At 55.9% G+C, this 45,090-nt stretch carries 43 protein-coding genes, 1 tRNA gene and 1 riboswitch; of the genes, 29 read left to right on the forward strand and 15 right to left on the reverse strand.

The features are described from left to right. The first annotated feature begins 231 nt into the window (after positions 1-231). Both ACOTZP_RS21040 and ACOTZP_RS21045 read left to right on the forward strand, forming a co-directional pair. Complete coding sequence (locus ACOTZP_RS21040; protein ID WP_006811983.1) at positions 232-897, forward strand: DUF1190 family protein; 666 nt, start codon at positions 232-234, stop codon at positions 895-897. A gap of 2 nt (positions 898-899) precedes the next feature. Continuing rightward, on the forward strand, positions 900-2,060 hold the full coding sequence (locus tag ACOTZP_RS21045) for a glutathionylspermidine synthase family protein (RefSeq protein ID WP_022649428.1): 1,161 nt from the start codon (positions 900-902) through the stop codon (positions 2,058-2,060). An 81-nt stretch (positions 2,061-2,141) separates the two neighbouring features. On the opposite strand, the gene ygiD is transcribed toward ACOTZP_RS21045, so the two are convergent. Then, on the reverse strand, positions 2,142-2,930 hold the full coding sequence (gene ygiD, locus ACOTZP_RS21050) for a 4,5-DOPA dioxygenase extradiol (protein ID WP_063146973.1): 789 nt from the start codon (positions 2,928-2,930) through the stop codon (positions 2,142-2,144). Between the two features lie 130 nt (positions 2,931-3,060). Between ygiD and zupT the strand changes: the two genes are divergently transcribed. The 5 genes from zupT to ACOTZP_RS21075 all read left to right on the forward strand — a co-directional run bounded on the left by zupT (position 3,061) and on the right by ACOTZP_RS21075 (position 8,998). After that, positions 3,061-3,834: a zinc transporter ZupT gene (gene zupT / locus ACOTZP_RS21055; RefSeq protein WP_022649430.1), complete on the forward strand. Its 774-nt coding sequence runs from the start codon at positions 3,061-3,063 to the stop codon at positions 3,832-3,834. Between the two features lie 266 nt (positions 3,835-4,100). Next, the gene (locus tag ACOTZP_RS21060; protein ID WP_271074547.1) at positions 4,101-4,661 is read left to right on the forward strand and encodes a fimbrial protein; all 561 of its coding nucleotides are present in this window, start codon (positions 4,101-4,103) and stop codon (positions 4,659-4,661) included. Between the two features lie 76 nt (positions 4,662-4,737). Next, entirely contained in the window at positions 4,738-7,182 is a 2,445-nt protein-coding gene (locus tag ACOTZP_RS21065) for a fimbria/pilus outer membrane usher protein (protein ID WP_421633778.1), read from the forward strand. 9 nt (positions 7,183-7,191) lie between these two features. Continuing rightward, on the forward strand, positions 7,192-7,953 hold the full coding sequence (locus ACOTZP_RS21070; protein ID WP_023298622.1) for a fimbrial biogenesis chaperone: 762 nt from the start codon (positions 7,192-7,194) through the stop codon (positions 7,951-7,953). After that, entirely contained in the window at positions 7,937-8,998 is a 1,062-nt protein-coding gene (locus ACOTZP_RS21075; protein WP_150312452.1) for a type 1 fimbrial protein, read from the forward strand. Before ACOTZP_RS21070 ends, ACOTZP_RS21075 begins: the two co-directional genes overlap by 17 nt. A gap of 44 nt (positions 8,999-9,042) precedes the next feature. Here ACOTZP_RS21075 and ribB read toward each other — a convergent pair whose 3' ends face one another. Continuing rightward, complete coding sequence (ribB, locus tag ACOTZP_RS21080) at positions 9,043-9,696, reverse strand: 3,4-dihydroxy-2-butanone-4-phosphate synthase (RefSeq protein ID WP_003862538.1); 654 nt, start codon at positions 9,694-9,696, stop codon at positions 9,043-9,045. Between the two features lie 105 nt (positions 9,697-9,801). Beyond that, positions 9,802-9,952: riboswitch (FMN riboswitch) on the reverse strand. A gap of 120 nt (positions 9,953-10,072) precedes the next feature. On the opposite strand from ribB, the gene ubiK reads away from it, so the two are divergent. Then, complete coding sequence (ubiK, locus tag ACOTZP_RS21085) at positions 10,073-10,369, forward strand: ubiquinone biosynthesis accessory factor UbiK (RefSeq protein ID WP_421633776.1); 297 nt, start codon at positions 10,073-10,075, stop codon at positions 10,367-10,369. Between the two features lie 114 nt (positions 10,370-10,483). Here ubiK and hldE read toward each other — a convergent pair whose 3' ends face one another. The 3 genes from hldE to ACOTZP_RS21100 are packed head-to-tail and all read right to left on the reverse strand — an operon-like array spanning position 10,484 to position 16,133. Then, a complete protein-coding gene (gene hldE, locus ACOTZP_RS21090) occupies positions 10,484-11,914 on the reverse strand; it encodes a bifunctional D-glycero-beta-D-manno-heptose-7-phosphate kinase/D-glycero-beta-D-manno-heptose 1-phosphate adenylyltransferase HldE (RefSeq protein ID WP_015571898.1) in 1,431 nt (476 codons plus the stop codon). Positions 11,915-11,954: 40 nt separating this feature from the next. Beyond that, a complete protein-coding gene (glnE, locus tag ACOTZP_RS21095) occupies positions 11,955-14,810 on the reverse strand; it encodes a bifunctional [glutamate--ammonia ligase]-adenylyl-L-tyrosine phosphorylase/[glutamate--ammonia-ligase] adenylyltransferase (RefSeq protein ID WP_317579305.1) in 2,856 nt (951 codons plus the stop codon). A 21-nt stretch (positions 14,811-14,831) separates the two neighbouring features. Beyond that, the gene (locus tag ACOTZP_RS21100; RefSeq protein WP_421633777.1) at positions 14,832-16,133 is read right to left on the reverse strand and encodes an inorganic triphosphatase; all 1,302 of its coding nucleotides are present in this window, start codon (positions 16,131-16,133) and stop codon (positions 14,832-14,834) included. A 237-nt stretch (positions 16,134-16,370) separates the two neighbouring features. Between ACOTZP_RS21100 and ACOTZP_RS21105 the strand changes: the two genes are divergently transcribed. Both ACOTZP_RS21105 and ACOTZP_RS21110 read left to right on the forward strand, forming a co-directional pair. Further along, positions 16,371-16,991 carry a TIGR04211 family SH3 domain-containing protein gene (locus ACOTZP_RS21105; RefSeq protein ID WP_001303390.1) on the forward strand — a complete coding sequence of 207 codons (621 nt, stop codon included), beginning with the start codon at positions 16,371-16,373 and terminating at the stop codon, positions 16,989-16,991. A 60-nt stretch (positions 16,992-17,051) separates the two neighbouring features. Beyond that, entirely contained in the window at positions 17,052-18,293 is a 1,242-nt protein-coding gene (locus ACOTZP_RS21110) for a multifunctional CCA addition/repair protein (RefSeq protein WP_023298627.1), read from the forward strand. 13 nt (positions 18,294-18,306) lie between these two features. On the opposite strand, the gene bacA is transcribed toward ACOTZP_RS21110, so the two are convergent. After that, entirely contained in the window at positions 18,307-19,128 is an 822-nt protein-coding gene (gene bacA / locus ACOTZP_RS21115; RefSeq protein ID WP_003862545.1) for an undecaprenyl-diphosphate phosphatase, read from the reverse strand. 106 nt (positions 19,129-19,234) lie between these two features. Then, on the reverse strand, positions 19,235-19,603 hold the full coding sequence (gene folB / locus ACOTZP_RS21120; RefSeq protein ID WP_063149085.1) for a bifunctional dihydroneopterin aldolase/7,8-dihydroneopterin epimerase: 369 nt from the start codon (positions 19,601-19,603) through the stop codon (positions 19,235-19,237). Between the two features lie 107 nt (positions 19,604-19,710). Here folB and plsY point away from each other — a divergent pair, with 107 nt between their 5' ends. From plsY to ureG, 10 genes are all read left to right on the forward strand, one after another. Continuing rightward, positions 19,711-20,325 (forward strand): glycerol-3-phosphate 1-O-acyltransferase PlsY, encoded by a 615-nt coding sequence (plsY, locus tag ACOTZP_RS21125; RefSeq protein ID WP_022649440.1) that lies wholly within the window; start codon positions 19,711-19,713, stop codon positions 20,323-20,325. A 91-nt stretch (positions 20,326-20,416) separates the two neighbouring features. Then, the gene (locus ACOTZP_RS21130) at positions 20,417-21,883 is read left to right on the forward strand and encodes an MFS transporter (protein ID WP_271074549.1); all 1,467 of its coding nucleotides are present in this window, start codon (positions 20,417-20,419) and stop codon (positions 21,881-21,883) included. Between the two features lie 156 nt (positions 21,884-22,039). Further along, positions 22,040-22,867 carry an urease accessory protein UreD gene (locus ACOTZP_RS21135; RefSeq protein ID WP_271074550.1) on the forward strand — a complete coding sequence of 276 codons (828 nt, stop codon included), beginning with the start codon at positions 22,040-22,042 and terminating at the stop codon, positions 22,865-22,867. Positions 22,868-22,877: 10 nt separating this feature from the next. Beyond that, the gene (locus ACOTZP_RS21140; RefSeq protein ID WP_003862556.1) at positions 22,878-23,180 is read left to right on the forward strand and encodes an urease subunit gamma; all 303 of its coding nucleotides are present in this window, start codon (positions 22,878-22,880) and stop codon (positions 23,178-23,180) included. 10 nt (positions 23,181-23,190) lie between these two features. After that, a complete protein-coding gene (locus ACOTZP_RS21145) occupies positions 23,191-23,505 on the forward strand; it encodes an urease subunit beta (protein ID WP_022649443.1) in 315 nt (104 codons plus the stop codon). Then, positions 23,498-25,201, forward strand: a complete 1,704-nt coding sequence (ureC, locus tag ACOTZP_RS21150; RefSeq protein WP_058646839.1) for an urease subunit alpha — start codon at positions 23,498-23,500, stop codon at positions 25,199-25,201. The genes ACOTZP_RS21145 and ureC overlap by 8 nt, the downstream gene beginning before the upstream one ends. Before the next feature lie 9 nt (positions 25,202-25,210). Further along, positions 25,211-25,675 (forward strand): urease accessory protein UreE, encoded by a 465-nt coding sequence (ureE, locus tag ACOTZP_RS21155; protein ID WP_045308003.1) that lies wholly within the window; start codon positions 25,211-25,213, stop codon positions 25,673-25,675. A gap of 9 nt (positions 25,676-25,684) precedes the next feature. Beyond that, complete coding sequence (locus tag ACOTZP_RS21160; RefSeq protein WP_046620809.1) at positions 25,685-26,224, forward strand: HupE/UreJ family protein; 540 nt, start codon at positions 25,685-25,687, stop codon at positions 26,222-26,224. Further along, positions 26,224-26,898 carry an urease accessory protein UreF gene (locus tag ACOTZP_RS21165; RefSeq protein WP_023298634.1) on the forward strand — a complete coding sequence of 225 codons (675 nt, stop codon included), beginning with the start codon at positions 26,224-26,226 and terminating at the stop codon, positions 26,896-26,898. The genes ACOTZP_RS21160 and ACOTZP_RS21165 overlap by 1 nt, the downstream gene beginning before the upstream one ends. Positions 26,899-26,907: 9 nt before the next feature. Next, positions 26,908-27,525, forward strand: a complete 618-nt coding sequence (gene ureG / locus ACOTZP_RS21170; protein WP_023298635.1) for an urease accessory protein UreG — start codon at positions 26,908-26,910, stop codon at positions 27,523-27,525. 87 nt (positions 27,526-27,612) lie between these two features. Here ureG and tsaD read toward each other — a convergent pair whose 3' ends face one another. Continuing rightward, complete coding sequence (gene tsaD / locus ACOTZP_RS21175) at positions 27,613-28,626, reverse strand: tRNA (adenosine(37)-N6)-threonylcarbamoyltransferase complex transferase subunit TsaD (RefSeq protein WP_271074551.1); 1,014 nt, start codon at positions 28,624-28,626, stop codon at positions 27,613-27,615. Positions 28,627-28,862: 236 nt separating this feature from the next. On the opposite strand from tsaD, the gene rpsU reads away from it, so the two are divergent. From rpsU to rpoD, 3 genes are all read left to right on the forward strand, one after another. After that, positions 28,863-29,078, forward strand: coding sequence for a 30S ribosomal protein S21 (gene rpsU, locus ACOTZP_RS21180; protein WP_001144069.1), 216 nt, complete (start codon positions 28,863-28,865; stop codon positions 29,076-29,078). A 115-nt stretch (positions 29,079-29,193) separates the two neighbouring features. Further along, a complete protein-coding gene (dnaG, locus tag ACOTZP_RS21185; protein ID WP_003862574.1) occupies positions 29,194-30,939 on the forward strand; it encodes a DNA primase in 1,746 nt (581 codons plus the stop codon). Between the two features lie 153 nt (positions 30,940-31,092). Next, positions 31,093-32,937 (forward strand): RNA polymerase sigma factor RpoD, encoded by a 1,845-nt coding sequence (rpoD, locus tag ACOTZP_RS21190; protein ID WP_006812010.1) that lies wholly within the window; start codon positions 31,093-31,095, stop codon positions 32,935-32,937. Positions 32,938-33,039: 102 nt separating this feature from the next. On the opposite strand, the gene mug is transcribed toward rpoD, so the two are convergent. Next, a complete protein-coding gene (mug, locus tag ACOTZP_RS21195) occupies positions 33,040-33,546 on the reverse strand; it encodes a G/U mismatch-specific DNA glycosylase (RefSeq protein WP_023298636.1) in 507 nt (168 codons plus the stop codon). Positions 33,547-33,670: 124 nt separating this feature from the next. Between mug and ACOTZP_RS21200 the strand changes: the two genes are divergently transcribed. Then, a tRNA-Ile gene (locus tag ACOTZP_RS21200) sits at positions 33,671-33,746 on the forward strand. 192 nt (positions 33,747-33,938) lie between these two features. Here ACOTZP_RS21200 and ACOTZP_RS21205 read toward each other — a convergent pair. Beyond that, entirely contained in the window at positions 33,939-34,193 is a 255-nt protein-coding gene (locus ACOTZP_RS21205) for a hypothetical protein (protein ID WP_022649451.1), read from the reverse strand. A gap of 71 nt (positions 34,194-34,264) precedes the next feature. Between ACOTZP_RS21205 and ACOTZP_RS21210 the strand changes: the two genes are divergently transcribed. Then, positions 34,265-34,975 (forward strand): hypothetical protein, encoded by a 711-nt coding sequence (locus tag ACOTZP_RS21210; RefSeq protein WP_271074552.1) that lies wholly within the window; start codon positions 34,265-34,267, stop codon positions 34,973-34,975. A gap of 275 nt (positions 34,976-35,250) precedes the next feature. On the opposite strand, the gene ACOTZP_RS21215 is transcribed toward ACOTZP_RS21210, so the two are convergent. Beyond that, on the reverse strand, positions 35,251-35,520 hold the full coding sequence (locus tag ACOTZP_RS21215; protein WP_332976693.1) for a hypothetical protein: 270 nt from the start codon (positions 35,518-35,520) through the stop codon (positions 35,251-35,253). 341 nt (positions 35,521-35,861) lie between these two features. Here ACOTZP_RS21215 and ACOTZP_RS21220 point away from each other — a divergent pair, with 341 nt between their 5' ends. After that, positions 35,862-37,031 (forward strand): DNA repair protein, encoded by a 1,170-nt coding sequence (locus tag ACOTZP_RS21220; RefSeq protein WP_271074553.1) that lies wholly within the window; start codon positions 35,862-35,864, stop codon positions 37,029-37,031. Here the strand turns inward: ACOTZP_RS21220 and ACOTZP_RS21225 are convergent, their stop codons facing one another. After that, entirely contained in the window at positions 37,032-37,796 is a 765-nt protein-coding gene (locus ACOTZP_RS21225) for a siderophore-interacting protein (protein ID WP_271074554.1), read from the reverse strand. A gap of 145 nt (positions 37,797-37,941) precedes the next feature. On the opposite strand from ACOTZP_RS21225, the gene ACOTZP_RS21230 reads away from it, so the two are divergent. Beyond that, the gene (locus ACOTZP_RS21230) at positions 37,942-38,436 is read left to right on the forward strand and encodes a PadR family transcriptional regulator (protein WP_017382401.1); all 495 of its coding nucleotides are present in this window, start codon (positions 37,942-37,944) and stop codon (positions 38,434-38,436) included. On the opposite strand, the gene ACOTZP_RS21235 is transcribed toward ACOTZP_RS21230, so the two are convergent. Both ACOTZP_RS21235 and ACOTZP_RS21240 read right to left on the reverse strand, forming a co-directional pair. Continuing rightward, the gene (locus ACOTZP_RS21235) at positions 38,433-39,992 is read right to left on the reverse strand and encodes a methyl-accepting chemotaxis protein (RefSeq protein ID WP_045622958.1); all 1,560 of its coding nucleotides are present in this window, start codon (positions 39,990-39,992) and stop codon (positions 38,433-38,435) included. The genes ACOTZP_RS21230 and ACOTZP_RS21235 overlap by 4 nt on opposite strands. A 238-nt stretch (positions 39,993-40,230) precedes the next feature. Further along, positions 40,231-41,751 carry a methyl-accepting chemotaxis protein gene (locus ACOTZP_RS21240; RefSeq protein ID WP_271074555.1) on the reverse strand — a complete coding sequence of 507 codons (1,521 nt, stop codon included), beginning with the start codon at positions 41,749-41,751 and terminating at the stop codon, positions 40,231-40,233. A gap of 422 nt (positions 41,752-42,173) precedes the next feature. Here ACOTZP_RS21240 and ygjG point away from each other — a divergent pair, with 422 nt between their 5' ends. Further along, a complete protein-coding gene (gene ygjG, locus ACOTZP_RS21245; RefSeq protein ID WP_022649457.1) occupies positions 42,174-43,553 on the forward strand; it encodes a putrescine aminotransferase in 1,380 nt (459 codons plus the stop codon). Between the two features lie 86 nt (positions 43,554-43,639). On the opposite strand, the gene ACOTZP_RS21250 is transcribed toward ygjG, so the two are convergent. After that, on the reverse strand, positions 43,640-44,242 hold the full coding sequence (locus tag ACOTZP_RS21250) for a helix-turn-helix domain-containing protein (protein WP_045308009.1): 603 nt from the start codon (positions 44,240-44,242) through the stop codon (positions 43,640-43,642). Between the two features lie 42 nt (positions 44,243-44,284). On the opposite strand from ACOTZP_RS21250, the gene ACOTZP_RS21255 reads away from it, so the two are divergent. Next, positions 44,285-44,974, forward strand: a complete 690-nt coding sequence (locus ACOTZP_RS21255; protein ID WP_023298680.1) for a B3/4 domain-containing protein — start codon at positions 44,285-44,287, stop codon at positions 44,972-44,974. Positions 44,975-45,090: the final 116 nt, after the last annotated feature.

Below are 45,090 nucleotides of genomic sequence, written 5' to 3' on the forward strand. Positions count from 1 at the left end.
CAGCCGGACCAGGGCATCGCTGACAGCCCTCAGTCATTTAGAAAGCAACTTTATTGCTTCTGCATAAAAAAATTACTGGGGATCCCTCAGCCCACAGGGAGAGGGAGCACATTAATCCCCCCGAACGTAAGCCAACGTAAAGATCCCCCGGATTTCGCCCCTCTTCGCTTCATTTTCAACCACTCATCCTCTATCCTGAGCGTTAATACCCCTGGGTCCTGGAAGACAAATATGAAACGGACAAAAACGATGAATCACGCGTCGTTCCGCAAAAGCTGGAACGCACGCCACCTGACACCTGTCGCGCTGGCGGTCACCGCCGTCTTTATGCTGGCAGGCTGTGAGCAAAGCGACGAAACGGTGTCGCTCTATCAAAACGCTGACGATTGTGCGAGCGCAACCGGTAAAGCCGCCGAGTGTACGACGGCCTATAACAACGCCCTGAAAGAGGCAGAACGTACCGCGCCGAAATATGCCTCACGCGAAGACTGTGTAGCCGAATTCGGCGAAGGCCAGTGCCAGCAGGCTCCTGCTCAGGCAGGTATGGCGCCGGAAAACCAGGCGCAGGCACAGTCCAGCGGTAGCTTCTGGATGCCTCTGATGGCGGGTTATATGATGGGCCGTCTGATGAGCGGCGGCGCGGGCTACCAGCAGCAACCGCTGTTTAGTTCTAAAAACCCAAACAGCCCGGCGTACGGTAAATACACCGATGCCACCGGCAAGGGTTACGGTGCTGCAACGCCTGGCCGTACGATGACCGTACCGAAAACCGCGATGGCACCGAAACCAGCCACTACCAGCACCATTACCCGTGGCGGCTTCGGTGAGTCTGTGGCGAAACAAACCACCATGCAGCGTAGTGCGACCGGCTCTTCGACTCGCTCAATGGGCGGCTGATCATGGAACGAGTCAGTATTGTCGAGCGCCCGGACTGGCGCGAAAAAGCCACCGAATACGGTTTCAACTTTCACACCATGTACGGCGAGCCGTACTGGTGTGAAGACGCTTACTATAAGCTCACGCTCGCGCAGGTCGAAAAGCTTGAAGAGGTGACCGCAGAACTGCACCAGATGTGCCTGAAGGTGGTAGAGAAAGTCATCGACAGCGATGAGCTGATGACCAAATTCCGCATTCCGAAGCACACCTGGAGCTTTGTTCGTCAGTCCTGGAAAACGAACCAGCCTTCGCTCTACTCTCGCCTCGATTTGGCATGGGATGGCGTGGGTGAACCGAAGCTTTTAGAAAACAACGCAGATACGCCAACCTCCCTGTACGAAGCCGCGTTCTTCCAGTGGATCTGGCTGGAAGATCAGGCGAATGCCGGTAACTTGCCGGAAGGCAGCGACCAGTTCAACAGCCTTCAGGAAAAACTGATTGAGCGTTTCGCCGAACTGCGTGAACAGCACGGTTTCAACCTGTTGCACCTCGCCTGCTGTCGCGATACCGAAGAAGATCGCGGTACGGTTCAGTATTTGCAGGACTGCGCAGCCGAAGCGGAAGTGGCGACGGAATTCCTCTATATCGAAGAGATCGGTTTAGGTGAAAAAGGTCAGTTTACGGACACGCAGGATCAGGTGATCAGCAACCTGTTCAAGCTCTACCCGTGGGAATACATGCTGCGCGAAATGTTTTCTACCAAGCTGGAAGACGCCGGTGTGCGCTGGCTGGAACCAGCCTGGAAGAGCATTATCTCCAATAAAGCCCTGCTGCCAATGCTGTGGGAGATGTTCCCGAACCACCCGAACCTGCTGCCTGCTTACTTTGCCGAAGATGATTTCCCGCCGATGGAGAAATACGTCGTTAAGCCAATCTTCTCCCGTGAAGGCGCGAACGTCTCGATTATCGAAAACGGTAAAACGCTGGAAGCGGTTGAAGGGCCGTACGGTGAGGAAGGGATGATCGTCCAGGCGTTTTATCAACTGCCGAAGTTTGGCGACAGCTATACGCTGATCGGCAGCTGGCTTATTAACGATCAGCCTGCCGGGATTGGTATTCGCGAAGATCGCGCGCTGATTACGCAGGATCTGTCGCGTTTCTACCCGCATATTTTTATTGAATAAGACTTGCCGGGTGGCGGCTTCGCCTTACCCGGCCTACATGTCGAGCGTAGGCCCGGTAAGCGCAGCGCCACCGGGCATGTTTTACCCCACCTGCACCGACAGCATACTCAAGCTCCCCATCTCAATACCGTCGACCGGTGTTGTAATAACCTCCTGACCGTCCCATGCGCCTAATACATACAGCAATGGCAAGAAGTGTTCCGGCGTCGGGTTAGAGAGCGAACCGCCGTCGTGATCCAGATAGTTCACCAGCGGATGTGTTTCTACCGGCCCTTGCCAGGTCAGGTTGTCTTTTACATAGTCATTAAAGGCTGTTGCCCAAGGGTACGGCGTATTTTCACCGTGCCAGCGTACCGTACGCAGGTTATGCACCACGTTGCCACTGGCAATCAGCATGATGCCCTCATCACGAAGCGAAGCCAGCTTACGCCCCATCTCCATGTGCCAGGCAGCCGGTTTGGTGCTGTCGATACTCAGTTGCACCATCGGGATATCCGCATCAGGATACATCTTAATCAGCACGCCCCATGAGCCATGGTCAAAGCCCCAGGCTTCTTTGTCCAGGGTGACCGGGAAAGGTGCCAGCAAATCCACCAGCGTTTGCGCCAGCTCAGGCGAACCGGGGGCCGGATAATGCGTATCGTACAGCGCCTGCGGAAAACCGCCAAAATCATGGATCGTTTTTGGCGCTTCCATGGCCGTCACGCCGGTACCCCGGGTAAACCAGTGCGCAGAGACCACCACAATTGCCTTCGGACGCGGTAACGTCTTACCCAGCTGACGCCAGGCGCGGGTATAGACGTTATCTTCCAGAACGTTCATGGGGCTGCCATGGCCTAAAAACAGTGCTGGCATACGAGAAGGAGACATGGTGATATCCTTAGAGGAAGTGACAAAGTGATGGGCCTACATTACGCGCATTCAGGTGAAGATGAACGTAGATAACCGTGAAGATCATCATCAGGAAATTTGAATGCCAGATATCGCTTAAGGAGAATGCATGTCAGTACCTTTGATTTTGACCTTACTTGCGGGCGCCGCGACCTTTATCGGTGCGTTCCTTGGGGTACTCGGTCAAAAACCCTCTAATCGCCTGCTGGCCTTCTCGCTGGGTTTCGCCGCCGGGATTATGCTGCTTATCTCGCTGATGGAGATGCTGCCCGCCGCGCTTCACGCCGAAGGGATGTCGCCTGTTCTGGGCTATGGCATGTTTATCATTGGCCTGCTGGGTTATTTTGCACTCGACCGTATCCTTCCTCACGCGCACCCGCAGGATCTAATGCAAAAAAGCGTTGCCCCCATCCCTGGCAATATCAAACGCACGGCCATTCTGCTGACGCTGGGTATCAGCCTGCATAACTTTCCGGAAGGTATCGCCACCTATGTCACGGCCAGCAGCAACCTGGAAATGGGTTTTGGTGTCGCGCTGGCCGTTGCTTTGCACAATATTCCTGAAGGACTTGCCGTTGCCGGGCCCGTTTATGCCGCCACGGGTTCAAAACGTACAGCTGTCTTTTGGGCGGGTATCTCCGGGATGGCTGAAATTCTCGGCGGCGTGCTGGCGTGGCTGATCCTCGGTAGCCTCGTATCCCCGGTTGTAATGGCTGCAATTATGGCTGCAGTGGCCGGGATTATGGTCGCGCTATCTGTCGATGAGCTGATGCCGCTGGCAAAAGAGATCGATCCCAACAATAACCCAAGCTACGGCGTGCTGTGTGGAATGTCAGTGATGGGGATGAGTCTGGTTCTGCTACAAACGGCAGGTATTGGTTAAGAATTAATGCCTCCGTTTCATACGGAGGCATTATACTATTCAAAATAACAATCCTATATATTTATCCTATAATAACTCACCAAATATAAACCCATTAGAATTTCAAAAAAAGGCGTCTCTTAAGATAGCCTGAAAATATTAATTAAAAGCACCTACAAATATATTTAAGTCACGTTAATCGCGTATTCCCACCCCAATCCGTATACTTTGCAAGTATTCTGAAATTAATATTCACATTATGAATCACTTTGAAAAAGGATATTTCCATGTATATGGGTAAGAAATTACTGTTAGCAGCGGCTATGGCTGGCATTGTGTCGGGTTCTGCTTTTGCTGAAGATCAAGGCTCTGGCAAAATCAAATTCAAAGGTGTTGTTATTGACGCACCGTGCAGCATCGCACCAGACAGCGTTGATAAAGAAGTCGATCTGGGTGAAGTGACTACGGCCGTTATCAACGCCAACAAAAAATCTACGCCGGTTCCGGTCGATATTAATCTGGAAAACTGCCAGCTTGACGATCCGGCAGACGAAACCGACACGCCAATTACCAAAGTGGATGTCACCTTCACCAGCGCAGCGACAGACGCGACAGACATCAGCCTGATGAGTAACACCTATGCAAGTGGTGCGCAGAACGTGGGTGTACGTCTGCTGGATAATGCGGAGGCTGCTATCACGCTGGGAGAATCCAACGAGGTTGAGTTACTGGCAGGATCAACCACCCAGACGCTGCATTTCAAAGCGGTTATGGAAGTCCCCACGGGTAAAACTGCGACGGCAGGCCAGGTTGAAGCCACGGCTAACTACGTCCTGTTGTACAAATAGTTCTGTTACGTAACAGTATTAGCCGACTGGTAATTCATGCCGGTCGGCATCCTTTATATATTCGAGTAACAGGATGATGACATACAAATTACAATGGATAATCATCATTGCATCCCTGTTAATGACGAGACTTACCTCTGCCACTGAATTTAATATAAACGCCATCGATAAAGATCAGCGCGGCAGCGTCGATTTATCACGTTTTAAAGATCAAATATCGGTTACGCCGGGAAGCTATTTCGTTACGGTTTCAGTTAATGATATTCCGCTGGCAAATGGCTGGCTCCTTCGCTGGAGAGAAATAAATAACGCGGTTCAGGTGTGTATTACTCCCGAACTGGCCGATACATTTGCGTTACAGGATGAGGTTCGTCACGCTTTGCCAGAAAAAGAGGGATGCGTTGATTTCGCCGCCAGACCAGACATCAAATTTACGTTTGAGCAAGATAGCCAATCCCTGAATGTGACGATCCCCCAGGCATGGCTGCAATACCGTGCGGTGGACTGGATGCCGCCATCCACCTGGGACAACGGCGTGCCGGGCGTACTGCTGGATTACAATCTTTTTGCCAGCCATTATCAGCCCAATAGCGGCAGCAGCAATAACAACGCCAATACCTATGGCACCGTCGGTGCGAACATGGGCGCGTGGCGCCTGCGAAGCGATTACCAGTACACGCGAAGCGATACTGAAGCAGGCTCAGAGCAGGATGGCCGTTTTTCACGCGTTTATATGTTCCGCCCTCTGCCCTCAATCGGAGCGAAACTGACGCTGGGTGAAACGGATTTCCAGTCCGCAATTTTTGACGCCTTTACCTATACCGGCGCATCGCTAATCAGCGAAGAACGTATGCTGCCATGGTCGCTGCGCGGCTATGCCCCGCAGATTACCGGGATAGCGCAAACCAACGCCACGGTGACCGTAAGCCTTGCCGATCGCGTGATTTACCAAAGTAAAGTGCCACCAGGCCCGTTTGTTATTCAGGATCTTAACCAGTCGGTTCAGGGCACGCTGGACGTCAAAGTCACGGAAGAGGACGGCCGCGTCAGCACCTTCCAGGTCTCTGCCGAGTCCGTGCCGTTTTTAACGCGCAAGGGTCAGGTTCGCTACAAGTTCGCGGCGGGTAAAGCGCGCCAGGGTGCCTCCCATAACGTTGAAGATAACGCCTTCATGAGCGGCGAATTTTCCTGGGGCATGCTGTCACACACCTCCCTGTATGGCGGCACGCTGACTGATGGCGACGGTTATCGTTCCGTCGCTGCCGGGATCGGCCAGAATATGGCCTGGCTGGGGGCGCTCTCTTTTGACGTCACGCAGGCCACCAGCCAGCTGCCACACCAGCGCAGTCAGACGGGTTACAGCTATCGCATTAACTACAGCAAGCGTTTCGATACCACCGGCAGTCAGCTTACGCTTGCCAGCTACCGCTACTCAGCCCCCCAGTTTTTGAGCTACGCCCGCTACCTTGATTATGACGAAGGTGACCGCCAGTCGGAGAAACAAACCCTGAGCGTGACGGCAAGCCAGTACATTTCGGCGTTATCCCTGAACCTGTACGTCAACATGCTGCGTCAGACATGGTGGAATGATTCACCTTCCACGACCGGCAGCATCACGGCGGGCTACAACTTTGATATGGGCCGCTGGAAGAACCTCGGCGTAACCCTGTCCTGGAGTAAAACGCATTACGATGAGGAAGACGAAAGTGACGATACTCAGTTCTATCTCTCGCTCAGCGTACCGCTCGATCCCGATCATCGTCTTAACTATGACCTGCGTAACAGCGACACGCTGAGTCATAACGTGTCGTGGTATGACACGTCGGATCGCAATAATACCTGGGGCGTTTCCGCAGGCGCGGAGAGCGGGAAGCCAGATTCCGGCGCGCAGGTCAGCGGGAATTATCAGCATTATTCTACGTACGGCGATCTCAATCTCTCAGGCAGCTATAAAGCTGACGAATATAACTCCCTCAGCGCGAGCTGGAGTGGTTCCTTCACCTCAACGGCGAAAGGCGCCGCGCTGCACCGGCGCAGCTACGGTAATGAACCTCGTGTGATGGTCAGCACCGACGGGGTAGGCAATATCCCGCTGAACATGTCGCGAGATGAGACCAACCGTTTTGGCATCGGCGTTTTACCGTCATTCTCCAGCTATTCCCCCTCCAGCGTGCAGGTCAATCTGAACAACCTCCCTGATGGCGTGGACGTAGACAACCGCGTCGTGACCTCAACCTGGACTGAGGGAGCCATTGGTTATCGTCAGATTGCCACGCGCGCTGGTAAGGACGTGACAGGCGTTCTGCGAATGTCATCAGGAGCGCCACCTCTCGGGGCGATTGTTCGCCTGGAAGCAAGCAATTTGCAGGTTGGGATGGTGGCCGATGAAGGCCGCGTCTGGCTGGCCGCCGTTGAGCCAGAACAGCAGTTTCGCGTGACATGGGGCGACAACCAACAGTGTCGCTTCTCGTTACCTTCTCACTTAGAAAACAGTATGCAGTTGATACTGCCGTGTCAGTAAGAAATCATCATGAAATTAACGCCGTTTAAAAGCCTGTGCCTGATGCTAACCAGCACAGCATTTGCTACCCACGCAGCCATTAATCTGGACCGCACGCGCATTGTTTTTCCAGAAAGCGACAAGGCCAGCAGCCTGAAAGTGGACAATCAGAGCAAGGTGCTGCCTTATCTGGCGCTCTCCTGGATTGAAGATGAAAAGGGACAAAAAGAAGATACGCACTTTATGGCGCTTCCCCCCATTCAACGTATCGAAGCGGGCACCTCGTCGCAGATAAGGATTGTTAAACAAGCCGCTACTCGCCAGCTGCCAGGAGACAGGGAATCGCTGTTTTATTTCAACCTGCGTGAAGTACCGCCAAAAAACACCAGCGCCAGCGAGGAGCGCAGCGTGATGCAGGTAGCAATGCAGAGCCGAATTAAGCTGTTCTGGCGTCCAGAAGCGATTAGCAAAAAATCCGGCGAACTGACTGAAATGCGAATGGAAATTTCCGCCAACGCGAATGGGCTCACGGTCCACAACCCTACGCCGTACTACATCACGCTGGCGTGGCTGAGCAAAAATGCTAAAACCATGCTGCCGGGTTTTGACAGTCTGATGATTGCGCCTTTCGCCACGGCAACCGCGTCTACCGGCGATTACCACGGTAGTTATTACAGCATCGGCTATATCGACGATTACGGTGCACTGAAAAAAGTCGACGTGCAGTGCACCGGAACGGCGCAATGTAAACTTACCGAACGGAAAATCGATAAAGATGCGAAAGCTCGCTAGTGTCCTGCTTACATTGCTGCTTTCAGCGCTGCCTTTGGAAGATGCGATGGCGCTTAACTGTTATCTGGGTGGCTCTGGCGGTTCCGTCGAGGAGACAAAAACGATCTCCCCCTTTGCCATACCCAGCAACGCCCAAATTGGCCAAAAAATATGGGAGTCTGATGACATTAAGATTCCGGTGACGTGTGATAACAACGTCTCGAGCAATTTTATGCCGGAAGATGTCTTTGCCTGGGTAAATCCTTATCCTGCCGCAACCGATCCCTATTATGAGCTGGGCGTCACCTATGAAGGTATAGATTACGATGCTACAGGTCAGCCCAACGGCGTGGATACCCGCCAGTGTCTGGACAACAATAACATCACTATTTACACCCCTGCTCAAATCCGCCAGATGGGTTGGGAGAATCGCATTTGCTCTGGTAATCCGGATGATATCCATATTTCGCGCACGTTCGTCTCGCGATTACGACTTTTCGTGAGAATAAAGGCTGTGCCGCCGCATGGCTATGTCAGTTCGCTCAGCGATTACATCGTTGTGCAATTTGACGGTAAGGGTGGCGTTAATCAGATGGCCGACGCGAAGAACCTGAAGTATCACATCAACGGGCTGCAAAACATTACGGTACTTGATTGCGGGGCGACGTTTAGCATTTACCCTGAGAATCAGGAGATTGACTTCGGCACCTTCAGTGCGCGCGACATTGTGAATCAGCAGAAGCGTATTCGCACGTTTTCAATTCGAACCACCAAAGTGCAGGATGCCCAGTGCTCGGACGGATTTAAGATGGACTCGTCATTTTACACAACCGAAACGCTCAGCGCAGACGACACCGCGGTACTGATAGGGAATGGGTTAAAGCTGCGTATTCTTAACGGAACGGAGCCTTACACATTCAACCAGTACAAGGAATACGCCGATTTTACGGGCGATATGATGAATCTTGAGCAAAACTACACGGCTGAACTTTCGCGGGATGAAGGAAAAGCGATTCAGTCCGGGCCGTTTGAAACCGTGGTACTGTTCAAAATTAACTACCACTAGAAACAAAAAAGCCGGGTTTCCCCGGCTTTTTCACATCAGCATGTTCAGCTGGCTTTACGCTCATGCGCCCGGCGGTATTCAACCAGATCTTCAATCGTCACCACTGGCATATTGTGCAGACGCGCAAAGGTGATGCACTCCGGCGCGCGCGCCATGGTGCCATCATCGTTGGTCAGTTCGCACAGCACGCCTGCGGGTTTGAAGCCAGCCAGCGTCACCAGATCGATGGTCGCTTCGGTATGACCACCACGGGTCAGCACGCCGCCCGGCTGCGCGCGCAGCGGGAAGACATGACCAGGGCGGTGCAGATCGGAGGGTTTTGCACCATCAGCAATCGCTGCACGCACGGTAGTCAGGCGGTCAGCCGCCGACACCCCGGTGGTGACGCCATGTGCCGCTTCAATGGTCACGGTGAAGCCGGTACCAAAGGCGCTGGTGTTGTTTTCAACCATCATCGGCAGATCAAGCTGCTGGCGACGGTCTTCGGTAATGCACAGGCATACGATGCCGCTACCGTGACGGATGGTCAGCGCCATCTGCTCAACGGTCATGTTCTCGGCGGCAAAAATCATGTCGCCTTCGTTTTCACGGTTTTCATCGTCAAGCACCATCACACCGCGGCCTTCGCGCAGTGCATCCAGTGCATGTTCAACACGTTGAGTTGAAGTGCCAAAAGAGGAAAGTAGCGTCTGATTCATGGTAAAAAAACCTCATTAACTTTATGGTTACCAGAATCAGGGCAGTCTTAGGAGCGCCGTACAAGCGGCAAAAAAATAACGTGAGCGGGCCTTGCCCGACTGGATCGTTACTCTCTCCCATCCGGACTCTAACCGTCGGCCCCGGAATTACACCGGATCTGCTGACCTTTGAGAATTCACCCAAAGCGCTCGCGGGCTTTCAGCGTTAAGCTGATTTACCGCCGGTGGGGAATTTCGCCCCGCCCTGAGAATAAGCGAGATAACTATAACGCTATTGATTACCCTGGGCAATGCATAAGCTTCAAACAATTTTGTTTAACCCGCGGCATGACGCGCTACAATAGGCACTAACACCTTTTCATCAAGGGAAACGACAATGATTGACCCAAAGAAAATTGAGCAGATCGCGCGTCAGGTTCATGAGTCCATGCCGAAAGGTATTCGTGAGTTTGGTGATGACGTTGAGAAGAAAATCCGCCAGACGTTGCAGGCACATTTGGTTCGCCTTGATTTAGTCAGCCGCGAAGAGTTTGACGTGCAGACGCAGGTGCTGCTGCGCACCCGCGAGAAGCTGGCGCTGCTGGAACAGCGTCTGAGCGAGCTGGAGAGCCGCAATGCGCCGGAAGAGGTGAAGCCAGCGCCAGCTATTCCACCGGTGGATGACCAGGCATAGTGCGGCCTGTTGTGCCCGGTGGCGGCTACGCCTTACCGGGCCTACATGAACGCGTAGGTCGGGTAAGGCGCAGCCGCCACCCGACATAAAAAAACGGGCCAACTGGCCCGTTTTTTACTGACTGTCTTTCTGGATCTTCTTAATGATGTTGGTGGTTGAACACCCGTCCTCAAAGTTGAGCACCATCACTTCACCGCCATTCGCCCAGACCTCTTCGCTACCTGCGATTTGCTCTGGTTTGTAATCACCGCCCTTCACCAGCAGGTCAGGCAGAATTCCGGCAATCAGGCGCTGCGGGGTGTCTTCTTCAAATGAGACCACCCAGTCCACCGCTTCCAGCGCGCCGAGCACTATCATGCGCTGCTCCAGCGGGTTCACCGGACGCGTTTCACCCTTCAGTCGTTTGGTTGAGGCATCGCTGTTGACCGCCACAATCAGGCGGTCGCCCAGCTTGCGCGCATTCGCCAGATACGAGACATGACCCGCATGCAGGATGTCGAACACGCCGTTCGTCATCACCACTTTTTCACCGCGTTTGCGCGCGGCGGCAACGGCCACTTTCAGCTCGTCTTCGGTCATGACGCCAAAGCCGGTATCCGCACGCCCACGCACCGCATTTTCCAGCTCGATTGGCGAAACGGTGGAGGTTCCGAGTTTACCGACGACCACGCCCGCCGCGGCGTTCGCGAAGTAGCACGCTTCTTCCAGGGAGTTCCCCGCCGCCAGCGTCGCCGCCAGCACGCCAATCACCGTATCACCGGCACCGGTCACGTCGTACACTTCCTGCGCCTGGGTTGGCATATGCAGCGGCGCCTTGCCCGGTTGCAGCAGCGTCATGCCCTGTTCTGAACGGGTCACCAGCAGCGCAGACAGCTCGAAATCAGCGATGATTTTCATGCCGCGCTCAACCAGCTCTTCTTCAGTTTTGCACTTGCCCGCCACCGCTTCAAACTCAGAGAGGTTGGGCGTCAGGAGGGTTGCGCCGCGATAGCGCTCAAAATCGGTGCCTTTCGGGTCGATCAGCACCGGAACGCTGGCTTTGCGCGCCAGCTGGATCATGGTCTGCACGCTCGCCAGCGCACCTTTGGCATAATCAGACAGCACCAGCGCGCCGATATTGCCCAGCGCCTGGCTAATGCGCTCATGCAGCGGCTCAGGATCAACGCCTTCGAACCCTTCTTCAAAGTCGAGGCGGATCAGCTGCTGGTTACGCGACAGCACGCGCAGCTTGGTGATGGTTGGGTGGGTCGGAACAGAAACGAAGTCGCACTTCACGTTCACGTCCGCCAGCGACTGGCTCAGCGCACGCGCCGCATCGTCAATGCCGGTCAGGCCCACCAGCCGCGAATGCGCGCCCAGCGAGGCTATGTTCATCGCCACGTTTGCCGCGCCGCCTGGACGTTCTTCAATGGTGTCGACCTTAACTACCGGCACCGGCGCTTCCGGAGAGATACGGCTGGTCGGCCCATACCAGTAGCGATCCAGCATCACATCCCCGACAACCATAACTCCAGCACGTTCAAACTCTGGCAGTGTTACTTTCATTCCTGACTCCAGAAAGATTCACAATTTGCGCGCGATAATATCACACTTGTTTTGTTACGCACGGTTCCACCAGCCACTTCTGCCAGCTTGCGGTCACCTGCGCGCGTTCATCGGTGAAACCGTCCAGCGCCACATGGCCCGGCTGTTCCTGTAAGGCCAGATGGTGCAGCTCGTCACGCAGCGTGGTGTAGGCGCGGGTTAATGCCTGCGCCTCCTGCTCATCCATAATGTCGTTCTGCGCCAGCAGTTCCAGTATGCGCACGTTATCCGACCAGCGGGTCAGCTTCGGCTTATCGTGCGCGTGCAACAGCACCAGATACTGAGTGATAAACTCAATATCGGTAATCCCGCCCTCATCAGCTTTGATATCAAAGCGATCGCGATGTTTGTTGCCAAGGTGCGCGCGCATTTTCTCACGCATTTCCCGCACTTCGGTTTGCAGCGTACAGCCTTCGCGCGGGGTCGTCATGACCGCCTTGCGGATCGCATCGAACTGCGTTTTGAGCTGCGGATCGCCGTACACCACGCGGGCGCGCACCAGCGCCTGATGCTCCCACGTCCAGGCTTCGTTCTTCTGATAGTCGGCGAAAGCCTCCGTGGAGGTAACCAGCATGCCTGCCGCGCCGGACGGGCGCAGACGCGCATCCACTTCATACAGAATGCCGGATGAGGTGCGAGTGCTGAACAGGTGCATGATGCGCTGGGCCAGGCGCAGGTAGAACTGCCGCCCGTCGATTTCGCGCTCGCCGTCGGTCATCACGTCAACCGGACAGTCGTGGAGGAAAATCAGATCCAGATCGGAGCTGTAGCCCAGCTCCCAGCCGCCCAGCTTGCCGTAACCCACCACCGCAAAACCGCGGCCTTCACGGTCAGCAAGGTGCTTCGGCTGCCCGTAGCGGGCTACCATTTGCACCCACGCCTGGTGGACTACCGCGTCGATGATCGCTTCCGCCAGCCAGGTTAAGTGATCGCTCACTTTCATTACCGGCAGGGTACCGGCGATATCTGCCGCCGCCACGCGCAACATCTGTGCCTGCTTAAACTGACGCAGCGCCTCAAGCTGTTGCTCTTCGTCCTCTTCCGGCACGCGCAGCAGATACTGACGCAGCTCGTCGCGGTAAGCATCCGTCGCCGTCGGCTGATAGAGCGTATTCGGGTCGAGCAGTTCGTCGAGCAGCAGCGGATAACGCGCCAGCTTGTTCGCCACCATCGGGGAGGCGGCGCAAAGGGAAATCAGATGCTTCAGCGCGCCGGGAAACTCACTTAACAGTTCAAGGTAGGTGGTACGCGTGACGATCCCGCTCAGGAGCGGCATCATGCGCGACAGCGGCACCGGCGCATCCTCGCGGGAGCAGACATCGCTTAGCAGATGCGGCATCAGTTGATCCAGCACCTGACGACCGCGCGGGCCAATGGCGCGTTTGTTCAGTTCGAGACGGAAATCAGCAATCAACGCCACCACGCGATGGCGGGCATCGTCGCTTAAGTGCGCCAGCACCGGCGTGGTGTCATCTTCCTGAAGCGCGTCCTGCCACAGTTCGCGCCAGTGCTCGGAGAGCGCATCGTCCTGCGATTCACTTTCGTCGTCGCCGATCAGATCGTTAAAGATGCGGCGCACGCCCGCCATATGCGCTTCCAGCCGTTCCGTCAGCGCTGCCCAGTCATCCACCCGCATCCCCCAGGCCAGACGCGCCCGGTTCAGCTCATCGCCCGGTAACGTCTGGGTCTGTTCGTCGTTGATACTTTGCAGCAGATTTTCCAGACGACGCAGGAAGAGATAAGCGTCACGCAGCGTTTGCGCGTCGCCTTCCGGCAGCAGATGCAGCTGATCGATAGCGTTGAGCGTCGGCAACAGCGAGCGGGATTGCAGAGAAGGTTCGCGCCCGCCGCGTATCAGCTGGAAGACCTGGACGATAAATTCGATCTCACGAATACCGCCCGCGCCGAGCTTGATGTTGTCCTTCAGGCCACGGCGACGCACCTCGCGGGCAATCATCCCTTTCATATTTCGCAGGGACTGGATCACGCTGAAGTCAATGTAGCGGCGGAACACGAACGGGCGCAGCATGGCGCGCAGCTCGTTGGCGTAGGCATCGTCGCTGTCGCCCATGATCCGCGCTTTGACCATCGCGTAACGCTCCCAGTCGCGCCCCTGCTCCTGGTAATAATCTTCCAGCGCGGCAAAGCTCAGCACCAGTGGCCCGCTGTCGCCAAACGGACGCAGACGCATGTCCACGCGGTAGACAAAACCATCCTGGGTGGGCTGATCCAGCGCCTTAATCAGCCGCTGGCCGAGGCGGGTAAAGAACTGGGCGTTGTCCAGCTCGCGACGACCGCCGCGCGTGGTGCCGTTCTCCGGCCAGGCAAAAATCAGGTCGATGTCTGAGGAAAAATTGAGCTCGCAGCCGCCCAGCTTGCCCATCCCCAGAATCAACAGCGGTTGCGGAACCCCGTCTTCGCTGCACGGCGTGCCCCACTCTTTACAGCAGGCGGCGTAGAGCCAGTCCCGCGCAGCGACGATCAGCGTCTGCGCCAGCTCGCTCAACTGCTGCAAGGTGCTCTCTTCACTCACCAGCTCCAGCGCCTGCGCCCAGGCAATGCGTACCATCACCCGGCGGCGGAACTGACGCAGAACGCGCATCAGCGTGGGTTCATCTGCCACCTCTGCCAGCGCGGTTTGCAGCCAGCCAGCATAATGCCGCCACTCGTCAGCCTGCGGCGGCGCGCTTTCCAGCGCTGCCAGCCAGTCCGGGTAAGCGCTGACGCTCTCCTGCACAAAATCACTGAACGTGAGCACGCTTTTCGCCTGCTCGCTTAACGATGACGCGGGTAACGACTCAGGCAGACGTTCACAAACGGTCTGCCAGTGCTGCTGTAACTGCGAAGAAAGCGGCATATCAGGGGTTCCTTGCCAGAATTAACGTTTTCCGCTGTGCAGCCAGTACGGATCCTGCGAAATGGCCTCGTTGCGGAAATGCTCGATCTCAATCTGCTGACGGGTCTCGATGGCATGCTTAAGCCCCTGCCAGTTCTCCAGCCAGGCCTGCGCCTTTACGCCCTCATACGCACCTGACAGCAGCAACATGCTGTCGATGTTACGCGCCAGGCGGGGAAGCTGATCGCCATACTGGTCGCCCAGCGGATGCGCGAAGGTGGTTCGCAGCTCGGCCGCGTGACGGGAGAGGTGGATATCCGCAAAACGTTTGAAGTTTTCCGCGATTTTAGTCTGCCCTTTCGCATCGAGGAAAATGCGCCAGCCGCGCGTCACCAGAAATTCGGTCAACGCCAGTTTCGCGCTGGCGTTTTGCGGGCTGTAGATCGCCGTTTGTGCCGACACGTCAGAAAGCATCAGCGTTTCGGTTTGAGTGAGCAGATCACGTAAGTGAGCACTGGCTTTACGCGGTACAATACCGCCGAACAGCGCCAGGGTGTGACGCACCAGCCCCATAGCAGCGAGCACCTGTTTTTTGGCATTTTTGACGTTACGCGCCCACAGCTCCTCGTGGTACTGCCACTGAGAGAGCGCCAGCTCCAGCGCCGCTTCCATGCCCTGCTCAACGGAGGCTTTCGGCACAACGCGCAGAATCGGGGTTTCTCGCAGCACGCGCGGCGCATTCCCGGCGGCCAGGTGATAGCCGCGCGCCGCTTTACTCAGGCTGCCCTGACGCAGGCCAGGCTGGTTTACCAGCTTGCGCGCCAGCTTCAGCACGTCGCTCGCGTCGCCTTCCAGCAGTTCGAGTTCCAATTCGCAGATCGGCTCCTGCTCTTCACCAGCCTTAATTTCACCTCGATCAAACGCAATCTCAATGCGGCTCTTGCCTTCCGTCACCAGCCATTTCTCGCGCCAGAAATCGGTGCTGAACAGCGGTTGCGCCTCTGCCGACAGCGTTGCGGGCAGCGTCCCTTCCGGCCACACTTCCGCCGGAAAACCATCCAGCTCAAGTTCTGGCTTACTGATGTCGATATTGTATTCCGGACGCTGGTGCAAACCGCCCACCACGCGACCGGCGATTTTCATCGTCATCTCGTAGCGCCCGTTCGCACCACGGATGCGCAGGCCCATATCGTGGTTGCGCAGCCAGTTGTCCGGCGTTTCGTAATAGATGTTGAGCAGCTGTACGGGTTCATGGTGCTCGCCGGACAGCGTATTCAGATGCTGGCGGAGCGCGTCAGCGCTGTCTTTTTCGACGATAAACTTTAATTCGATCTCTTGTGCCATAGCCTTGTACTTTTGCGTGCGTCACAGACGCGTCGATGAAGGCGAACTTCCTCGCCATTTGTTTGTCAGTACATAGTATTTTGCGCCAAATTGCCACGCAATGAGCAATTTGACGGGCGTAAAAGTTTAAAGCGGTGGAAATCATGACACAGATGATTCCGATTGATGATGAATCCTTTGCGTAGCGACACTGATACCACTACTATCGTTCCACTTTTTATGAAAATAACGACTGATATGCTTAAATTACGCCTGATTGGACTTACTTTACTCGCTTTTAGCGCCGCAACCGCGGTCCACGCTGAAGAGAAACGTTACGTTTCTGATGAACTGAATACCTGGGTACGCAGCGGCCCTGGAGACAATTATCGCCTCGTGGGTACGGTAAATGCCGGCGAGGAAGTGACTCTGCTGCAAACTAACGCAGACACCAATTACGGTCAGGTTCGTGACAGCTCTGGCCGCACCTCATGGATCCCGCTGAAAGAGCTAAGCACAGTGCCAAGCCTGCGCACCCGCGTGCCGGATCTGGAAAATCAGGTGAAAACCCTGACCGATAAGCTGAACAACATTGACGGTACCTGGAACCAGCGCACCGCAGAGATGCAGCAGAAAGTGGCGCAAAGCGACAGCGTGATCGCCGGCCTGAAAGACGAAAATCAGAAGCTGAAAAATGAGCTGATCGTCGCACAGAAGAAAGTAAACGCCGCTAATCTACAGCTGGATGACAAACAACGCACCATCATCATGCAGTGGTTTATGTATGGCGGCGGCGTACTGGGCGTCGGTCTGGTGCTGGGTCTGGTGCTTCCTCACCTTATCCCAAGCCGTAAACGTAAAGACCGCTGGATGAACTAACTCGTCTTCTCTGCCACACTTACGTATCATCTTGCGAAAAGAGAAAACGGGAGTGTTGGCGTGAAGAGTTATCTGGTCGGTGGTGCGGTACGTGATGCGTTATTAGGTCTGCCGGTCAAAGATAAAGATTGGGTCGTGGTCGGTGCCACGCCCGAAGCGATGATTGACGCGGGCTACCAGCAGGTAGGCCGCGATTTTCCTGTGTTCCTCCATCCGAAAAGCCGCGAAGAGTACGCCCTGGCGCGTACCGAACGGAAATCGGGTTCCGGTTATACCGGCTTCACCTGCTATGCCGCGCCGGATGTAACGCTGGAGCAGGACTTACTGCGCCGCGATCTCACCATTAACGCCCTGGCGCAGGACGAAAACGGACATATCATCGACGCCTACGGCGGCCAGAACGATCTGCGCGATCGTCTTTTACGCCATATTTCCCCCGCCTTTTCTGAAGATCCGCTTCGCGTACTGCGCGTGGCGCGTTTTGCCGCCCGTTATGCCCATCTGAGCTTCCGTATCGCCGACGAGACGATGGCGCTGATGACGGCCATGACCGACGCGGGCGAGCTGGAACACCTGACGCCAGAACGCGTCTGGAAAGAGACCGAAAACGCCCTGACCACCCGCAACCCACAGGTCTTTTTCCAGGTTCTGCGCGACTGCGGGGCGCTGAAAGTGTTGTTCCCGGAAATAGACGCGCTGTTTGGCGTGCCCGCCCCGGCGAAATGGCACCCGGAAATTGATACCGGCATTCACACCCTGATGACGCTTAGCATGGCCGCTATGCTCAGCCCTGAAGTGGACGTGCGCTTTTCCACCCTCTGCCATGACCTCGGCAAGGGGTTAACGCCAAAGGAGTTGTGGCCACGCCACCACGGGCACGGTCCGGCTGGCGTAAAGCTGGTTGAAGGGCTTTGCCAGCGCCTGCGCGTGCCGAATGACATTCGCGATCTGGCAAAACTGGTCGCCGAGTTCCACGACCTGATCCACACCTTTCCGATCCTGAAACCCGCCACCATCGTCAGGCTGTTCGATAACATCGACGCCTGGCGCAAGCCGCAGCGCGTGGAGCAAATTGCGCTGACCAGCGAAGCGGACGTGCGCGGCCGTACCGGGTTTGAAGCGTCCGATTATCCGCAGGGTCGTTTGCTGCGCGAGGCGTGGGAAATCGCAAAAGCGGTGCCAACGAAAGAGGTGGTGGAGGCAGGGTTTAAAGGCCCGGAGATCCGCGAAGAGCTGACGAAACGGCGGATTGATGCGGTCGCGGCGTGGAAGGAAAAACGTTGCCCTCAGCCGAAAGACTGAGGGCGGTCGGTCATCAGAAGAAGACCACGTACACGGCAGCCGCGACGATAAAGCGGTAGATCGCGAACGGAATAAACGAGATACGCTTAATCAGTTGCAGGAAGGTTTTGATGGCAATCAGCGCCACGATAAAGGCGGTGATAAAGCCCACGGCGAACATCGGAATGTCGCCTACGGTCAGGAAGCCGATGCTTTTGTAGAGATCCAGTGCGGTGGCGCCCATCATCATCGGTACCGCCAGCAGGAACGAGAACTCAGACGCCGCGTAACGGCTCACGCCCATCAGCATCCCGCCGGAAATGGTTGCCCCTGAACGGGAGAAGCCCGGCCACAGCGCCAGACACTGGAAGCAGCCAATCATAAACGCCTGGCGATACGTCATATCGTCCAGACCTTCTGCACGCGGGGTTTTTGGCTTCAGCACTTCGGCGGCAATCAGCAGGAAGCCGCCGACAACCAGCGCGTACATCACGTTAATCGGGTTGAAAAGCGATTTTATGGTGTCGTGGAACACCAGCCCCAGCACCACCGCCGGGATCATCCCCAGCAGAATATGAATCAGCGTCAGGCGCCCCTTGCCCTCTCCTTCACGCTGCGGTAAACGCCCGAAGTGGATGCCGATCAGACCAAACAGACGACGCCAGAACATGACGACCACCGCCAGAATAGAGCCCAGCTGAATCACCACCTCAAACGTCTTTGCGGTATCGCCTTCAAAGCCCAGGAGATGGCCAACGATAATCATATGGCCCGTACTGGACACCGGCAAAAACTCCGTCAATCCTTCGACCACACCCAGAATTGCCGCCACCAGCAGCGAGTGCATATCGCTCATCTATAAACCCCTAAAAAGATATAAAAAAACGGTGTCCCACGCGGACAACCGTGAAAGATACAGCTTTAAGACCGATATAACCTAAAATGGTTTAGCAATTATGACGTTAAATCTTTCCTTTCAGATTTGTGCCACGCTCGATAATCACGCCCACGTTGGCGGCGCGCGCCACCGCGCCCGGCTTGCTTAGTTTGATGCGCACCCACGGGGAGTTAAATTTGCTCAGTAGCAGGTCCGCTACCTCTTCCGCCACGCGTTCCACCAGCGCAAAACGTTGTCCTTCCACGTGGCCGATGACCGCTTCACTGATGTCGGCGTAGCTCAGACAGTCATTCACATCATCGCTTTTTGCTGACTTGCGGTTATCCCAGCCCATTTCGATATCGAACACCAGTTTCTGCTCGATGGTCTGTTCCCAGTCGTAAACACCAATTGTGGTGATTACCGAAAGTTGCTCTATAAATACAATATCCATCACGACCTGCCTGCTTTTTGGCTAAACCGGATACCACTTCCGGCGAATTATGCGTATTATCCACAGATGCTGAGAATACAGATACATTTTCAAAACGGAACAGCGTTATGAGTGCAATCGCGCCTGGAATGATTATCCTCGCCTACCTTTGCGGCTCAATCTCCAGCGCCATTCTGGTCTGCCGCATCGCCGGGTTGCCTGACCCGCGTGAAAGTGGTTCCGGGAATCCGGGGGCGACCAATGTACTACGAATTGGCGGCAAGGGAGCAGCCGTAGCGGTTTTGATTTTTGATGTTCTGAAAGGAATGCTCCCCGTCTGGGGTGCGTATGCGCTGGGCGTCACACCCTTCTGGCTGGGGCTGATTGCTATCGCCGCCTGCGTCGGCCATATCTGGCCCGTTTTCTTTGGTTTTAAAGGCGGTAAAGGCGTTGCAACCGCGTTTGGCGCGATTGCGCCGATCGGCTGGGATCTCACTGGCGTGATGGCGGGCACCTGGCTGCTGACCATCCTGCTGAGCGGCTATTCATCGCTGGGCGCCATCGTCAGCGCGCTGATCGCTCCGTTTTATGTCTGGTGGTTCAAACCGCAGTTTACCTTCCCGGTATCGATGCTCTCGTGCCTGATCCTGCTGCGTCATCATGACAACATTCAGCGCCTGTGGCGTCGCCAGGAAACCAAGATCTGGACGAAGCTCAAGCGTAAAAAGAAAGACGCTCAGTAAACCGTTCGTTATGCCTTATAACCAAATGTGATTTTTGTCCCCTTCTGCCTGTGGTAACTGTTAGGTACACAACACAACCACATAAAAGAAAATGGCAGAAATCACAGACACAACTCCCCTCCCAACGGCAGAAAACACCCCGGATGGCGACATCAAGTGGGTACGCAGCGCATCGGACGTTTCACGTCTCGTTAATGACGGCTCTCAGGGCCGGGCCAATGCCCGCATCGTGGTCGGTATCGCGCTCGGGGGAATTTTTCTCGATGCCTACGATCTCGGCGCGCTGGCATTCGGCATCAAAGACATCACCCGCGAATTTAACCTGACGCCCGCTGGTACCGGCATGGTGGCTTCAGCCATTACCTTTGGCGCGATTGTCGGGGCGCTGCTTGGCGGCTATCTTACGGATAAAATCGGGCGCTACCGCGTCTTTATGGCCGACATGGTGTTCTTTGTCGTCGCCGCCATCGCCTGTGCGCTGGCTCCGAACGAATATGTGCTGGCGGGCGCACGCTTTGTGATGGGTCTTGGCGTCGGGATCGACCTTCCCGTGGCGATGGCGTTTCTCAGCGAGTTCGCCAGGCTGAAAGGCCCGGGGAATAAAGCCTCCAGCGTCGCGATGTGGTGCCCCACCTGGTATGCGGCCATCAGCATCTCTTATCTTCTGGTGCTCTTCTTCTACGCCGTGCTGCCGGAAGGCCACAGCGACTGGCTCTGGCGTCTGATCCTTGGCTTCGGCGCGGTGCCCGCGCTGGTGATTATCGCCATCCGCAGCCGCTATATGAGCGAATCCCCGGTCTGGGCGGCGAATCAGGGCAATCTGAAAGAGGCGGCGTCCATCCTGCGGCAGTCGTACAACATTAATGCCCACGTGCCGCAGGATGCGCTTGACCAGCCCGCGCCGGTGGTCAATAAGGCAAAATGGTCGAACTACCTGAATCTGTTCCGCGGTATCTACCTGCGGCGTACCACGCTCGCCACGCTGCTGTCGGTTGTCTCCTCGTTCGCCTATAACGCCGTAGCCTTTGGCCTGCCGGTGATCATTTCCAGCTTCTTTGTGCAGTCGATGCTGACCACCATTCTGATCTCGCTGGCGCTTAACCTGCTGTTTGCGTTTGTCGGCGGGCTGCTGGCAGTGCGCTATGTTCCGCGCTTCGGCGCGTGGCGAATGTCACTGGCGGGTTACGCCTGCCAGCTGGTGGCGCTGCTCAGTCTGGCGCTGATTGGCCGCCCTGACGGGGCCACGGAAGGCGTGGTCGCCGTCGCGATGCTGGCGCTGTTCCTGTTTGGCCAGGGTTTTGGTCCGGGTGCGCATACCATGACGTTTGCCTCCTTGAGCTACCCGACCTCGCTGCGCGGCGTGGGCGTGGGGCTTAACCAGACGCTGATGCGCAGCAGTTCAACGCTGTCACTGTTTCTGTTCCCGCTACTGGTCGCGTCGCTGGATACCGCCGTGTTCTGGGTGATTGCGCTGGCGCCGTTTATCGGCCTGGTATCGCTGCTGGCGATCCGTTGGGAGCCGTCGGGGTATGATGTGGATGCAGAGGATTATCGCTAGCCTTTCTTGCCGGGTGTCGCTGCGCTTACCCGGCCTACATTACTGAAACCGGCTCACATGAACCGGTTTTTTTATCCATAAGCGACTCATATGACAGCCTTCATTTCCGCCAGGGCATACTGAAACGTACCCCGATAGTGTGGAAATGGAAGCACCATGTTAGCAACTCAGGTCACTGATAATTCATACAAAGGCTGGCAGGCCACGCTTGCCCTCCAGTTTTGTTATACCCCTGAGAAAACCCTCCTCCATTCCGCGCGTCACACCGGGCCGCTCACCGTTCAGCGCCCGTTTTACCCTGAAGGCGAGACCTGCCATCTTTACCTGCTGCATCCGCCAGGCGGGATTGTGGGCGGGGATACGCTGGATATTTCCGTGCGGCTCGACGCCAAAAGCCATGCCCTCATCACCATGCCCGGCGCCAGCAAGTTCTATCGCAGCAGCGGCCCGCAGGCCTGTCTGAATCAGCATTTTTACCTCGACGAAGAGGCCATGCTGGAGTGGCTGCCGCAGGACACCATTATTTTCCCCGGTGCGCACGCCGCGCTGCGTTCCGTCTTTCACCTGCACGCCACCAGCACGCTGCTGGCGTGGGAGCTGTACTGCCTTGGCCGACCGGTGATAAACGAAACCTTCAGCCACGGCACGCTGGAGAGCCGCCTTGAGGTGTGGGTGGATGGCGAGCCGCGTTTGATTGAGCGACTGCATCTTAACGATGGCGATCTGTCGCCCGTCGCAGGCCATCCGTGGGTCGGCACGCTGCTGTTCTACCCGGCCCGGGAAGCTCATCTTGATACAGTGCGCGAGCGGCTCGCCCCGCTGGAAAACTTTGGCGGGGCGACGCTCACCGACGACCTGCTGTCGGTGCGTTTTCTCTCCCACAACAACCTCATTTGCCAGCGGGTGATGCGCGATATCTGGCAGTCGCTTCGCCCGTTTTTAACCCCCAAAACCGCCTGTTCGCCGCGTATCTGGCAGACATAAGAGAAACGCTATGGAACTGACTCCCAGAGAAAAAGACAAGCTGTTGCTGTTCACCGCCGCGCTGGTTGCCGAACGCCGCCTCGCGCGCGGGGTAAAGCTCAACTACCCGGAATCGGTCGCGCTGATCAGCGCCTTTATTATGGAAGGCGCGCGCGATGGCGAAACCGTCGCCTCGCTGATGGAAGCCGGCCGCCACGTCCTGACGCGCGATCAGGTGATGGAGGGCGTGCCGGAGATGATCCCGGATATACAGGTGGAAGCCACCTTCCCGGACGGATCCAAGCTCGTCACCGTCCACAATCCGATCGTGTAAGGAGCGCGTGATGATCCCAGGCGAATACCGGATCCAGTCCGGCAACATTGCGCTCAACGTCGGGCGCGAAACCCGAAGTGTGATCGTGGAAAACCACGGCGACAGGCCGATCCAGGTCGGCTCGCATTACCACTTTTACGAGGTCAACCCGGCGTTGAAATTCGATCGCGAAGCCACTCGAGGCTACCGACTCAACATCCCGGCCGGTACTGCCGTGCGCTTCGAGCCCGGCCAGAAGCGGGAAGTGGCGCTGGTGCAGGTGACGGGCGCGCAGCGCATTTTTGGTTTTCGCGGCGAGGTCATGGGCGAGGTGAAACATGGCTGAGATTTCACGCCAGGCGTATGCCGATATGTTCGGCCCCACTACCGGGGATAAAGTGCGGCTGGCCGACAGCGAGCTGTGGATCGAAGTGGAGGACGATCTCACGATCTACGGCGAAGAGGTTAAATTCGGCGGCGGAAAAGTGATCCGCGACGGCATGGGACAGGGGCAGATGACCGCCGACGACTGCGTGGATCTGGTGCTCACCAACGCGCTGATTGTCGATCACTGGGGGATTGTGAAAGCGGATATCGGCATAAAAGATGGGCGGATCTTCGCCGTCGGCAAAGCCGGAAACCCGGACATTCAGCCCGGCGTGACGATCCCGATTGGCGCGGCAACGGAGGTGATCGCCGCAGAAGGGAAGATCGTCACCGCTGGCGGGATCGACACCCACATCCACTGGATCTGTCCGCAGCAGGCGGAAGAGGCGCTGGTCTCCGGCGTCACCACCATGATCGGCGGCGGCACCGGCCCTGCGGCAGGTACAAATGCCACCACCTGCACGCCGGGGCCGTGGTATATCGCCCGCATGTTGCAGGCCGCCGATACGCTGCCGGTGAATATTGGCCTGCTGGGCAAAGGGAACGGTTCAAACCCGGACGCGCTGCGCGAGCAGATCGCGGCTGGCGCCATCGGGCTTAAGATCCACGAAGACTGGGGCGCGACGCCTGCGGCAATCAACTGCTCGCTGGAGGTCGCTGAAGAGATGGATATTCAGGTGGCGCTGCACAGCGACACACTGAACGAGTCCGGTTTTGTCGAAGACACGCTGGCCGCCATCGCCGGGCGCACCATCCACACCTTCCACACCGAAGGGGCGGGCGGCGGCCATGCGCCGGATATCATCACCGCCTGCGCGCACCCGAATATTTTGCCCTCCTCCACCAACCCGACGCTGCCCTACACGGTGAATACCATCGACGAGCACCTGGACATGCTGATGGTCTGTCACCATCTCGACCCGGATATCGCCGAGGACGTGGCATTTGCGGAATCCCGTATTCGTCGGGAAACCATCGCCGCCGAAGACGTGCTGCACGATATCGGCGCGTTCTCGCTCACCTCGTCAGATTCACAGGCCATGGGCCGCGTGGGGGAAGTGATTATCCGCACCTGGCAGGTGGCGCACCGCATGAAGGTGCAGCGCGGCGCACTGCCGGAAGAGACAGGCGAGAACGACAACTTCCGCGTGAAGCGCTATGTCGCCAAATACACCATTAATCCGGCTCTTACCCACGGCATCGCCCATGAGGTCGGTTCTATTGAGGCGGGCAAGCTGGCGGATCTGGTGGTCTGGTCCCCCGCTTTCTTTGGCGTCAAACCGGCCACCATCGTCAAAGGCGGGATGATCGCCTGCGCGCCGATGGGCGACATCAACGCCTCGATCCCCACGCCGCAGCCGGTGCATTACCGCCCGATGTTTGGTGCACTTGGTGCCGCACGCCACGCCACGCGGCTGACGTTTGTCTCGCAGGCCGCTGATGCCAGCGGCATTCCGCAGCGGCTCGGATTGCAAAGCGCCACCGCGGTGGTGAAAGGCTGCCGGACGGTGAAAAAGGCCGACATGATCCACAACGATTTACAGCCGAATATCACCGTTGACTCGCAAACCTATGAGGTTCGCGTCGACGGCGAATTGATCACCAGCGAACCGGCAGAAGTTTTGCCGATGGCGCAACGCTATTTTCTGTTTTGAGGAGTGATGATGATTTATTTAACCCAACGCCTGGACCACGCGCACCCCGTCACCGCCAGCGTTACGCTGCCGATTGACGTGCGGGTAAAAAGCCGCGCCCGCGTGGCGCTGAACGACGGCCGCGAAGCCGGGCTAATGCTGCCGCGCGGCCTGCTGCTGCGCGGGGGCGACCTGCTGACTACCGACGACGGCAGCGAAGTGATCGAAGTGATCGCCGCCCCGGAGTCGGTTTCCGTGGTGCGCTGTGCCGACCCGTTCCTGCTCGCCCGCGCCTGTTATCACCTGGGCAACCGCCACGTACCGCTGCAAATCATGCCCGGCGAACTGCGCTACCACCACGATCACGTTCTCGACGACATGCTACGTCAGTTCGGGCTGGAGGTGACCTTCGCCAGCCTGCCCTTTGAACCGGAAGCGGGCGCTTACACCAGCGATGCCCACAGCCATGGCCACTCCCACGCTCATTCACATTAAGGACTCATCATGCGTAAGTATTTGCCGTTGTTTCTGCTGGCCTTTTCCGTTCCGGCGCTTGCCCATCCCGGTCACGGGACCGACAGCTTTCAGGCAGGTTTTCTCCATCCGCTGACCGGGCTGGATCACCTGCTGATGCTGACGGGGGCTGGCGTGCTGTCCGCCCTGAGCGGCCGCAAGCTGCTGCTGCCGTTAGCAACGCTCGGCATGATGCTTGCTGGCGCCGTTGCGGGCAGCCTGCTCGGCGGCTTTAGCGGCATGGAGATGCTGATTATCGCCTCGCTGGCGGTCTGCGGCGTGATGATGTTTAAGACTGAAAATCGCCTGCTGCTGGCGGTTCCAGCCCTGGCGATGTTCCATGGCTGGGCGCACGGCGTGGAGATGTCCGGCCACAGCTTCTGGCTCTTTACCAGCGGATTTATGTTAGCCAGTGCCACGGTGCTGTGCGCCAGCTTCGCGGCAGGGCTGCTGCTGCGCCGTCACGACGTCCTGCGTAAAACCTTCGGCGGCGGGCTGATCGTCTCTGCCCTGCTGGCGCTGATGAGCTGATGGAGCACGCCCGCCAGCGGCTGCGCCTGATGCAGCTCTCCAGCAGTAGCCTGCCGGTCGGATCGTATACCTGGTCACAGGGGCTGGAGTGGGCTGTCGAGGCCGGGTGGATCACGGACGCTGAGGCTTTCAGGCGCTGGCAGATCCAGCAGATGGAGCAGAGCTTTTTCTGCGTCGACCTGCCGCTGTTTATCCGCCTGTATCATGCCTGCGAGAAGCAGGAGGTCGCGACAGCAAAACGCTGGACGGCATACCTCCTCGCCTGTCGGGAAACGCGCGAACTGCGCGAGGAAGAACGCAACCGCGGCGCAGCCTTTACGCGCCTGGTTAAAAGCTGGGAACCCGCCTGCCCGCCAGAATGGCTGCCGCTGTTGATGCAGAGCCAGCTCGGCGGTATGGCGTGGCTCGGCGTGCGCTGGGGCATTAGCGCGCGCGAGCTGGCGCTGAGCCTCGGCTACAGCTGGATTGAGAGCGCGGTGATGGCGGGCGTCAAGCTGGTGCCGTTTGGGCAGCAGGCCGCACAACAGCTGATTATCGACCTGAGCGACCATTTTGCCGCCGGGTTTGAACAGGCATTTTTACGTGGCGACGACGCGCTGGGGGCAGCTACGCCGCTGTCCGCCATCGCCTCCGCGCGCCACGAAACCCAATATTCACGACTATTCCGTTCCTGAGGAGTCAATATGGCTGATTACAAACATCCCCTGCGCGTTGGCGTGGGCGGCCCGGTAGGGTCGGGCAAAACCGCCCTGCTGGAAGCGCTCTGCAAGGCGATGCGCGACACCTATCATCTTGCGGTGGTGACTAACGATATCTACACCAAAGAGGATCAGCGCATCCTGACCGAGGCGGGTGCGCTTGAGCCAGAGCGCATCGTAGGGGTGGAAACGGGCGGCTGTCCGCACACCGCCATCCGCGAAGATGCCTCAATGAACCTGGCAGCGGTGGAAGCCTTGAGCGAGAAGTTCGGCAATCTGGATCTGATCTTCGTCGAAAGCGGCGGGGATAACCTGAGCGCGACCTTCAGCCCGGAGCTGGCGGACCTCACCATCTACGTGATCGACGTGGCCGAGGGGGAAAAAATTCCGCGCAAGGGCGGGCCGGGGATCACCAAATCCGATTTTCTGGTGATCAATAAAACCGACCTCGCGCCGTACGTGGGGGCGTCGCTGGAGGTAATGGAGCGCGACACTAATCGCATGCGCGGCGAGCGTCCGTGGACCTTTACCAACCTGAAGGCGGGTGACGGGCTGGCGACGATCATTGCGTTTCTGGAAGAGAAAGGGATGCTGCGGATGTAGTGCGGTTTATTGCCGGGTGGCGGCTTCGCCTGACCCGGCCTACGATTTTTGCAGACCCGGTAAGCGCAGCGCCACCGGGCAAAAGACTTACGCCTCAGGCAGCTCCGCCAGCGGCCAGCGCGGACGCACGGACACGCTCAGGTCAGCCGTGGCGCCAGCGTTCAGGCGCACCATCCCGGCGTAGGCGATCATCGCCCCGTTATCGGTACAAAATTCCGGACGCGCGTAGAACACTTCCCCACGACGCTTTTGCATCATTTCGGCAAGCTTCGCGCGCAGCGTACGGTTGGCGCTCACGCCACCGGCCATCACCAGGCGCTTAAAGCCCGTCTGATCCAGCGCACGCTTGCACTTGATCATCAGCGTATCCACCACCGCATCTTCGAACGCGCGGGCGATGTCGGCACGCGTCTGCTCGCCGTCGTCGTTATTGCGAATGGTGTTCGCCGCGAAGGTTTTCAGACCGGAGAAACTAAAATCCAGCCCCGGACGATCGGTCATCGGACGCGGGAAGACAAAGCGCCCTTCCGTTCCCTGCGCGGCCATTTTCGACAGCATCGGGCCGCCAGGATAATCCAGGCCCAGCAGCTTGGCGGTTTTGTCGAAGGCTTCACCGGCCGCGTCGTCGATTGATTCGCCCAGCAGCTCATACTTGCCAATGCCCGTTACGCTAATCAGCTGCGTATGACCGCCGGAGACCAGCAGCGCCACAAACGGGAACGCTGGCGGATTGGCTTCCAGCATCGGAGCCAGAAGATGTCCTTCCATATGGTGAACCGGAATGGCCGGAACGTCCCACGCGAAGGCCAGCGAACGCCCTACCGTTGCGCCGACCAGCAGCGCGCCAACCAGGCCCGGTCCTGCAGTATAGGCCACGGCATCAATATCTTTTGCACTTAACCCGGCCTCTTTCAGTGCCGCCTTAATCAGGGGAACCGTTTTACGCACGTGGTCACGAGAGGCCAGTTCAGGCACGACGCCACCGTAGTCAGCGTGCAATTTCACCTGACTATACAGTTGGTTGGCCAGAAGCCCTTTTTCGTCGTCGTAAATCGCGATGCCGGTTTCATCGCAGGATGTTTCAATACCCAGTACACGCATGACTTGTTTTACCTCGTTTCAATACCGCGCAGTGTAGAGCCTGGGCGGGTTGATGTAAAACTTTGTTCGCCCCAGGAAGAAGCCTCGTGTATACTCTTCCCCCTTATAAAAGTCCCTTTCAAAATCGCATCGGTGCTTTACAAAGCAGCAGCATTTGCAGTAAAATTCCGCACCATTTTGAAATAAGCTGGCGTTGATGCCAGCGGCAAACCGAATTTATTAAAGGTGAGAGTTACATGCCGGTAATTAAAGTACGTGAAAACGAGCCGTTCGACGTAGCACTGCGTCGCTTCAAACGTTCATGCGAGAAAGCAGGTGTTCTGGCTGAAGTTCGTCGTCGTGAGTTTTATGAAAAACCAACGACCGAACGTAAGCGCGCTAAAGCTTCCGCTGTGAAACGTCACGCGAAGAAACTGGCTCGCGAAAACGCACGCCGTACTCGTCTGTACTAATCTGTTGAGGGCCACAGCCCTCAATTGACAGACAGAGTTGTAGTCGTAAGGCCGTGCTTCCGGAAGGAATGCGCGGCTTGTTTTCGTTTATAAGTCGCTTAAATTTTTGGGGCATATGGCCGGAAGAATCCCACGCGTTTTCATCAATGACCTGCTTGCCAGAACCGACATCGTCGATCTCATCGACGCGCGGGTGAAGCTAAAAAAGCAGGGCAAGAACTACCATGCGTGCTGTCCGTTCCATAACGAAAAAACCCCCTCTTTCACCGTAAACGGTGAAAAGCAGTTCTACCATTGCTTCGGCTGTGGCGCACACGGTAATGCCGTCGATTTTTTGATGAACTACGACAAGCTCGAGTTCGTTGAAACCGTCGAAGAGCTGGCGGCGATGCATAACCTTGAAGTGCCGTATGAAGCAGGCAGTGGGCCAAGTCAGATCGAGCGCCATCAGCGGCAAACGCTATATCAGTTGATGGATGGCCTGAATTCGTTTTACCAACAGTCTCTTAAGCACTCTGCGGCTGAGCCTGCGCGTCAGTATCTGAACAAGCGCGGACTGAGCGACGATGTGATTGCGCGTTTCGCTATTGGTTACGCCCCGCCCGGCTGGGACAACGTGTTAAAGCGTTTTGGCGGCAATAGCGAAGATCGTAAATCCCTCATCGACGCAGGCATGCTGGTCACCAACGACCAGGGACGAAGCTACGACCGCTTCCGTGAACGGGTGATGTTCCCGATCCGCGACAAGCGTGGCCGGGTGATAGGTTTTGGTGGTCGCGTGCTGGGTGATGCCCTGCCGAAATACCTTAACTCCCCGGAAACCGATATTTTCCATAAGGGCCGCCAGCTTTACGGTCTTTATGAGGCACAGCAGGATAATGCGGAACCTCCGCGTCTTCTGGTCGTCGAAGGCTATATGGATGTTGTTGCGCTGGCGCAGTACGACATTAACTATGCCGTTGCGTCGCTGGGAACGTCCACCACGGCGGACCATATCCAGTTGCTGTTCCGCGTCACCAACAACGTGATTTGCTGTTACGACGGTGACCGCGCAGGACGCGACGCCGCCTGGCGAGCGCTGGAAACCGCGTTGCCGTATATGACCGACGGGCGTCAGCTACGCTTTATGTTCCTGCCCGACGGTGAAGACCCGGATACGCTGGTGCGTAAAGAGGGCAAAGCGGCATTTGAAGCGCGGATGGAGCAGGCTCAGCCGCTCTCCACGTTTCTGTTTAACAGCCTGATGCCGCAGGTGGATTTGAGTACCCCTGACGGGCGCGCGCAGCTCAGCACGCTGGCGCTGCCGTTAATCAGCCAGGTGCCCGGCGAAACGCTGCGCATCTATCTGCGTCAGGAGTTAGGCAACAAGCTCGGCATTCTGGATGACAGCCAGCTTGAACGTTTAATGCCTAAACAGGCTGAAAACGGCACGGTACGCCCCGCGCCTCAGCTAAAACGCACAACCATGCGTATACTGATAGGGTTGCTGGTGCAAAACCCCGAACTTGCTCCGCAAGTGCCGTCACTGGCGGGTTTGAACCACGAAAAATTGCCCGGACTTGGCTTATTTTCAGAATTGGTCAACACTTGTTTGTCTCAGCCAGGTCTGACCACCGGACAACTTTTAGAGCATTATCGCGGCACAAAAGAGGCCGCTACCCTTGAAAAACTGTCGATGTGGGACGATATAGCAGATAAGGATATCGCAGAAAAAACGTTCACCGACTCACTCAACCATATGTTTGATTCGATGCTTGAGTTGCGCCAGGAAGAGTTGATAGCTCGCGAGCGCACCCATGGCTTAAGCAGCGAAGAACGCCGGGAGCTCTGGATGATTAACCAGGAACTGGCGAAGAAATAAAAAATTTAACGGCTTAAGTGCCGAATATCGATCGGGAAGCCCCCGGCAGCCGCACTGAGAGGCAGCGGCAAAAATATAAGTACGCCCTCGCTTTAAAGGTTGGCAGCCCTATCGCCGACACCAATCAAACGAATTAAGTGTGGATACCGTCTTATGGAGCAAAACCCGCAGTCACAGCTGAAACTTCTTGTCCAACGCGGTAAGGAGCAAGGCTATCTGACCTATGCCGAGGTCAATGACCATCTGCCGGAAGATATCGTCGATTCAGATCAGATCGAAGATATCATCCAAATGATCAATGACATGGGCATTCAGGTGATGGAAGAAGCACCGGATGCCGATGATCTGTTGCTGGCTGAAACCTCCAACAACACTGACGAAGATGCGGAAGAAGCTGCTGCACAGGTACTGTCCAGCGTGGAATCTGAAATCGGGCGTACCACTGACCCGGTCCGCATGTACATGCGTGAAATGGGTACCGTTGAACTGTTGACCCGCGAAGGCGAAATTGACATCGCAAAACGCATCGAAGACGGGATCAACCAGGTTCAGTGCTCTGTTGCCGAATACCCGGAAGCGATTACCTATCTGCTGGAGCAGTACGATCGCGTTGAAGCGGAAGAAGCGCGTCTGTCCGATCTGATCACTGGATTTGTCGACCCGAACGCTGAAGAAGATATGGCGCCAACCGCCACTCACGTCGGTTCTGAGCTGTCTCAGGAAGAGATGGATGACGACGAAGACGAAGATGAAGAAGAAGACGACGACAGCAGCGACGACGACAACAGCATCGACCCTGAACTGGCGCGCGAGAAGTTTGCCGAGCTGCGTACTCAGTACGAAGTGACGCGTGACACCATCAAAGCGAAAGGCCGCAGCCATGCTGCCGCTCAGGAAGAGATCCTGAAGCTGTCGGAAGTGTTTAAACAGTTCCGCCTGGTGCCAAAACAGTTCGACTACCTGGTGAACAGCATGCGCGTGATGATGGATCGCGTACGTACCCAGGAACGTATCATCATGAAGCTGTGTGTTGAACAGTGCAAAATGCCGAAGAAGAATTTCATCACCCTCTTCACCGGCAATGAAACCAGCGAAACCTGGTTCAACGCCGCTATCGCGATGAACAAGCCGTGGTCTGAAAAGCTGCACGACGTGAAAGAAGACGTACAGCGCGGCCTGCAAAAGCTGCATCAGATTGAAGAAGAGACCGGCCTGACCATCGAGCAGGTGAAAGACATCAACCGTCGTATGTCTATCGGTGAAGCGAAAGCCCGCCGTGCTAAGAAAGAGATGGTTGAAGCGAACTTACGTCTGGTTATCTCTATCGCCAAGAAATACACCAACCGTGGCCTGCAGTTCCTGGATCTGATTCAGGAAGGCAACATCGGTCTGATGAAAGCGGTAGATAAGTTTGAATACCGTCGTGGTTACAAGTTCTCCACCTATGCTACCTGGTGGATCCGTCAGGCGATCACCCGCTCTATCGCAGACCAGGCGCGTACCATCCGTATTCCGGTGCATATGATTGAGACCATCAACAAGCTCAACCGTATTTCTCGCCAGATGTTGCAGGAGATGGGTCGCGAGCCGACGCCGGAAGAGCTGGCTGAACGCATGCTGATGCCGGAAGACAAGATCCGCAAAGTGCTGAAAATCGCTAAAGAGCCAATCTCCATGGAAACACCAATCGGTGATGATGAAGATTCGCATCTGGGTGATTTCATCGAGGATACTACCCTCGAGCTGCCGCTGGACTCTGCCACCACCGAGAGCCTGCGTGCCGCTACGCACGACGTGCTGGCTGGCCTGACCGCCCGTGAAGCGAAAGTGCTGCGTATGCGTTTCGGTATCGATATGAACACCGACCACACGCTGGAAGAAGTGGGTAAACAGTTTGACGTGACCCGCGAACGTATCCGTCAGATCGAAGCGAAGGCGCTGCGTAAGCTGCGCCATCCGAGCCGCTCTGAAGTACTGCGTAGCTTCCTGGACGACTAACCCATGTAAACCGCAAAAAGCTCCCAATCGGGAGCTTTTTTTTTGTTTATTCCCTCTCCCTGTGGGAGAGGACCAGGGTGAGGGCATCAGGCCGCAGAGGAGCTAAAGCCCCCTCACCACCAGCGCCTCATCAAGTTCCCGATACGCCTCCACCAGCTTGTCCAGCGTCGCCCTGTTCAGCCCGCTCGGATTCGGCAACACCCAAACCTGCGTTACGCCAATGGTAATGTTCTGCTTACCCCACTTCGCACCGCGCTGGCTGAACGCCTGCTCGTAGGCCTGCTTGCCGAGGATCGCCAGCGCCGCGGGCTGGTAGTCTTCAATCTTCTTCACCAGTTCCCGCCCGCCAGTACGCAGCTCATGCAGATTTACTTCGCTCGCCTGCACCGTTGGACGCTCGACCAGCATGGTGATGCCACAGCGCGTATCCAGCAGCTGCTGCTCTTCTTCCGGCTTAAGCTGTTTGTCGGTAAAACCGGCCTGGTGGATCACCTTCCAGAAGCGATTTCCCGGATGAGCAAAGTGAAAACCGGTGTGCGCCGAGGACTTGCCCGGGTTGATTCCGCAGAACACCACCCGCAGGCCAGGGGCCAGAATATCATTGATCATCTCTACTCCTGTCTATGCATCTTAAGATAAGTATAAAGGATTGATTATGCGTTGTTTATAAAAACAGCAGGCAGGTGTGAATGGCTGGATTGCTGAGGTGAGTTACTTTATAATTCACCGCCACGGCCCCTTAGCTCAGTGGTTAGAGCAGGCGACTCATAATCGCTTGGTCGCTGGTTCAAGTCCAGCAGGGGCCACCAAATTTTAGCTTTAGAATCATATAATTAAGCCACTCTAACGAGTGGCTTTTTCTATGTAACTGACAGTGTTCCATTATCGTTACATGGCATCTTAACTGAACCCGATCTCGATCCAGACCCCAATTGTATGACGCAGATCAGAACACACTTAACTCCCCCCTCACCTGCCGCCTTGTGGATCAGTTTTGAAGATTAGCTTTTGTATCGAGTGACATGGCGGTAAATTTTTTTCGTTACAAAAATGGCGAGTATGCCCAGCAGAATTGAAGCTAAGCCAAGGAAAATCAATAAAGAAAGGATATGACTAAACAAGCCACCAAAGCTTGTAAAATCACCCAATCGAGCAAACTGCTCCGGAGTGAGTACACGAACGACGATCTCTGGAATAGTTAGAAAGAAAATAATCACCACTAGAACATAAATTGCCACTCTACCGCTTTTTTTCATTTTCTTCCTTGCCCCCTATGACAATGATGATCAATTATTGACAGGGTAATGTTACAACAAGGGAAATAACAATGGCAGACGGCTATGCAAAAATGAAGTTGCAATCAGAAAGGAATCTAGCCCTGGCGCTAACCAAAGCATTGCGAGAAATACAAGCTACCAATATGAGTGCTATCGAAAATCTAAAGCTTGGTACACAACGTATAATTAACTATGGTTCGTGCCTGATACCAGACGATTACTACCGCAATACCTGTCGCGAGCTAATAAATGAAGACCGCCGTCTCACATTAGCACTTGCCGAAATCTATAACCGAAACGATGTTGCTCTTGATATGGTTGAGATTTACTTTCAGAAAACTCTCAAAAGACTGGGAGAGCAAAAAAGTAACAATCTCGGTGCATTTCTTAAAAAGGAATTAGGCGATAAGGCTTATGAGTACGCTGAGAAATCTAGCAAACTAGCGCTGTCCTTAACTATTGCAAAGCTGATAATCAGTAGCGGCGATTTTCACGAGTCGCATATCAGAATGGTTAATTCTTTATCATCAATGTATGTTAACGGTGCTATAATCTATTCGAAAGCACAGGTGGCGGCGCTAGCAGCTAATAAGCTCAAATTTCAGGACCCTGCATATTACCAGGCATTGTACCAACAGAATCTGGAGATGCTTTACTTTCTTATTGAACCGCAAATGACAAAAATAATTTATCAAATTGAATCAGGTGGCAACAATGAGGAAATAATCGGCGATGCTTTATATGAGTTATTAAGAAGATGAAACGAGCAATATTATGGTTTTTGCAATCATATATTTATTATATCCCTATAGCGCTCATCGTTGCTGGTGCTTATCTTTTTGCGCGTTTCATCCCTGACTATTTTGGTATTCTTACCCTGACATGGATCATCATCGTTACCTATTTTTATGTAAAACATAATCGTTGGTTTTGATGGAAATCAGGAACCCCACATGCCACATGCGCACAAGAAAAAAGCCAGCCCCACACTCCCACGGTGTTGGCCTTGCTTTAAAGCAGTGATATTCACAACAGGTTAAAACACGTAACACATGCCCAGCGTAAATTCGTTAGAGACAATATGCGCCTTCATCTGCTCATTCTTTAAGCCACGCATGTTCGCATAGTTGTTATATCCACTGTCGATCTTACCCATATCGATATAGTGATAGCCCCGGTCGACATACAGATGCTCACCGCCTAAGTGCTCTTTCTGTTTGCCGCCAGAACGGTAGCCGGGATCATCGCGATCGGCAGGGCGACTACAATAGCTTTCATCTTCATCTACACTCCTTTGGAAAAGCATTCCGCACGGCGAACCATCGTCTGCCAGTGTCAGGAAAAGTCAGTGACACGAAGCGTAAGCACTCCCGAAAGGGCAAACTATTCGGGGGAATACGCGTTTTACCTGGTAATTTTAAGTAGGGACTGGTCTTGGTTTTAAAGCGATTGCTATTTATTTCAACGGATTAGCGCTTATCATCAAAAGCAACCTGCTCATTTCATCTGTTACGCGCCCATCTTCACATTCTGCAATTCTAAAGAAATCCCCCATCGCGCCGATCATCATCCGTGTGTATTATTTCCAGTAGCTTTTACAACAACTAACCTTAACTCAAATACTTAAGCGCCAGAGCGAAAGGCATCATGAGCACACCGATCAAACGGCTAGAAATCATTAAAAATGCCATTGAGCTGGAAGATGACGACATCATCCGGAGCCAGTTGAAACGTCTCAAAGAGGAAGCCTTTGACGATAATCTCCTGTCCATCGTCGCGGCGCTTGAGCAGAAAAATTACACCGCAGCCCTTCGCGCTATCACCGCCTGGCTGCAAAGCCAGCGCGCCGTTACCCCGTGGCGTGACCCGCAACTGGCGGCCAGCAAGCTGGAGCTAAAGGCTCTGGAAGAGCGCTTGCGCGATCTGATTGATCGCCGTAACGCCCGGGTACAGCAGCTTGATGAGTTCAACGATCTCTATTTCTCCCGCCTCGGGCCGTTGATGCAGCAGATCCTCGCCCTGCGTAAAACGCTGGCGGAGCTTAACCTGCGTCGTCAGCAGGCGGAGACGCGTCGTCGGGAAGAGGATTACCGCCGCTGCCAGGGCTATATGGCGCAGGCCGTAGAGGATCTGACAACGCTCACCCGGCGCTGGCGAGATCTGCCTGCGGATTCCGTTCAGGCGGCAGAGGCGCGCAAGCATCTTCAGCAGCAAAGTAATCTGATTGCCAACCTGCTGGCCGAAGCGATGGAGTTGGAGACCGGTTTAACGCGTGAAGAAGAGCCAGCACGTCAGGCGCGCGATGAGGCCAACGAAGAGTACAAGAAGTATCGCGAACAGCATCATGATGCCGAAGTGCGCCTGCGTAAAGGCAAGGATCTCTCTGAAGAGGATCGGAACGAGCTGAAGCGGCTCTGGCGTCAGGCGAGCAAGCTATGCCACCCGGATCTGGTTGCCGATGATTTAAAAGAAGAAGCCAACAGGATGATGGTGCAACTCAACCAGGCCAAACAGCGCGGCGACGTGAAGGCCATTCGCTCGCTGGTCGCCCGTCTGCAACAAGGATTCGAACCGATGATGGCGAGCGACAGGCTGAACGACCTGGAACGTATTCGCAAAAAGATGGCGCAGGTGCGTGAGCAAATCGACACCCTGGTGAACGAGCTGGCAGAGCTGGAGAAGGAAGAATCCTGGCTGCTCGTCTCGTCGCTCAGCAATATGGAAGCCTACTTTGCCCAGCAGGAGAAAGCGTTGAAAGAGGTATGCGCCTCGCTCGAACATCAGGTGAGCGAAGCGCAGCTGGATCCCGCTGCCTGATTATTTGGCGTGCCAGTACGCGCTGGCACGCACCAGCTGCGGGTCAATTGCGTCGCTTTCAAACTGACGGCTCAGGCGTTTCACCACCTTCCCCTCCCCGGTGAGCCAGATAAAGTAATCCTCTTCCGGCACGTCCAGCGCGGCAAGATGGTCGGCCACCGCCTGCTCGTTGTGGCCGATAACCCAGGTGATGTTGAACCCGCTCAGGTGCGCCAGATAGTCCTGGTACGCCGCATCGCCTACGGTGACGATGGCATGGATCGCCGGGCGAACAGGCAGTTTTGCGATGCCTTCTAAACGGCGGCGCAGCGCGGGCATGCCCGACTCGTCGCACACGTACAGCTGCCAGGCGTAATCTTCCGGCACCACCAGCGAACCACGCGGACCGCCGATGGTCAGTTTGTCGCCCACCTTCGCCTCTACCGCCCAGTTGCTGGCAATGCCGCCATCATGAACGAAGAAATCGAGCGCCAGCTCATGTTTTTCGTCATCGTACAGCGGGGTGTAGTCACGCGCCTGCGGACGCACCCCGTCGCCCCAGTCGATGCCTTCATCGGTCACCACAGGCGGCACGAAAGTGGTGCCCGGTGCCGGGAAAAAGACTTTGGTATGGTCGTCAAAGCCGCGAGAGCTAAAGCCCTCCAGCGCCTCGCCGCCTAGTACAATGCGCTGAAATCCTGCGCTGACTCGCTCAGTGCGCATCACGTTCAGCTCACGAAAACGCAGGTCATTGCGGACACGTTGAGGGTAACGGATAGATGCCATGTTGATGCCCTTCTCAGGTGAATACGATATATCGGAATGAATTTTTAATGATAATGATTGCTATTAACTCAGAAATCAAGATCTTTTAGATTGCATCTGAATATATCTTAGATATAGTTTAGATATATCAAATTGAGGAAGAAACATGCGACACGAACACGACGGCGGCGGACGCCGGCCACGATTTTTTGGCCATGGTGATTTGCGGCTGGTGATCCTGGATATCCTGACCCGCAACGCGAGCCATGGTTATGAGCTGATTAAAGAGATCGAAAACCTGACGCAGGGACATTACACGCCAAGCCCTGGCGTGATCTACCCGACGCTGGATTACTTGCAGGATCAGGCGCTGATCACCATTACCGAAGAAGAGAACGGCCGTAAGCGGATTGCAATTAACGCCGCCGGGCAGCAATGGCTGGATGACAATCGGGAACAGCTGGAGCAGATCCAGACGCGTATCAAGGCGCGCTCCGTCGGATTCCAGCTGCGCAAAAACCCACAGATGAAGCGGGCGCTGGATAACTTCAAAGCGGTTCTGGATCTGAAGGTTAATCAGGGAGAACTCAGCGACGCGCAGTTAAAACAGATTATCGGCGTGATTGACCGCGCGGCACTGGAGATCTCCCAGCTGGATTAAGCCAGCACGCCGTCGCTCACGCGGAACACGCGAACCAGCTCTTTCAGGTGCATCGCCTGTTCGTTAAGGGATGCCGCCGCCGCAACGGACTCCTCCACCAGCGCGGAGTTCTGCTGGGTGGTGGCGTCTATCAGGCCAATCGCGCTGTTGATCTGCGAGATACCTTCTGTCTGTTCATGGCTGGCCTGGCGAATTTCACGCAGGATGACGTCCATCTCTTCCACGTTGCCGACCATGCCGTTGATAAGCCCGCTGGCTTTCTCCACAAGGTTCATGCCGTCCTGCGTCTGGCTTGTGGAGCTTTCAATCAGCTGGCGGATCTCACTTGCTGATGTTGCACTTTTCTGCGCGAGTTGGCGTACCTCGCCCGCCACCACCGCAAAGCCGCGGCCATGCTCACCCGCGCGCGCCGCTTCGACCGCCGCGTTCAGCGCCAGAATGTTGGTCTGGAAGGCAATGGCGTCGATCAGGTCGATAATGTCGGACATCCGGTTCGATGTTTCGTTAATCAAGCGCATTTTGCTGGTGACCTGCTTCATCATCTCGCCGTTGTTTTTGACCACGGCAGCCGCATCGGCAGACAGGTTCGTCGCTTCTCCGGTGTGGGACGCGGTGTTCTTCACCGTGGCGGTAATCTGCTCCATCGACGCGGCCGTCTGCTCAACGGAACTGGCCTGCTCCTCCGTGCGGGCAGCCAGATCCTGGTTGCCTGCGACAATCTGCGCGGCGGCGCTGGAGATGTTTTCCGATCCGGTTTGCACCTGCTGCACAATCTCCAGCAGGCGCGTTTTCATCTCCATCAATGCGGTGAGAAGCAGTCCGGTTTCATCTTTACCGTGCGAGGTAATGCTGCCGGTGAGATCGCCATCGGCGATGGCCTCCGCAAAATTCACCGCGTCGTTCAGCGGGCGGGTAATGGATCGCACAATGAACCAGCCAGTCAGGCTGGCTGCCGCGACGCTGAAAAGCGTAATCAGGATCAGCAGCAGACGATTAGTGCGGAAATCGCCTTCCACCTGCTCGCCCGCACTCTGCATTTCATGATCCTGGATCGCAATCAGCGCCTGCACTTTCGCTTTATAAGACTGTTGCAGGTCCAGGGTGTTGGTCATCATCTCGTTTATCGCGCCCGCACGGTCGTTATTCTGCACGGACTGCAAAATGCGGTAGCGCGAGTCAAGATATTGCTGGCGTACGCCGTGGATGTCCGCCAGCACCTGTTGGGATTTTTTATCCTTGAGAGCGTTGTCCAGCTCGCTCAGGATTGCGGTGATGCGCTCGCTTATCGCCTTCAGACGCTGTTCTGATTGCGTCGTGTACGTTCCCTGTTCGTCCAGCAGCATGAGCTGCTGCGTGCTGATAAATTCCTGGAAGTTGTCGATTAACTGGTTCGCTTTTACCGTAGTTGGATAGTCGCTGGTAAGAATGGTTTGCATTCCATTGTTTGCCCGATTCAGGCTCATCAGAGACAAGCTTGCGCTGACGACCATCAGGACAATAAATAATCCAAACGCCAGAAATAATTTCGTGCCGATCTTTACGTCATGTATGAACATATTTACCCCATCGATGTGATTATTTCTCAGACGATCGCTGTTATCGGTAGGAAACGCGCTAACTTTATGACTTTGATCGTTTTTTTATTTCTCACTTTCAATAAATCCGGGGCGGAGCAATTAAAAATCGGATGCTTTTTTTAGTTACTTAATATTTCATTAACAACATAACTTATTCTGAAAAACAAAAAGCCGTTTACCCCGGAGGAATAAACGGCTTTATCGAAGCATGCATTTCTTAATGCAGCACGGTAACCGCATCTTCAAGACGTCCAGCCCGGTGCTTAACCATCGCGGAAATCTGCGCGCTCTCTTCGACCAGGTCAGCATTTTTCTGCGTAATGCTGTCCAGTTCTGCCACGGCACGGGTCAGCTCTGTCAGGCCTGTCGCCTGCTCGGAGGTGGAGTGGCTGATCTGCGCGATAAGCTGCGTGACGTTTTTCACCTGCTCGACAATATCATCCATGGTACGTCCCGCGGCGTGGACCTGATCGGCGCCCGACTGCACTTTGCTGGCGCTGGCGTCGATCAGCTTGCGAATATCGTTAGCCGCGTTCGCGCTGCGGCTGGCAAGATGACGCACTTCGCCCGCCACCACCGCAAAGCCTTTCCCCTGTTCGCCCGCGCGTGCCGCCTCAACCGCGGCGTTCAGCGCCAGAATATTGGTCTGGAAGGCGATGTCATTGATAAGCGAGGTAATAGAGCCAATGCGCTGGGTACTGTCGGCAATGTCATCCATGGTTTTCACCACGGTCTGCATCACGGTGCCGCCCTGCGTGGCCGCGCTGCTGGCAGCCATCGACAGCTTGTCGACTTCGGCTGCGGTCTCAGAGTTACTCTGCACCGACGCCGCCATCTGGTTCATTGTTGCCACGGTCTGCTGCACGTTAGCCACGGTCTGGCGCGTGCGGTCGTTGAGATCTTCATTACCCTGCGCCAGCCTGTCGCTGCCGTCGCGCACGCTCACCACCTGGCTGGAGACGTCGTTGATAAGCCAGCGGCACATCAGCCCCAGTTGTCCGACGGCCCGCAGCGTCAGCCCCAGTTCATCGCTGCGGTTAAGATGCTGCACGCTGTTACGCTCGCCGGTAGCGACCCTGAGCGCCTGCCTTGCGACGTTTTCCACCGGGCGGACAATCTGTTGCTCAAACACCAGGGTGCCAAGCAGCATCACCACGGCTGCCGCCACCAGCGAAGCCCAGCCTGTGGCACTGGCAACCAGCGTTGCAGCCATCACCGCAAAAAGTACCGCCATTACGCTACGCACGCGCCAGCGCAGCGGCATCGCCGGTAATTTGCCGAGCCAGCCTTTGCGCACCACCAGCCCTTTATGAATGCGTTTTTTGCTACGTCCTTCATTGAGCGCCTTATAAAGCGGCTCCACCGCGGCGACCTCGTCCTCGGTGGCGCGGGTACGAATGGACATATAGCCCGTCATCTGACCGTTACGCACCATCGGTACCGCATTGGCGCGTACCCAATAGTGATCGCCATTTTTACGTCGGTTTTTGACAATCCCGCTCCAGGGCTCGCCCTTTTGCAGCGTGTACCACATGTCGGCAAAAGCCGCTTTCGGCATATCCGGGTGGCGCACAATGTTGTGCGGCTGCCCGAGCAACTCCTGAAGCGTAAAGCCACTCACTTGCACAAAGGTGTCGTTAGTGTGGGTCATGTAGCTGTGGAGGTCGGTGGTCGACATAAGCGTGGTGTCATCGTCCAGCGGATATTCATTCTGGGTGACATAGTCAGGAGAGGACATAGTGAGCATCCCTTGCAGGTTATTTGAATGTTAATTTTGTGGCTTATGTTTTTTCGGCGATAAAAAATTTATCTTTAGTTGTTAAATATGATTGAGATCGCAAATCTCGGTTAAACCGCACTTTTCGTACGCTTTTCTAATTAATTGATTTAAAATACTTTCGACACGAAACTACCTACAAAGCATGATCCCCCGGCGCACACTTAAGGCGCATTTCCTGCCCTGGAGCAGTGCAATTGACGAAACCCAATCCCCGGCTCGTTATCCCTTATCCCGTGCGGCGCGCGATGGCATGATTAAATATTGTGCAACTTTGATTTCAGCTGGCGTTTATCCCGATTTTTGTTAAGGCATCTGAGGTGGCGTAATCCCTGCAATACTTAACTCAGTATCATGTGATACGCGATCCCCGGGAGCATATTTTGAACAGGTTACCTTCCAGCGCCTCGGCTCTTGCCTGTACCGCGCACGCACTGAATCTCATTGAAAAGCGAACGCTTGATCATGAGGAGATGAAACAACTTAACCGTGAGGTCATTGATTACTTTAAAGAGCATGTGAATCCTGGTTTTCTGGAGTATCGCAAATCTGTTACCGCCGGCGGGGATTACGGAGCCGTAGAGTGGCAAGCGGGGAGTCTGAATACGCTTGTCGACACCCAGGGACAGGAGTTTATCGATTGCCTGGGTGGTTTTGGTATTTTCAACGTGGGGCACCGTAATCCAGTTGTGGTTTCCGCCGTACAGAATCAACTTGCGAAACAACCTCTCCATAGCCAGGAACTGCTCGATCCGCTTCGCGCCATGCTCGCGAAAACGCTGGCAGCCTTAACGCCCGGTAAGCTGAAATACAGCTTCTTCAGCAACAGCGGCACCGAATCGGTCGAAGCGGCGATTAAACTCGCCAAAGCGTACCAGTCGCCGCGCGGGAAATTCACCTTTATCGCCACCAGCGGCGCGTTCCACGGGAAATCCCTGGGCGCACTGTCGGCGACCGCCAAATCCACCTTCCGCAAACCGTTTATGCCGCTGCTGCCGGGCTTCCGCCACGTACCGTTCGGCGACATCAACGCCATGCGCACCATGCTGAGTGAATGCCGTAAAACCGGCGACGACGTGGCGGCGGTGATCCTGGAGCCGATTCAGGGCGAAGGCGGGGTGATCCTCCCGCCGCAGGGCTATCTGCCCGCCGTGCGTCAGCTGTGCGATGAGTTTGGCGCGCTGCTGATCTTCGACGAAGTGCAGACCGGGATGGGGCGCACCGGCAGGATGTTCGCCTGCGAGCATGAGAACGTTCAGCCAGACATTTTATGCCTGGCGAAAGCGCTCGGCGGCGGCGTGATGCCGATTGGCGCAACGGTCGCCACTGAGGAGGTCTTCTCGGTGCTATTCGACAACCCGTTCTTACATACCACCACCTTTGGCGGTAACCCGCTGGCCTGTGCGGCAGCGCTGGCCACCATCAACGTGCTGCTGGAGCAAAACCTGCCTGCGCAGGCGGAGCAGAAAGGCGACATGCTGCTGGACGGCTTCCGTCAGCTGGGCCGGGAATACCCGGATTTGGTACAGGATGCACGCGGGAAAGGGATGCTGATGGCGATTGAGTTCGTTGATAACGAAACCGGTTATAGCTTCGCAAGCGAGATGTTCCGCCAGCGGGTACTGGTGGCGGGAACGCTCAACAACTCGAAAACCATCCGCATTGAGCCACCGTTGACGCTCACCATTGAGCAGTGTGAGCAGGTGCTGAAGGCGGCGCGTAAGGCGCTGGCGGCGCTGCGGGTGAGCGTGGAAGAGGCGTAAAAAACGCCGGGTGGCGCTACGCTTACCCGGCCTACAACATACTGCAGATGTCGGCCCGGTAAGCGTTAGCGCCACCGGGCTGCTTTTTATCGGTGAAACTCTGCCACCGTCATGGTGAAGCGAAGCACGGTATCGCTTTCATTGGCATAGCCGTGCGCCGCTTCCGTTTTCGCCACCGCCGACGCGCCAGCATTAACCTGTGCCACCGTCTCGTCCACCGTCAGGGTTAATACGCCTTCGTTCACGTGCAGCAGCTCAAACGTTCCCGCCGGATGTCCCGGAGAGGTGAACGTTTCTCCCGGATGCATCTCCCACTGCCACAGCTCAATCATGTCCGGGCCTGCGGTGCCTGCCAGCAATCTGGCGTAACCGCCCTGTGCGCCCTGCCACAGAACTGGGATCGCCTCTTCCTGAATAATGTGTACCTGCGGCTCGCTGGAGACATTAACGATATCTGCCACCGAAACGCCAAGCGCGGCGGCCAGTTTACACAGAATGGCAATGCTGGGGTTGGCAGCCCCTTTTTCGATCTCCACCAGCATGCCTTTGCTGACGCTGGCGCGGCGAGAAAGCTCGTCCAGCGACAGTTTTTTCTCTTTCCGCCAGCTGCGGATACGGTTCGCGACGGCCAGGCTTACCTGGGCAACATCGGCGCCCGCGTCGGTCATTATATTGACTTTATCAGTCATTGGTCACTACCATGGTATAAAACAGTCAATACAGGATTATTTATGTCCCTTGTAGCACCGTCAATAGATTCGCGACTTGTCGGGATCGCGCCCGGCTTTCGGGCGTTGAGCATTCAGGTTGAAGCCGCCCCGATCACCCAACCGGAGGTTGCTCCCGCCGCGCTGGCGCAGGTCTGCCAGCAGATGCTCAATGATGATGTGCCCTGGGCAGAAAATCATCTCGCCGCCTGGGATGAGGTGTTTAAAGCCTTTGGTGCAAAACCCAAACGTACGCCCTGCTCGGCCTCGGCTCTGCGTAAGCGCGTGATGAGAGACGGTTCGCTGCCGCCGCTCGACCCGGTGGTGGATATCTATAATGCCATCAGCATCCGCTACGCTATTCCGGTGGGGGGAGAAAATCTGGCGGCTTACGCGGGTGCGCCGCGCCTGACGCTGGCCGACGGCAGCGAGCCGTTTGATACCTTTAAAGAGGGTGAGCCGGTAGTCGAAAACCCGGAACCAGGCGAAGTTATCTGGCGTGACGATCTTGGCGTCACCTGCCGCCGCTGGAACTGGCGACAGGGGATACGCACGCGTCTGGACAGCCAGGCGCAGTCCATGTGGTTTATTCTCGAAAGCCTGCCGTCGATGCCGCTGGCGGCATTACAGGAAGCTGGCGATGAGCTGGTGAGCAATCTGCAAAAGCTGATGCCGGGCGCGACGGCGCGTGTTCAGTTGCTGGAGCTGGCGTGAACAACGCCGGGTGGCGCTTCTGTATGACCGGATACATAGGTAACAGATCAGACCGGGAACATAGGTAACACTTTTCAGTCTATCCGGAGCACACTCTGGGTTTTTCGGTCGTAGTA

It is taken from the genome of Enterobacter cloacae complex sp. SYL001 (assembly GCF_049237025.1).
In the GTDB taxonomy this organism is placed as follows: Bacteria; Pseudomonadota; Gammaproteobacteria; order Enterobacterales; family Enterobacteriaceae; genus Enterobacter; species Enterobacter intestinihominis.

Coding starts and splice junctions, on each gene's coding strand:
- ACOTZP_RS21040 (WP_006811983.1), top strand. CDS start 232: ATGAAACGGACAAAAACGATGAATCACGCGTCGTTCCGCAAAAGCTGG.
- ACOTZP_RS21045 (WP_022649428.1), top strand. CDS start 900: ATGGAACGAGTCAGTATTGTCGAGCGCCCGGACTGGCGCGAAAAAGCC.
- ygiD (WP_063146973.1), bottom strand. CDS start 2,930: ATGTCTCCTTCTCGTATGCCAGCACTGTTTTTAGGCCATGGCAGCCCC.
- zupT (WP_022649430.1), top strand. CDS start 3,061: ATGTCAGTACCTTTGATTTTGACCTTACTTGCGGGCGCCGCGACCTTT.
- ACOTZP_RS21060 (WP_271074547.1), top strand. CDS start 4,101: ATGTATATGGGTAAGAAATTACTGTTAGCAGCGGCTATGGCTGGCATT.
- ACOTZP_RS21065 (WP_421633778.1), top strand. CDS start 4,738: ATGACATACAAATTACAATGGATAATCATCATTGCATCCCTGTTAATG.
- ACOTZP_RS21070 (WP_023298622.1), top strand. CDS start 7,192: ATGAAATTAACGCCGTTTAAAAGCCTGTGCCTGATGCTAACCAGCACA.
- ACOTZP_RS21075 (WP_150312452.1), top strand. CDS start 7,937: ATGCGAAAGCTCGCTAGTGTCCTGCTTACATTGCTGCTTTCAGCGCTG.
- ribB (WP_003862538.1), bottom strand. CDS start 9,696: ATGAATCAGACGCTACTTTCCTCTTTTGGCACTTCAACTCAACGTGTT.
- ubiK (WP_421633776.1), top strand. CDS start 10,073: ATGATTGACCCAAAGAAAATTGAGCAGATCGCGCGTCAGGTTCATGAG.
- hldE (WP_015571898.1), bottom strand. CDS start 11,914: ATGAAAGTAACACTGCCAGAGTTTGAACGTGCTGGAGTTATGGTTGTC.
- glnE (WP_317579305.1), bottom strand. CDS start 14,810: ATGCCGCTTTCTTCGCAGTTACAGCAGCACTGGCAGACCGTTTGTGAA.
- ACOTZP_RS21100 (WP_421633777.1), bottom strand. CDS start 16,133: ATGGCACAAGAGATCGAATTAAAGTTTATCGTCGAAAAAGACAGCGCT.
- ACOTZP_RS21105 (WP_001303390.1), top strand. CDS start 16,371: ATGCTTAAATTACGCCTGATTGGACTTACTTTACTCGCTTTTAGCGCC.
- bacA (WP_003862545.1), bottom strand. CDS start 19,128: ATGAGCGATATGCACTCGCTGCTGGTGGCGGCAATTCTGGGTGTGGTC.
- folB (WP_063149085.1), bottom strand. CDS start 19,603: ATGGATATTGTATTTATAGAGCAACTTTCGGTAATCACCACAATTGGT.
- plsY (WP_022649440.1), top strand. CDS start 19,711: ATGAGTGCAATCGCGCCTGGAATGATTATCCTCGCCTACCTTTGCGGC.
- ACOTZP_RS21130 (WP_271074549.1), top strand. CDS start 20,417: ATGGCAGAAATCACAGACACAACTCCCCTCCCAACGGCAGAAAACACC.
- ACOTZP_RS21135 (WP_271074550.1), top strand. CDS start 22,040: ATGTTAGCAACTCAGGTCACTGATAATTCATACAAAGGCTGGCAGGCC.
- ACOTZP_RS21140 (WP_003862556.1), top strand. CDS start 22,878: ATGGAACTGACTCCCAGAGAAAAAGACAAGCTGTTGCTGTTCACCGCC.
- ACOTZP_RS21145 (WP_022649443.1), top strand. CDS start 23,191: ATGATCCCAGGCGAATACCGGATCCAGTCCGGCAACATTGCGCTCAAC.
- ureC (WP_058646839.1), top strand. CDS start 23,498: ATGGCTGAGATTTCACGCCAGGCGTATGCCGATATGTTCGGCCCCACT.
- ureE (WP_045308003.1), top strand. CDS start 25,211: ATGATTTATTTAACCCAACGCCTGGACCACGCGCACCCCGTCACCGCC.
- ACOTZP_RS21160 (WP_046620809.1), top strand. CDS start 25,685: ATGCGTAAGTATTTGCCGTTGTTTCTGCTGGCCTTTTCCGTTCCGGCG.
- ACOTZP_RS21165 (WP_023298634.1), top strand. CDS start 26,224: ATGGAGCACGCCCGCCAGCGGCTGCGCCTGATGCAGCTCTCCAGCAGT.
- ureG (WP_023298635.1), top strand. CDS start 26,908: ATGGCTGATTACAAACATCCCCTGCGCGTTGGCGTGGGCGGCCCGGTA.
- tsaD (WP_271074551.1), bottom strand. CDS start 28,626: ATGCGTGTACTGGGTATTGAAACATCCTGCGATGAAACCGGCATCGCG.
- rpsU (WP_001144069.1), top strand. CDS start 28,863: ATGCCGGTAATTAAAGTACGTGAAAACGAGCCGTTCGACGTAGCACTG.
- dnaG (WP_003862574.1), top strand. CDS start 29,194: ATGGCCGGAAGAATCCCACGCGTTTTCATCAATGACCTGCTTGCCAGA.
- rpoD (WP_006812010.1), top strand. CDS start 31,093: ATGGAGCAAAACCCGCAGTCACAGCTGAAACTTCTTGTCCAACGCGGT.
- mug (WP_023298636.1), bottom strand. CDS start 33,546: ATGATCAATGATATTCTGGCCCCTGGCCTGCGGGTGGTGTTCTGCGGA.
- ACOTZP_RS21205 (WP_022649451.1), bottom strand. CDS start 34,193: ATGAAAAAAAGCGGTAGAGTGGCAATTTATGTTCTAGTGGTGATTATT.
- ACOTZP_RS21210 (WP_271074552.1), top strand. CDS start 34,265: ATGGCAGACGGCTATGCAAAAATGAAGTTGCAATCAGAAAGGAATCTA.
- ACOTZP_RS21215 (WP_332976693.1), bottom strand. CDS start 35,520: ATGCTTTTCCAAAGGAGTGTAGATGAAGATGAAAGCTATTGTAGTCGC.
- ACOTZP_RS21220 (WP_271074553.1), top strand. CDS start 35,862: ATGAGCACACCGATCAAACGGCTAGAAATCATTAAAAATGCCATTGAG.
- ACOTZP_RS21225 (WP_271074554.1), bottom strand. CDS start 37,796: ATGGCATCTATCCGTTACCCTCAACGTGTCCGCAATGACCTGCGTTTT.
- ACOTZP_RS21230 (WP_017382401.1), top strand. CDS start 37,942: ATGCGACACGAACACGACGGCGGCGGACGCCGGCCACGATTTTTTGGC.
- ACOTZP_RS21235 (WP_045622958.1), bottom strand. CDS start 39,992: ATGTTCATACATGACGTAAAGATCGGCACGAAATTATTTCTGGCGTTT.
- ACOTZP_RS21240 (WP_271074555.1), bottom strand. CDS start 41,751: ATGTCCTCTCCTGACTATGTCACCCAGAATGAATATCCGCTGGACGAT.
- ACOTZP_RS21250 (WP_045308009.1), bottom strand. CDS start 44,242: ATGACTGATAAAGTCAATATAATGACCGACGCGGGCGCCGATGTTGCC.
- ACOTZP_RS21255 (WP_023298680.1), top strand. CDS start 44,285: ATGTCCCTTGTAGCACCGTCAATAGATTCGCGACTTGTCGGGATCGCG.